Raw genomic sequence first — 56,176 nt, 5'->3', positions numbered from 1 at the left:
TCGACCGCGCGCAGATCGACGCGAAGGGCACCGTCGGGCTCAAGCAGATCACCGACGTCGCCGCCGCCGACAAGGCCGCGGAGGAGGGCCGCCCCATACCCGGCAAGGTCAGCTCCGTGCCCGCCTACCTGGTGCCCGGCGGCAAGGACTCCTACGGGCTCCAGGCCATGATGACCCCGGCCGCGGCCAAGGCCACCGGCCTCTCCACCGTCCCGCTGGGCGTGTACGTCAGCACCGACCGGCTCCCGGACGGCGAGCAGCGGCAGAGGCTCGACGGCGAGCTCACCAAGCTCGGCAGCAACGTCGAACTGCACCTGGAGGAAGGTTTCGTCAACGACTACGGAATCGTCCTGCTCTCGCTGGCCATCTTCGCCGGCCTGGTCACCATCGGCGCCGCCGGCATCGCCACCGGACTCGCCCAGGCCGACGCCGAGGCCGACCTGAAGACGCTCGCCGCCGTGGGCGCCCCGCCCCGGGTCCGCCGTACGCTCAGCGGGTTCCAGTGCGGTGTCGTCGCCGCGATGGGCGTGGTCCTCGGCTCGGCGGCCGGGCTGCTGCCCGCCGTGGGGCTCCGGCTCACCGAGGAGCGCGACCAGCTCCGCTACCACGAGATGAGCGTCGCCGAGGGCTGGAGCGCCGACACGGCGCCGCCGGACCTGCCGATCGTCGTCCCCTGGGAGACGCTGGGCCTCCTGCTCGTCGCCGTCCCGCTGGGCGCCGCCCTCCTCGCCGCCCTCGTGACCCGCTCGCGCGGCGCGCTGGCCCGGCGCGCGGCGACCTGACGCCCTCCGTCGTCCGTCCGTGCCCCTGTACGAGGGTGGATCACCCTCGTACAGGGGCACACCCCGTGGTGAAGCACGTGTACGAGAGAATGGCGGCATGGAGATGCCGAGGAATGACAGGTCGCAGGAGAGCCCCCAGGTCCTCATCGTGGGACAGGACGGGATGGCGCTCGGCGGCACTCAGGGCGACGACGAACCCCGCGAGGTCCCGGTGACGGAAATGGTCGAGCAGCCTGCGAAGGTCATGCGGATCGGCAGCATGATCAAGCAGCTCCTGGAAGAAGTACGCGCGGCACCTCTGGACGAGGCCAGCCGGGTCAGGCTCAAGGACATCCACGCCAGCTCCGTGAAGGAGCTGGAGGACGGGCTCGCGCCCGAACTGGTCGAGGAACTCGAGCGTCTCTCCCTGCCGTTCACGGACGAGGCGATCCCCTCCGAGGCGGAACTGCGCATCGCGCAGGCCCAGCTGGTGGGCTGGCTGGAGGGCCTCTTCCACGGCATCCAGACGGCGCTGTTCGCCCAGCAGATGGCGGCCCGCGCCCAGCTGGAGCAGATGCGCCGGGCGCTGCCGCCGGGCGCCGGGCACGACGATGACGACGACCACGGGCCGGGCCACGCGGTCCGCTCGGGGCCGTATCTGTAGGTCGTACGGACGCGAGGGGGAGGGGCCCTGCACGGAGCGCGTGCCGGGCCCCTCGTCGTACGGGGACGTACCGGGCCCCTCCCCGTACTACGGGGCGTGCCGGGTCAGGCGCGGGGCGCGAGGAGCAGGACCTTGCCGACGTGGTCGCCGGTCTCCAGCGCCCGGTGCGCGTCCGCGGCCTCCGGCAGCGGCACCGTGCGGTCGACGACCGGCCGGACCGTGCCCGCCTCGACCAGCGGCCAGACGTGCTCCCGGACGGCGGCGACGATCGCCGCCTTCTCCCCCGGCGGGCGGGACCGCAGCGTGGTCGCCATGACGGCGCCGCGCTTCGCGAGCAGCGCCCCGAGGTTCAGCTCGCCCTTCACCCCGCCCTGGAGGCCGATGATCACCAGGCGTCCGTTCACGGCGAGCGCCTTCACGTTCCGTTCCAGGTACTTGGCGCCGACGATGTCCAGGATGACGTCCGCCCCCGCCCCGTCCGTCGCCCGGGCCAGCTCCTCGACGAAGTCCTGCTCGCGGTAGTCGATGAGCACGTCCGCGCCCAGTTCGGCGCAGCGCGCCAGCTTCGCGGGGCTTCCGGCGGTGACCACGACCCGGGCGCCGACCGCCTTCGCCAGCTGGATCGCCATCGTGCCGATGCCGCTCGCGCCGCCGTGCACGAGGAGCGTCTCGCCCGGCCGCAACTGGGCGATCATGAAGATGTTGGACCAGACGGTGCACGTGACCTCGGGCAGCGCGGCGGCCGTGGCCGGGTCGAGGCCCTTCGGCACCGGAAGGAGCTGCCCGGCCGGGACCACGACCTTCTCCGCGTAGCCGCCGCCGGCGAGCAGGGCGCACACCTCGTCGCCGACGGCCCAGCCGGTCACCCCCGGACCGAGCGCGGCGATCCGGCCCGAACACTCCAGACCGGGGTACGGGGAGCTGCCCGGCGGCGGGTCGTAGAAGCCCTGGCGCTGGAGCAGGTCGGCGCGGTTGACCGCGCTCGCCACCACCTCGACGAGCACCTCGCCCTCGCCGGGCACGGGATCGGGCACCTCGGACCAGACCAGGGCCTCGGGTCCGCCGGGTTCCGGAATCGTGATCGCATACATGCCGGCGAGGCTACTCCCGCGACCACCACCGGGGCGGGACGGCGGACCCGGCCGGAGGAGGATCGGGTGCGGCGGCGGGCCGGGTGCGGTGGAGGGATGGATTCGGCGGAAGGGCGGATTCAGCGGCGTCGCGGGTCCGGCGGCGGGGCGGGCCCGGCGGGCTCACTCCTCCGGCGGGGTGGAGAGCCGGGTCACCGGCGCCGCGCGCACGATGGTGATCACCCGGTCGGTCAGCTGGAGCGGGCTGGCCGCGGGGTCGTCGTAGCTGAGCAGGCGGTGGCCCCGGAGCACGCTCACCACCAGGTCCCCGGTCTCCCGCACGCTCTTGCCCGCCTCGCTCTTGGTCACGGGGCGTTCGACCAGGTCGAGGCCGGAGCCCTGCTGGATCAGGTCCTCCATCACCGTGCCGGCGCTGGGGCTCAGCACCGAGAGACCGAGCAGACGCCCGGCGGCACTGGCGCTGGTGATGACCGCGTCCGCGCCGGACTGACGCAGCAGCGGCGCGTTCTCCTCCTCGCGGACGGCGGCGACGATCTTCGCGCCCCGGTTGAGCTGTCGCGCGGTCAGGGTGACCAGGACGGCCGTGTCGTCGCGCTGGGTGGCGATGACGATCTGCCGGGCCCGCTGCACCTCGGCGCGGAGCAGCACGGCACTGCGGGTCGCATCGCCGATGACACCGACGAAGCCGTCCGCGTTCGCCGTCTCGATCACCTTGCTGGAGGGATCGACGATGACGATCTGCTCCTTGCTGAGACCGGTCGCGCAGAGGGTCTGGATCGCCGACCGCCCCTTCGTGCCGAACCCGACGATGACGGTGTGGTCGCGCAAGGTGGACCTCCAGCGGTTCAGCCGGAACTCCTCCCGGGTCCGCTCGGTGAGGACCTCCAGGGTGGTGCCGACCAGAATGATCAGAAACAGCACGCGCAGGGGCGTGACCAGCAGGATGTTGACGAGCCGCGCCGAGTCGCTGTACGGGACGACGTCGCCGTATCCGGTGGTGGAGAGCGTCACGGTCGCGTAGTAGGCGCAGTCGAGGAAGTCGAGCGTCTCGTCGGCGTTGTCGTGGTAGCCGTCGCGGTCGAAGTAGACGAGGAAGATCGTCACGACCAGGACGCCGAGCGCCATGAGCAGCCGCTTGCCGACCTGACGCAGCGGCCGTTCCACCTCCCGGCGGGGGAGGGTGACCCGTGGGCCGGCGATCTTCTCGTCCGCGTGGCGGGCCATCACGTCACGACTGGGAAGTTTCACGTGAAACACGCTCCTTGGGCCGGTGCGGCCCCCGCCGTCGGCGGCCAGGGAAGATCGAGGACGTCCAGTTCCTGTCCGGGCCGTGCCCCGCCGGGCGGGACGACGGCCAGGCCGTCCGCGGCGGCGATGCCGCGGAGCATGGCCGGACCGTTGTAGCGCAGCGGAACGGCCGACCCGCTGCGGCGGACGACCGGGACGAGTCGTGTGTCATGGGGGTGCCCGTGCACCTCGTCCCGAACGGGCACACGGTACGGCACGGGGGTCCGGGCTCCGGATCCGGCCCCGTCCTCCGCGCGGGGCCCGATCCCGGACAGGGCGGCGAGCAGCGGTGCGGCGAGGGTGAGCAGCCCGGAGACGGCCGCGAGCGGGTTGCCGGGGAGGCCGACGAGATGACGCACGCGGCGGGGGCGGGCGGGATCGGCACCAGGACGGGTGGGGTCGGTGCCGAGCCGGGCGGGATCGGTGTCAGGACGGGTGGGACCGGCTCCGAGGCGGGCGAGGAGCATGGGGTGGCCCGGCCGTACCTTCACCCCGTCGATCAGGAGCGTGGCACCGGCCTTGTCGAGGACGCGGTGGACGTGGTCCACGGGCCCGGCGGCGGTGCCTCCGGTGGTGACGACCAGGTCGGCGGCGGAGCCGGTGACGGCCGCGTACAGCGCTTCGGCGTCGTCGCCGATCCGACGGGTGGCGAGGACGTCCGCGCCGAGCGCGGTCAGCCAGGGGCCGAGCATCGGGCCGAGCGCGTCCCGGATGAGTCCTTCGCGGGGAAGGCCGGCCGTGAGCAGTTCGTCGCCGAGGACCAGGATCTCCACGCGGGGACGGGGCAGCACGAGGAGTTCGTCGTACCCGGCGGCCGCGGCGAGTCCGAGGACGGCGGGGGTCACGGTGGTGCCGGCGGGCAGCAGTTCGTCGCCGGAGCGGCACTCCTGGCCCCGGGGGCGGACGTCCTGCCCGGTGACGACCTCGCGCAGGGCGTGCAGCAGGGCAGGACGCCCGCCGCCCGGACGCTCGGTGCGGGAGTGCTCGGTACGGAGGACGGCGGTGGTCCCGGGCGGGACGGGGGCGCCGGTGGCGATCCGGACCGTCTCCCCGTCGGCCAGGGCGGCGGCCGGGGCGTGGCCGGCGAGGACGGCGGGCTCCTCGCGCACGTGCCAGGGGCCGGGGCCTGCGACCGCCCAGCCGTCCATGGCGGAGGTGTCGAAGGACGGCAGATCGGCGAGGGCCGGGAGCGGTCCCGTCAGGACCTGGCCGAGCGCCTGCCCCGACGGGAGGGCCCTCGGCTCCCGGCCGGACCGGGCCGCGACCCCGGCTCGGTGCGCGGCGGCCCGCGCCTCGGGCCAGGCGGTGGCCCGGTGCGGGTGCCCGGGCTCGGCGGCGGGGCCGGGGGTGTCGCCGGCAGACCCGGAAGGGGTGTCAGCGGCCCCGGGTGAGGTGTTGGTAGCCCCGGGTGGGATGTCGGCGGCCCCGGAAGGGGTGCTGGCGGCCCCATGTGGGGTGTCGGCGGCCCCGGAAGGGTTGTCGGCGGTCCCGGGGGCCGCGGGAGCGGGCTCCATCAGGCTCATCCGGCCCCGTCCTGCTCGGCCTCCCAGCGCAGGGCGAGCGCCGCGGCCTTGCGGGCCGCCTCCGCGACCGCCTCGGGGCCTCCCTCGCTCGCGCGCGCCGCCGCGTACCCCACCAGGAAGGTGGTCAGGGGCGCGGCGGGACGGGCCACGTTGTGGGCGGCGTCGCGGGCCAGGTCGAGCAGCACGCCGGTGTCGACGTCCAGTTCGATGCCCAGTTCGTCCTTGACTGCGGTGATCCATTCTTCCAGCACGCTCCCATGCTCCCTGATGCGGGCGCGGGCCGTGGCGATGTCCTCCCAGGTGTCGCAGTCGAAGGAGGCGAGGGGGCCCGCGGGGAGCCGGACGAGCCGGAGCGCGTGCGTGAGGTGACGCAGGGGCAGATGGGCGGGGCCGCCGTGCTCGTGCGCGAGCCGGGCCAGTTCGCGGCGCAGCGGGCCGGACCGGTACGCGGCGACGAGCGGCTGGTCGCGCCCCCCGGCGTCGGTGAGGAGCGCGGCCTCCGCCCCGGGGTCCTCGTCCAGCGCGTCCAGGAGGCTCCGTACGGTGGCGCCGTCCAGGAAGGGGAGGTCGGCGGAGAGGACGAGCAGGACGGCGGCCCCCGTCTCCCGTACACCCGCGTCGAGAGCTGCCACCGGGCCGCCGCCGGGCGGGTCCTCCCTGGTCCAGCGGACGGGCCGGCCGGTCGGCCGGGGGGACCCGACGACCACGGTCCGGCCCGCGTCGGAGCAGGCCGCGAGCACCCGGTCGAGGAGGGTCCGGCCCCCGACCCGTACCGCGGGCTTGTCCGTGCCGCCGAGGCGCCGGGCGGCGCCCCCGGCGAGCACGACGGCGTCGTATGCGGTGGTCACCCCAGCAGTATGGGCCGCCGGGTGCCGCGGGCGCCCGGCCCGTCCCACGAGGAGAGACGGGCCGGGCGGCGACGGGTGTCGTCAGACCGTGCGGAGCAGCACCGCCGGCTGTTCGACGCAGTCCGCCACGTACCGCAGGAAGCCGCCCGCCGTGCCGCCGTCGCAGACCCGGTGGTCGAAGGTGAGCGAGAGCTGCACCACCTGACGCACGGCCAGTTCGCCCCGGTGCACCCAGGGTTTGGGGATGATCCGGCCGACACCGAGCATGGCGGCCTCGGGGTGGTTGACGATCGGCGTGGAGCCGTCGACCCCGAACACCCCGTAGTTGTTGAGGGTGAACGTGCCGCCCGTCAGGTCGGCCGGGGTGAGCGCGGACTGCCGGGCGGCCTCGGTCAGGCGCCCGAACTCCTCCGTCAGCGACTCGGCCGTCCGCTTCCCCGCGTCCTTGACCACGGGGACGACCAGGCCGCGCGGGGTCTGGGCGGCGAACCCGAGGTGCACGTCCGGCAGCCGGACGATCTCCCGTGCGGCGGTGTCGACCGTGGAGTTGAGTTCGGGGAACCGGTCCAGGGCGTGGACGCAGATCCGGGCGAGGAGCGCGAGCAGCGAGATCTTCGGCCCGCCCGTCGCGTTCATCGCCGCCCGGGCGGCCATCAGTTCGGTCGCGTCGGCGTCGACCCAGCAGGTCGCGTCCGGGATCTCCGTGCGGCTGCGGGACAGCTTGTCCGCCACCGCGCCGCGGACCCCGCGCAGCGGAATCCGCTCGCCCGCCGGTGCGACGGAGGGGGCGGGGGGAACGGGCGCCGGCGCGGGCGCCCGATGGTCCGGGGCCGTCGCGAGGGCCAGCTCCACGTCGGCCCGCAGGATCAGCCCCTCGGGCCCGGACCCGTGCACCTGCCGCAGGTCGAGCCCCCCGTCCCTGGCCAGCTTCCGTACGAGCGGCGAGATGACGGGCACGGGCCCCTGATGTACGGATGCGGGCACGGGCGCGGACGCGGGGGCCGCGACCGGAGCCGGAGCGACCGCCGGTGCCGGAGCGGCCGCCGGAACCCGAGCGGCCGCCGGTGCCGTCTGCCGCACCCGGCGGCGCCGGGCGGCCGGTCCGGCGGTGCCGTAACCGACGAGGACGTTGCCGGAGTACTCGGAGGAGACGGCCGACTCGGCGTCCCCGGTGCTCTTCCCGGGGGCGGCGGGAACGGCCGCGGGCGCGGGCTCCCCCGTGCCGCCCACGGCGACCGTCAGGAGCGGTGCGCCGACGGGCAGTTCGGTGCCCTCCTCGCCGTACCGGGCGGTGACGACGCCGCCGTACGGGCAGGGCACCTCGACCATGGCCTTGGCCGTCTCCACCTCGACGACCGGCTGGTCGACGGCGACGACGTCGCCGACGGCGACCAGCCAGCGCACGATCTCGGCCTCGGTGAGTCCCTCGCCGAGGTCGGGGAGCTTGAATTCGAGGACCTGGGCCATCAGTTGTCCGCCTCCCACTGGAGCCGCGCCACCGCGTCCAGGACCCGGTCCACGCCGGGCAGGTGGTGCCGCTCCAGCATCGGCGGCGGGTACGGGATGTCGAAGCCCGCGACCCGCAGCACCGGCGCCTCCAGGTGGTGGAAGCAGCGCTCGGTCACCCGGGCGGCGATCTCCGCGCCGGGGCCGCCGAAGCCGGTCGACTCGTGGACCACGACCGCGCGTCCGGTGCGCCGCACCGAGGCGCAGACGGTCTCGTCGTCGAACGGCACGAGCGAGCGGAGGTCGACGACTTCGAGGTCCCAGCCCTCCGCCTGCGCGGCCTCGGCGGCCTCCAGGCAGACCGGCAGCGAGGGGCCGTAGGTGATCAGGGTGGCGCCGGTGCCCCGGCGGCGCACGACGGCCCTGCCGATGGGCTCGACGGACGCGGGCGCCTCGGGGGACCAGTCGGACTTGGACCAGTAGAGCCGCTTGGGCTCCAGGAAGACCACCGGGTCGTCGGAGGCGATGGCCGCGCGCAGCAAACCGTAGGCGTCCTCGACGGTGGCCGGGGTGACGACGTGGAGGCCCGGGGTGGCCGTGTAGTAGGCCTCGGAGGAGTCGCTGTGGTGCTCGACGCCGCCGATCCCGCCGCCGTACGGCACCCGGATGACGATCGGCATCGGCATCGCGCCGCGCGTGCGGTTGCGCATGCGCGCCACGTGGGAGATCAGCTGCTCGAACGCCGGGTACGCGAAGGCGTCGAACTGCATCTCCACGACCGGCCGCAGGCCGTACATGGCCATGCCGACGGCCGCGCCGAGGATGCCGGCCTCGGCCAGCGGGGTGTCCGTGCAGCGGTCCTCGCCGAACTCCTTCGCGAGCCCGTCGGTGACCCGGAAGACCCCGCCGAGGGCGCCGACGTCCTCGCCCATCACGTGGACGGTCGGGTCCTCGGCCATGGCGTCGCGCATGGCGCGCTGGAGCGCCTGCGCCATCGTGGCGGGCTTGGCCCTCCCGGCCTTCCCGGCGGTTCCGGACGCCTTGGATCCGGTCGTCGCGGTCGTCATCACGCCTCACCCTCGGCTTCGAGCTCGGCGCGCAGCTGCGCCGCCTGTTCGCGCAGCTGCGCGGTCTGCTCCGCGTACACGTGCGCGAACAGGTCCATCGGGTCGAGCACCGGGTCGGCGTTCATCCGTTCGCGCAGCTCCGCGGCCATCGTCTCGGCGGCCTCGGCGGCGGCGCGCCTGCCGTCCTCGTCGAGCAGGCCGCGTGCGGTCAGTTCCCGTTCGAGGATCAGGACGGGGTCGTGCGCCCGCCAGGCCTCGACCTCGGCGGCCTCGCGGTAGCGGGTGGCGTCGTCGGCGTTGGTGTGGGCGTCGATCCGGTAGGTGACGGCCTCGACGAGGGTCGGTCCGCCGCCGCGCCGCGCGCGTGCCACGGCCTCGGCGAGCACCTGGTGGACGGCGACCACGTCGTTGCCGTCGACGAGCCGGCCCGGCATGCCGTACCCGACGGCCTTGTGGGCGAGGGAGGGCGCGGCGGTCTGCTTGGCGAGCGGCACGGAGATCGCGAAGCCGTTGTTCTGGACGAGGAAGACCACCGGGGCCTGCCAGACGGCCGCGAAGTTCAGCGCCTCGTGGAAGTCGCCCTCGCTGGTGCCGCCGTCGCCGACCATGGCGAGGGCGACGACGTCGTCGCCCTTGAGGCGGGCGGCGTGGGCGAGGCCCACCGCGTGCGGGAGCTGGGTGGCCAGGGGGGTGCAGAGCGGCGCGATCCGGTGCTCGTGCGGGTCGTAGCCGGTGTGCCAGTCGCCGCGGAGCAGGGTCAGCGCCTGGACGGGGTCGAGGCCGCGGGCCACCGCCGCCAGGGTGTCGCGGTACGAGGGGAAGAGCCAGTCCCGGTCCTCCAGGACCGCCGCGGCGGCGATCTCGGACGCCTCCTGGCCGGTGGTGGACGGGTACACGGCGAGCCGGCCCTGCTTGGTGAGGGCGGTGGCCTGGGTGTTGTACCGGCGGCCGCGGACCAGCTCCGCGTAGAGCCTCAGCAGCAGCGCGGGATCGGCGTCGGCCACGGCGTCCGTGCCGAGCACGCGCAGCGGCTCGGTGTCGGGCAGCAGCGGCGCGGGGTCGGTGCGCGGCCGCCACGTCGGCGGGGTGGTCCGGTGGGCGGGCGCGGCACCGGGCGGCTCTTGGACTGTCGAACTGCGCTGTCGCAACGAGTCCACCTCCTCGTGGGAGCGGGCTTACAGCCCGAAGGCGGGCGGCGCGAGTGTGGTGCGCCTCACCTACCGATTGTTCGGTCGTGGAGGCATTTTGGCTACAGGCGCCTCCAGCCTGTGGACAAACGGTTGTCCACAGCCTGGGATAAGGGCAGGTCGTCCACCGGAGAGAGGCGGGGGCACATGGCGGATGAACAAATGGCCGACGAGTGGGAGCAGGTCGTGTCACCGGGCCCCGCGGCGGCGCTCCCGGGCCCGCCCGCGCGCCCGCTGGACGCCGTCGACCGCGACATCCTGCGGATACTCCAGACGGACGGCCGCGCCTCGGTGCGGTCGGTGGCCGACCGGGTGCACGTCTCCCGGGCCAACGCCTACGCGCGGATCAACCGGCTCATCGACGACGGGGTGATCCGCGGTTTCAGCGCCCGCGTGAACCACGAGCGGGCGGGCCAGGGCGCCTCCGCCTACATCACGCTCAAGATCGTCCAGAACTCCTGGCGGACCGTGCGCGAACAGCTCCAGGCCCTGCCGGGAGCCGCGCACATCGCGCTGGTCAGCGGCGATTTCGACGTGCTGCTCCTGGTGCACACCCCGGACAACCGGACCCTGCGCGAGCTGGTGCTCACCAAGCTCCAGTCGATCCCGGAGGTGCTCTCGACCCGGACCCTGCTGGTCTTCGAGGAGACGGACCTCGACCCGGACCGCTGAAAGGGTCCGGGGCACCTCCGGAGGTCCTCAGCGGGCCGTCCGCAGCCCGTCGAAGGCCAGGCGGGCGACGGTGTCCGCGATCCGCTGCCGCTCCGCCGCCGTGTCCGGGTGCGGCCGGTACCACTCCACCAGCGAGTTGATCATGCCGAAGAGCAGCCGGGTCGCGAGCCGGATGTCCACGTCGGCCCGCAGGTCGCCCTCGGCGACGGCCGCCTTCAGGAGGTCGGCCACCCGATGGTCGAACTCGCGGCGCCGTTCCATCGCCCACCGCTCGGTGGCCGTGTTGCCGCGCACCCGGAGCAGCAGCGTCACGTACGGCAGCTCCGCGATCAGCACCTCGACGGTGCGGCGCGTGACGTGCTCGACCCGCTCGACGGCCCGGCCCCGCCCGGCCCCCGGCTCGTCGAGGACCGCGAACAGGCCGTCGAGCGCCCGGCTGACCGCCCGCCGGAGCAGCTCCTCCTTGCCGGACACGTGGTGGTAGATCGACGACTTGGAGATGCCCGCCGCCTTCGACAGGTGCTCCATGGACGTGCCGTCGTAACCGCGCTCGTTGAAGACCCGCACCGCGACCGAGAGCAGCGTCTCGGGGGTGTACGTGTCGCGCTTCGCCGTGGTCATCGGGAGTCACGTCCTTCCTCGGCGTATCCCCGGCGGGCGGTGCCCGGGCTCGGCGCGTACCGCCCCGTCGGGTGACGCTCGTGCAGCGACACGAGCAGCTCCCGTACGCGCGCGTGGCCCACCCTTCCGGCCCACTCCAGCGGCCCCAGCGGATAGTTCACGCCGAGCCGCATCGCCGTGTCGACGTCCTCGGCGGTGGCGACCCCCCGGTCGACCGCGTCGGCCGCGAGGTCGGCCAGCATCGCGACCGTGCGGGCGACGATCATGCCGGGCACGTCGCCGATGACGGACACCTGCTTGCCGAGGGCCTGGAAGAGGCCGACGGCCTCGGCGAGGGACTCGGGCGGGGTGTCCTCGCCGGTCGACAGCACGATCCGGGACGCGCGCGCGTAGTCCAGCGCGAGGTCGAAGTGGATGATCTCCTCGCCGGGGTACTCGTAGGCGGCCTCGCCGTCGGCCAGGCCGAGCCGGGCGCCGCCGGGCAGCTGGATGTAGCCGGCGCCGGCCCTGCGCCGGACCTTGATCCCCGCCTCCTCGAAGAGCCCCACCAGCGGCTCGGCGACCTCCAGATCGCCCCGGACGACGATCTTCTCCGGAGCCTTCGCCGGCGGTGCCGTGTGCGGCTCGGGCCGCTCGGCGCCCTCCGCGTACGAGAACCAGCCGTGGCCCGTCTTGCGTCCGAGGCGGCCCGACTCGACGAGCCGGCGCTGTGCGAGCGACGGGGTGAACTTGGGGTCGTGGTGGAAGGACTCCCAGACGGAGCGGGTGACGGCCTCGTTCACGTCCTGGCCGATGAGGTCGGTCAGCTCGAACGGGCCCATGCGGAAGCCGCCGCTCTCGCGCAGGGCCGCGTCGACGGTGGCCGGGTCCGCGCCACCCTCTTCGTACACGCGCAGCGCCTCGGCGTAGAAGGGGCGCGCGACCCGGTTCACGATGAAGCCGGGGGTGTCCGCGCAGCGCACCGGCGTCTTGCCCCAGCCCTTCACCGTCTCGTACGCGCGCGTGGCGACGTCCGGGTCGGTGGCGAAGCCGCTGACGACCTCGACGAGCGGGAGCAGCGGCGCCGGGTTGAAGAAGTGCAGTCCGACGAACCGGCCGGGCAGCCGCAGCCCCCCGGCGACGGCGGTGACGGAGAGCGAGGAGGTGTTGGTGGCGAGGACGGTGTCGTCCCCGACGACCTCCTCCAGGTCCGCGAAGAGCCGCCGCTTGACGGAGAGGTCCTCGACGATCGCCTCGACGACGAGGGCCGCGTCCGCGAGCTCGGCGAGCTCTCCGGCCGCGTGCAGCCGTCCGACGGCCGTCTCGCGCGCGCCGGCGTCCAGCCGACCCTTCTCCACGAGCCGGTCGAGGCGGGCGGTGAGGGCGGCCACGGCCTCCCCGGCCCGGCCCGGGGCGCTGTCGTAGAGGCGCACGGGGTGGCCGGCGACCAGCGCGACCTGGGCGATGCCCTGCCCCATGGTCCCGGTGCCGACGACGGCGACGACGCGGTCCCGCGCGACGGGCCCCACGACTGCGGCACGATCCGTCTCCACGGCGTCGGCGCCGTCCGTCCGCACGGCTTCCGCGCGGTCCTGCTCCACGGCGGCGGCCTCGTTGGCGGTCACGTCGTCGCTCCCCCTGACGGTCACGTCGGCACTCATGGGAGTGATCCTCCCCGATGGGTTTTCCACAGGATCGGCGGACCCCCTTGTCCCGACCGATCGTTCGGTTACTCTAACTCCGTACGTGTCTCCCTGCCCAGCTCGACGAGGAGTTGGTCCATCCATGGCCACCGCCCAGCCGACCACCGACCGTCTGGCCGAGAAGCACCGGTCCACGCTCGACCAGGCGCTCGACACCATCCGCACCCGTGCCTACTGGTCGCCGCACCCCGAGCACCCCAAGGCGTACGGGTCGGACGACTCGCTCGACGCGGCGGCCGGTCTCGCCGCGTACCAGTCCCTGCTGAACGGCCGCTTCGAGCTCGACCAGCCCGGCACGGACGGCTGGACCGGCGGCGAGGTCTCGCCGTACGGCCCGGAGCTCGGCGTCGAGTACCCGCACCCGGACGTCGACGTGCTGCTCCCCGCCATGCGCGCGGGAATGGGCGCCTGGCGGGACGCCGGGGCCGAGACGCGCGCCCTGGTCTGCCTGGAGATCCTCGCCCGGATCTCCGCACGCACACACGAGTTCGCCCACGCCGTCATGCACACCAGCGGCCAGGCGTTCATGATGGCCTTCCAGGCCGGCGGCCCGCACGCCCAGGACCGCGGCCTGGAGGCGGTGGCGTACGCGTACGCGGAGCAGACCCGCACCCCCGTCGGGCGGGCCGACTGGTCCAAGCCCCAGGGCAAGCGCGGCCCCCTGGAGCTGAGCAAGGAGTTCACCCCCGTCGGCCGCGGTGTCGCCCTGCTGGTCGGCTGCAACACCTTCCCCACGTGGAACGGCTACCCGGGCCTGTTCGCCTCCCTCGCCACCGGCAACGCGGTCCTGGTCAAGCCCCACCCGCGCGCGGTCCTGCCGCTGGCGCTCACCGTCCGGATCGCCCGCGAGGTGCTCGCCGAGACGGGCTTCGACCCGAACCTGGTGGCCCTCGCCGTCGAGCGCCCCGGCGAGGGCATCGCCAAGGACCTGGCCCTGCGCCCCGAGGTCCGGATCATCGACTACACCGGCTCGACCGCCTTCGGGGAGTGGCTGGAGGCCAACGCGCGCCAGGCCCAGGTCTACACCGAGAAGGCCGGGGTCAACACGGTCGTGGTGGACTCCACCGACGACTACCGGGGCATGCTCGGCAATCTGGCCTTCTCGCTGTCCCTCTACAGCGGCCAGATGTGCACCACCCCGCAGAACCTGCTGATCCCCCGCGACGGCATCGACACCGACCAGGGCCCCAAGTCGTACGACGAGGTCGTGACCGACCTCGCGGCGGCGGTCGACGGCCTGCTCGGCGACGACGCCCGGGCCAACGGTCTGCTCGGCGCCCTGGTCAATCCGGACGTGAAGGCGCGTCTGGAGGCCGCCGCCGACCTCGGCGAGGTCGCGCTGGCCTCCCGCGAGGTGGCCAACGCGGAGTTCCCGGACGCCGTGGTCCGCACCCCGGTGATCGTGAAGCTGGACGCCTCCGAGCCGGAGGCCCGGGACGCGTACTCCTCGGAGTGCTTCGGCCCGGTCTCCTTCGCCGTCGCGGTGGACTCCACCGCCGACGCCCTGGAGCTGCTGCGGCGCACGGTCCGCGAGCAGGGCGCGATGACGGTCGGCGCGTACACGAGCTCGGAGGAGGTCGAGCGCGCGGTGGAAGAGGTCTGTCTGGAAGAGGCGGCCCAGCTGTCGCTGAACCTGACGGGCGGGGTCTACGTGAACCAGACGGCCGCGTTCTCCGACTTCCACGGCTCCGGCGGGAACCCGTCGGCGAACGCCGCCCTGTGCGACGGCGCCTTCGTCGCCAACCGCTTCCGGGTGGTGGAGGTCCGCCGCCAGGCCTGACCCGCCGTGTGCGGCGGGGTCGGTCGGGCCTCGCCGCACACCCCCTAGGGGGTGTCGATCTCCGCGTACCGCTGGATCCACGCGTGCATGGCGATGGCGGCGGCCGCCCCCGCGTTGATCGACCGGGTGGAGCCGAACTGGGCGATCGAGCAGACCCTCTCCACGTGGGCGCGGGCCTCCTCGGTGAGCCCGGGGCCCTCCTGCCCGAAGAGCAGCACACAGCGGCGGGGGAGCACGGTGCGCTCCAGCGGCACGGCGCCGGGCAGGTTGTCGATGCCGATGACGGGCAGGCCCTCGGCCGCCGCCCACGAGGTCAGCGACTCGGTGTCCGGGTGGTGGCGGACGTGCTGATAGCGGTCGGTGACCATGGCGCCGCGCCGGTTCCAGCGCCGCCGGCCCACGATGTGGACCTCCTTGGCCAGGAAGGCGTTGGCGGTCCGCACCACCGAGCCGATGTTGAAGTCGTGGCCCCAGTTCTCCACCGCCACGTGGAAGTCGTGCCGCCGGGTGTCCAGGTCGGCGACGACCGCCTCCCGCGTCCAGTACCGGTAGCGGTCGACGACGTTGCGCCGGTCGCCGCCGGCGAGCAGCTCGGGGTCGTAGCGCTCGCCCTCGGGCCACGGCTCCGGGTGCGGCCCGACGCCGACCTCGGGGCCGAACCCCTCGTCGTACTGGACCGGCTCCCGGTCGGGACCGGCGGTCTCCGGCCCGGTCCCGGGCCTCTCTTCGGTGGTGCTCACCCGACGAGGGTACGGGGGCCGTGCTCCTCGTCCGTACGGCGCTGCTCGGGCAGCGTCCCGTCCGGCGTCCGCCGCAGCAGCCGGTCCCGGACCCGGGACACCCGCGCCCCCAGGGCCACCAGGAACACCGTCGGCAGGAAGACCGCGTCGGCGGAGATCATCGCCAGCGAGAAGACCGGCAGGCCGAGCAGCAGGGCGATCCCGGCGTGCTCCAGCATCATCACGACGAGGAGGACGTTCTTGACCCGGCGGTCGAAGAGCGTGAAGGGGAAGGCGACCTGCACGATCACCGTGCCGTAGGTCAGCGCCATGACCATGATCCCGCTGGAGGCGAGCAGCTCGGAGAGGGCGGGCCAGGGCGTGAAGTAGTCGAGGTGGAGCGGGTAGAACAGCGCGGTGCCGTCCTGCCAGCGCGAGCCCTGGATCTTGTACCAGCCGGCCGTGGCGTAGATCAGACAGACCTCCGCCATGAGCACCAGGAGGGTGGCGTTGTGCGCGAGGTCGGCGAGGGCGTCCAGCAGGGTGCGGGGCTCCCCCGGGGCGTACCGGCGCACCAGCCACCACAGCGCGTTCCCCAGCCAGAGCACCCACAGCAGCACCGGCATCCACCACTCGCCGCTGACGTCGGAGAACCAGGTGGCGGCCACGAGGAAGCCGCCGAGCACGGTCCACAGCAGCGGGCCGGTGAGGTCGCGGCTCGGGGGTTCCCCGGCGCGGGCGGCACGCTCCTCGCGGGCCGCCCGCCGGGCGTCGAGGGACCACACCCGGGAGCAGCGGGTCAGGACGAGGTAGATCGCGGCGAGGTGGAGGACGTTGTCGCCGCCGTCGCCCACGAAGACGGCGCGGTTCTGCAGCGACAGCACCCCGGCCATGAAGACCACGGAGACGGCCCGGGTGCGCCAGCCCACCAGGAGCAGGACGGCGGAGAGCGCCGCGAGTCCGTAGACGACCTCGAACCAGATCCGGCCGTCCGACCACATGAGCACGGTGAAGGCCCGGTTGTCGGCGATCAGGTGCTCGGCCATCCCCCAGGACCAGGGGCTCTCGACGCCGTACAGCCGGTGCCGGTGCGGCAGCTCGCGCAGCAGGAAGAGCAGCCAGGTCAGCGAGAAGCCGATCCGTACGATCGCGCTCTGGTACGGGCCGAGGGTGCGACCGGTGACGGCCTGGACGGCACGGGCGAGCCGGCGGTCGAAGGGCTCGCGGGCACGCGCACGCGTGGAGGCGGACACGGGCGGCGGTGTCGGTGCCGGTGTGGGCGGCGGTACCGGCGTGCTCATCGGGCCGCCTCCGCGCGGTTCGGGGCCACGTCCGCGCGCTTCCGGTCGGCGTCGGCACCGGTGTCGGCGGACCGGTCGGCGTCGGTGATCCGCCACCACGGGAAGTCGCGGTGGGAGGGGGAGGACTTCGACTTCTCGGTGCTCCAGCGCGGCACGGGGACGGGCCGGGTGACGGCGCGGAGCTGGACGCGGCGCACGTCGGAGCCCGCGAGGGAGGGCAGGCCGTCGAGCCGCTGCACCGCGATCCGGCGCATGTACTGCTCCGAGAGGCGGCCGCGCGTTCCGTTGGGGCGGTGGTCCTCGGTGTGCGAGTTGAAGTAGAAGTCCACGGCCCTGCGGAGCTGGTTCTGCTGGGTGTGACTGGGCATCGGGTTGTGGCGGATCGCCCCGGTGTCCTGGGCGGTGAGGTCGATCCAGCCGGTGGTCCGGCGGGTGCCGTCGGCGGCGGTCACCTCGGCGCGGGCCTCGACGGAGACGTTCTGCTGGAGCGGATTGGGTGCGAAGAGCTTCCAGTTCTGCTCGAACTCGGGGTAGACCCAGTCGTCGACGGCCCGGCCGTTCTGCTTGGTCAGCGTGTTGGACGGCGCCACGTGCAGGAAGACCATCGCCAGGTGGACGCAGGCGAACACGCCGGTGACGGCGAGCGCGACGGCGACGACGACCTGGTACGGCAGGGAGAGCGCCATGATCCCGGCGCCCGTCCCGGCGACCGGCGGGGGCGCGGGGTCCGAGGGAGCGGGGCCCGAGGGAGCGGGCGAGAGTTCCTCCCGGGGTGTGCGCAGGCCCTCCCGCACCCCGTCCGCGTCCTTTTCGGCGTACGCGTCCATCCCGCCCCGATCCCGATCGGCCCACCTCGGTCGTCCACAGGGTTGACACCATACGGGCCGCCGTCTCACCATTGAAGCCAATGAACCGAACGATCGGTCGGTAGGGGATCTGATGACCGCAGTGACGGCAGGAACGGCAGGGACCGCGGGCGCGGCGGGCGGCGCGGGCACGGCCGACGCGGCGGACGCGGCCGCGGTGGAGGCGGCCGCCCACGAGGCCGTGTTCGACGCCGCCGTCGCCGCCGACGAGCGCATCGAGCCGCGCGACTGGATGCCCGAGGCCTACCGCGCCTCGCTCGTCCGGCAGATCGCGCAGCACGCCCACTCCGAGATCATCGGCATGCAGCCCGAGGCGAACTGGATCACCCGCGCGCCCTCGCTGCGCCGCAAGGCGATCCTGATGGCCAAGGTGCAGGACGAGGCGGGCCACGGGCTGTACCTGTACAGCGCGGCGGAGACCCTCGGCACCAGCCGCGACGAGCTGCTCGACAAGCTCCACTCCGGCCGCCAGAAGTACTCCTCGATCTTCAACTACCCCACGCTGACCTGGGCCGACGTCGGCGCGATCGGCTGGCTGGTGGACGGCGCCGCGATCACCAACCAGGTCCCCCTGTGCCGCTGCTCCTACGGCCCGTACGCCCGCGCGATGGTCCGGGTCTGCAAGGAGGAGTCCTTCCACCAGCGCCAGGGGTACGAGGCGCTGCTCGCCCTGTCGAACGGCACCGAGGCCCAGCACGCCATGGCGCAGGACGCGGTGGACCGCTGGTGGTGGCCCTCTCTGATGATGTTCGGCCCGCCGGACGACGAGTCGACCCACACCGCGCAGGCGATGGCCTGGAAGATCAAGCGCCACTCCAACGACGAGCTGCGGCAGCGCTTCGTCGACATCGCCGCGCCGCAGGCCGACGCCCTCGGCCTCACCCTCCCCGACCCGGACCTCCGGTGGAACGAGGAGCGCGGGCACTACGACTTCGGGCCGATCGACTGGACCGAGTTCTGGGACGTCCTCAAGGGGAACGGCCCCTGCAACGACCAGCGGCTGAGCAGGCGGCGCCAGGCCCACGAGGACGGCGCCTGGGTCAGGGAAGCCGCGGCGGCCCACGCGGAGAAGCACACCGGAAAGCACGGGGAGGCACAGGCATGACGAGCGACGGTTGGCCCCTGTGGGAGGTGTTCGTGCGCTCGCGCCGCGGACTGTCCCACACCCACGCGGGCAGCCTCCACGCGCCCGACGCGGAGATGGCCCTGCGCAACGCCCGCGACCTGTACACCCGCAGGAGCGAGGGCGTCTCGATCTGGGTCGTGCCCTCCGCGACGATCACCGCCTCCTCGCCCGACGAGAAGGACCCCTTCTTCGACCCGGCGGCGGACAAGCCCTACCGCCACCCGACCTTCTACGAGATCCCGGAGGGGGTGAAACACCTGTGAGCACCTCCGACACCCGGGAAGGCGCCGGGACCCGGGAGAGCGCCGACGCCCGCGAGGGCGTCCCCGCCGCCGTGCCCGTCGGCGCGGCCCTCGCCCTCGGCGACGACGCCCTCGTCCTCTCCCACCGCCTGGGGGAGTGGGCCGGCTCCGCCCCCGTCCTGGAGGAGGAGGTCGCCCTGGCGAACATCGCGCTCGACCTGCTCGGCCAGGCCCGCGTCCTGCTCTCCCTCGTCGGCGACGAGGACGAACTGGCCTACCTCCGGGAGGAGCGCTCCTTCCGCAACGCCCAGCTCGTCGAGCAGCCGAACGGCGACTTCGCCCACACCATCGCCCGGCAGCTGTACTTCTCCACCTACCAGCACCTGCTGTACGGGTGGCTGGCCTCCGGCGACGGGCCCTTCGCCGGTCTCGCGGCGAAGGCCGTCAAGGAGGTCGCCTACCACCGGGACCACGCCGAGCACTGGACGCTGCGCCTCGGCGACGGCACCCCCGAGAGCCACGAGCGGATGCGGCGGGCCTGCGACGCCCTGTGGCGGTACACCGGCGAGCTGTTCCGGCCGGTCGAAGGGCTCGACGTGGACCACGCGGCCCTGGAGAGCGCCTGGCTGGAGTCGGTGACGGATGTCCTCGGCAGGGCCACGCTCGCCGTGCCCTCCGGGCCGCGCACCGGCGCCTGGAGCGCGGGCGCGGGCCGCCAGGGCCTGCACACCGAGTCCTTCGGGCGGATGCTGGCCGAGATGCAGCACCTGCACCGCAGCCACCCGGGGGCGTCGTGGTGACCATGACGGCCCTGGAGGAGGAGCTGAGCCGGGTCGCCGGAGCCGTCCCCGACCCGGAGCTTCCCGTCCTCACCCTGGAGGAGCTGGGGGTGATGCGGGGGGTCCACGTCACCGGTCCCGGCCGGGTCGAGGTCACCCTCACCCCGACGTACACGGGCTGCCCCGCGATCGAGGCCATGTCCGCGGACATCGAGCGCGCCCTCCACGACCACGGGGTTCCGGAGGTCTCCGTCGTCACGGTCCTCGCCCCCGCCTGGTCCACCGACGACATCAGCGAGGAGGGGCGGCGCAAGCTCACCGAGTTCGGCATCGCCCCGCCGCGCCCGCAGGGCCCGGCCGGCGGCCCGGTGCCGCTGACGCTGGCGATCCGCTGCCCGCACTGCGGTTCCACCGACACCGAGCTCCTGAGCCGCTTCTCCTCCACCGCGTGCAAGGCACTGCGCCGCTGCACCGCCTGCCGCGAACCGTTCGACCACTTCAAGGAGCTGTAGATGGTGTCCTCAGGCGCGGGGCGGGCCGGGTTCCATCCGCTCGCGGTGAGCGAGGTCGAGCGGCTCACGGACGACTCCGTGGCCGTCACCTTCGCGGTCCCGCCCGAGCTGCGCGAGGCGTACCGGCACCTGCCCGGCCAGCACCTCGCGCTGCGGCGCACCGGCGAGCGGGGCGAGGAGGTCCGGCGCACGTACTCGATCTGCGCCCCCGCCGCCCCGGTCGGCGAGCCCCCCGTCCTGCGCGTCGGCATCCGGCTCGTGGACGGCGGCGCGTTCTCGACGTACGCCCTCAAGGAGCTGGCCGTCGGTGAGCTCGTCGAGGTCATGGAGCCGATGGGACGCTTCACGCTCGCCCCGCGTCCCGGCCGCTTCGCCGCCGTCGTCGGCGGCAGCGGCATCACCCCGGTGCTCTCGATGGCGGCCACCCTGCTCGCCCGCGAGCCGGAGGCCCGGTTCTGTCTGGTCCGGAGCGACCGCACCGCCGCGTCCACGATGTTCCTGGACGAGGTGGCCGACCTCAAGGACCGTTACCCCGACCGCTTCCAGCTGGTCACCGTGCTCTCCCGGGAGGAGCAGCAGGCGGGGCTGCCGTCCGGCCGGCTCGATCGCGAGCGGCTCGCCGGGCTGCTCCCCGCGCTGCTGCCGGTCGGCGAGGTAGACGGCTGGTTCCTGTGCGGCCCGTTCGGTCTGGTGCAGGGCGCCGAGCGCGCGCTGCGCGACCTGGGCGTCGACCGGGGCCGGATCCACCAGGAGATCTTCCACGTCGACGACGGCTCCGCGCCCGCGGCGGCCCCGGCGGCCGACGCCCCCGCGCACGCCACCCTGACCGCGACCCTGCACGGCCGGTCCGGGACCTGGCCGGTGGAGCGGGGCGAGTCGCTCCTGGACACCGTGCTCCGCGCCCGCGCGGACGCCCCGTACGCCTGCAAGGGCGGGGTGTGCGGCACCTGCCGGGCCTTCGTCGTCGGCGGAGAGGTGCGGATGGACCGCAACTTCGCCCTGGAGCCGGACGAGACGGAGGCCGGTTACGTCCTGGCCTGCCAGTCCCGCCCCACCACCGCCGACGTGGAGCTGGACTTCGACCGCTGACGGGGCGGGGCCGGAGGGCCTGGAGAAGATTCCGGAGACCCGGGGGTCCGGGAGAGGACGACGCAAGCCCTCCCCGGGCTCCGGGGCCGGGGGTCAGAGGACGAACGCCCGGCCGCCGTTCTCCGCCACCATCGGGCGTCCGGCACCGTCCCAGGCGAGCATCCCGCCGTCGACGTTCACCGCGTCGAAGCCCTGTTGGACCAGGTACTGGGTGACCTGCGCCGACCGGCCGCCCACCCGGCACATCACATAGGCCCGGCCGTGCTCGGCCAGGGACTCCGTGACCTCGCCGAAGCGGGCCACGAAGTCGCTCATCGGCACGTGCACCGCGCCCTCGACGTGGCCTGCGGCCCACTCGTCCTCCTCCCTGACGTCCAGCACCAGGGCGTCGGCCGGCACGGAAGCCGCGTCCACCGAGGGCAGCGGGGAGAAATTCATGGGACCGGCCTTCTCTCGTGGGAACCGCCCGCAGGAAGTCGGGCGCACGGAAAACCTACTGCACCAGGCCGGACAGCTCGTTCTCCCGCTCGGAGACCTGCGCGAGCAGCTGCTCCGCGATCTCCTCCAGGAGCCGGTCCGGGTCGTCCGGTGCCATCCGCAGCATCGCGCCGATCGCGCTCTCCTCCAGCTCCCGCGCCACCGCCGACAACATGTCCTTGCGCTCCGCCAGCCACTCCAGGCGCGCGTACAGCTCCTCGCTCTCGCCGAGCCGCTCCTCGGCCGGTGCCGGCCCGGCCTCCCACTCGGCGGACAGCTCGCGCAGCAGTCCCTCGTCGCCCCGGGCGTAGGCGGCGTTCACCCGGGTGATGAACTCCTCGCGGCGCTTCCGCTCGTCCTCCTCGCGGGCCAGGTCGGGATGGGCCTTGCGGGCCAGCTCGCGGTAGAGCCTGCGGGCCTCCTCGCCGGGCCGGACCCGCTTCGGCGGCTGGACCGGTCGCTCGGTGAGCATGGCCGCCGCCTCGGGGGAGAGGCCGTCGGTGTCGATCCAGTCGTGGAACAGCTCCTCCACGCCCGGCATCGGCATGACGGACGCCCGCGCCTCCCGGGCCCGCCGCAGGTCCTCCGGGTCGCCGGTGCGCGCCGCCCGGGCCTCGGCGATCAGCGCCTCCAGCTCGTCGAGCCGCGCGTACATCGGGCCGAGCTTCTGGTGGTGCAGCCGGGAGAAGTTCTCCACCTCGACCCGGAAGGTCTCGACGGCGATCTCGAACTCGATCAGCGCCTGTTCGGCCGCCCGCACGGCACGCCCGAGCCGTGCCTCGGGCCGCTCGTCGCCCCCGGTGTCCGCGCCCTGCTCCAGGCCCTGGTCCACGTCGCTGTCCTCGTTCCGGCTCGTCACCCTCCCAGCGTAAGGGGCCGGGGGATCGGTCCCGCGCGGGAGTCAGACGCCCAGCTCGGCCGCCACCCGTCCGGAGCGGACGGCGGAGAGCAGGTCGGCGTGGTCGGCCGTGGTGCGGTCCGCGTACGCGACGGCGAAGGAGGCGACGGCCTCGTCCAGCTCCTCGTTCTTGCCGCAGTAGCCGGATATCAGACGCGGGTCGGCGCTGTGGGCGTGGGCGCGGGCGAGCAGGGCGCCGGTCATCCGCCCGTAGTCGTCGACCTGGTCGGCGGCGAGCGCGGCGGGGTCGACGCTGCCCTTGCGGTTGCGGAACTGGCGCACCTGGAAGGGGCGCCCGTCGACCGTGGTCCAGCCGAGCAGGATGTCGCTGACGACCTGCATCCGCTTCTGCCCGAGCACCACGCGCCTCCCCTCGTGGTCCGCCTCCTTCACGGTGAAGCCGGCGGCCGGCAGGTGGGGGAGCAGGGCCGAGGGCCGGGCCTCCTTGACCTGGAGCACCAGCGGCTCGCCCCGGTGGTCCAGGAGCAGCACGACGTAGGAGCGGGTGCCGACGCTGCCGGTGCCGACCACCCGGAAGGCCACGTCGTGGACGGCGTACCGCGCGAGGAGCGGCAGCCGGTCCTCGGACACGGTCTCCAGGTACGCGCCGAGGGAGGCGGCGACCCGGGCCGCCTCGGCGTCCGGGATCCCGCGCAGCACCGGGGGAGCGTCGACGAACCTGCGGCCGCCGCCCCCGGCGTCCGCCACGATCTCGGTCGACCGGGCGGCGAACCGGGCGCTGGTGTTGTTGCGGGCCTTGGCGGAGACCTTCTCCAGGATGCCGAGGAGGTCGTGGGCGTCGGCGTGGGAGACGAGCTCCTCGTCGGCGATCGCGTTCCAGGCGTCGGCGACGGGGAGCCGGGCGAGCAGGCGCATGGTGCGCCGGTAGGCGCCGACGGCGTCGAAGGCGGCGGCCCGGCAGGCCTCCTCGCTCGCGCCGACCTCCCGTCCGGCGAGGACGAGGGAGGTGGCGAGCCGCTTGAGGTCCCACTCCCAGGGACCGACGACGGTCTCGTCGAAGTCGTTGAGGTCCATGACGAGCCGGCCGCGGGCGTCCCCGTAGAGACCGAAGTTGGCGGCGTGCGCGTCACCGCACAGCTGCGCGGCGATCCCGGTGACGGGGGTCCCGGCGAGGTCCTGGGCCATCAGCCCGGCGGACCCGCGCAGGAAGGCGAACGGGCTCGCCGCCATCCTGCCGACCCGTATCGGCGTGAGCTCGGGGACCCGGCCGCGGTTCGACTCCTCGACGGCGCGGACGGCGTCCGGACGCCCGGCGACGGGGTCCTGCCGGGCGTGCGAGGAGCGGGGGACCCGCTCGCGCAGCTCCTTGCCCCACTCCTTGGGGGAGACGCCGGTCCCGGCGGCCGCCCGGCGCGCGAACCCCGGCACGTGCGGGATCCGCGCCCGGTCGCCCACGCTGTCCGTACCGCGCTGTTCCGGCACGACAGCCGTGATCACGTCCATGGGACGCCCTCCCCCGATGCGATGTCCTACTCGTTCGGCCCCGACGGTACCGCCGCCGCCGATCGGCCGTCTCCCCCTGTGGACGAGCGCCTGTGGACAACTCCCCGGAAGCGCTCCGGGCAGGTACCCGCCGCCGGAACCCGGGCGGTCCTCAGACCGCGACGGCCTCCTCCATCTCCTCCTCGGCCTCGGCCTTCTCCTCCGCCGTGGCCTCCGCTGTGGCCTTCGAGGTGGCCTCCATGGCGGTCTTCGGAGCGGGGCCGACGGCAGGCACACCCTCGGCCGGCTTCGCGCGCCGCGCCTCCGTGAGGCCCGCGACGGTGACGAGGACGGCTCCGGCGAGCAGCCAGAAAGCGAGGACGAGGACGTTCCCGCCGAGGTCGTAACCGTCGAAGTACACATGGGCGCGCACGCCCTCGACGAAGCCCGCGCCGTTCCAGAAGGCGTGCAGGGAGCCGAAGAAGCCGGGCTGGAGCTCGGGCCGGTAGATGCCGCCCGAGCTGGTGAAGTTGAGCATGACGAAGAGGACCATCACGCCGAGCGTGGTCCAGCGGCGCAGGAAGGTGTGCAGGCCGACGCCGACGAGGAGGATGCCCGCCGCGTACAGCCAGGACATCGCCCACACCCCGCCGAGCCCCCGGTCGACCAGGTGGAAGACCGGTCCGGCGAAGAGGGTGCCGATCAGGCTGACGACGAACGACATGCCGGCGGCGAGGAGGACCCTGATCCGCATGGGCAGGACGGCTCCGGCGCCGCCGATGACGGCGACCGAGGCGTACGCGCCGATGCTGAGGGCGACCAGGAGGAAGAAGACGCCCTGGCCGGTGGGGTCGCCGGAGGCGGTGGGGGCGACGTCGGTGACCCTCAGGGGGGCGTCCTGCGCGGCGGCGACCTTGGTGAACACCTTCTCGACCGCCATGGCGCTGGTGTCGGAGGAGCCCGAGGCGACGAGGAGCTCGGGCTTCGTGCCCGGTACGTAGGCGCCGAAGCTGTGCTGCTCGCGCAGCGCGGTGACGGCCGTCTCCCGGTCGGCGACGGTACGGACGTCGAGGGCGCCCGCCCCCCTGTCCTGGAGCGACTGGGCCAGGACCTGGGTCGTGGGTCCCGAGCCGACGACGTCGACGCGCAGGTCGTGGGGTTCGGGGGCGTGGAAGGCGCCGAGGTAGGCGAGTCCCATGCCGACGCACATCAGCAGGGGGGTGAGCAGATGCCCGAGGACGTGCTTCAACGCTCCCCTGGTGTTCGGTCCTGCGGACACCGAGACCTCCATGGTTGGCTTTTACAACTAAGGAACCGTTGTACTATACAACCGAAAGGCCGTGACGGGCGAACAGCGCCCGTGCGACGACGAGGGAGCCCTCATGACCGACGGCGCCGAACCACCCCGCGAGGCGTCCCTCGACGTCATCCAGCGCGAGCTGACGGCCTTCGCCCGCCGGGCCCGCGCCGCGGCGGCCCGGGTCCATCCCGAGCTCCCGCTCGTCTCGTACACGCTCCTCGCCCACATCGAGGAGCGGCACGGCTGCCGCGCGACCGACCTCGCGGCCCACTACCTGCTGGACAAGTCGACGGTCAGCCGCCAGCTCGCCGGCCTGGAGAAGCTCGGCTTCGTGGAGCGCCGTCCGGCCCCCGACGACCACCGCGTGCAGGTCCTGCACGCCACGGAGAAGGGCACGAAGGTCCTCGCCTCGGCCCGGACGAACCGCAGGGCCGCCTATCAGGAGCGCCTCAAGGACTGGTCGGCCGAGGACCTCGCCCGCTTCGCCGCGTACCTCCTGCGCTACAACGACGCCGGCACGGACGCCCTCCCGGACCACCCCTCCCCCTGACCCGGCCCCCACCCTCCCGGCTCCGCGCCCCCGCCGGGAAAACCCCCGCCCCCTACCGGGAAAGCCCTTACAGCCCCGAGCCTTACAGCCCCGCTCCCATACAGCCCCGAGTCCTTACAGCCCCGCGTCCCGCGCGAGCAGCGCCGCCTGGACGCGGTTCTCGCAGTCCAGCTTGGCCAGGATCCGGCTCACGTACGTCTTCACCGTGCCCTCGCTCATGTGCAGCCGCCTCCCCGCGTCCGCGTTGGACAGGCCCTCCCCGAGCAGCGCCAGGACGTCCCGCTCCTTCTCGCTCAGCGCCGCCACCCGCCCCCGCGCCTCCTCGGCGCGGGCCGCCTCCCGGCCCTTGGCGAGCCGCTCCACCACGTGCCGGGTCGCCGCCGGCGACAGATACGCGTCCCCCGCCGCGGCCGCCCGCACGGCCCCGATCAGCTCCGCCGGCGCCGTGTCCTTGAGCAGGAACCCGGCGCCCCCGTACTCGAGTGCCCGCAGGACGTTCTCCCGCTCGCCGAAGGTCGTCAGGACGACGACCCGGGCCGCGGGCGCCGCCCGCCGCAGCTCCGGCAGCGCCGAGAGCCCGTCGAGGACTGGCATCTGGATGTCGAGCAGCACCACGTCGGCGGCGTGCGCCCGCGCCGCATCGACCGCCGCCCGCCCGTCGGCCGCCTCCCCGACGACCTGGATCTCCGGGTCCGAGTTGAGGATCATCCGGATCCCGGCCCTGATCAGCGGCTCGTCGTCGGCGATCACGACCCTGATGGGCTGCCCTGCCACAGCTTCTCCCCCACGGCTCCGGTACGAGCGGCCGCGCTACCGCTGCTCGGCCGTGTACGACTTCTTCTCGATCAGCTTGCCGTCCTTGAAGCAGAACCGGAAAACGGGCTCCTCGTTCCAGTTCCCGCCCGTCTCCGAGGACAGCAGCACCAGGCACTCGGCCCCTTCCGGCTGCGCGGGCCCCGAGCCCTGGAGGCCCACCGTGGCTATCGAGTCGCCCGAGGGCAGCCGGTCGCGGACCTCCTTCTCGCTCGCCCCGATCTTCACCGCCTCGTACTCCGAGGGATCGATCATCCCCTTCTCCAGCGAACCCACCAGGAAGTAGAGGCCGAAGCCGCCCGCCACCAGAAGCAGGACGAGCGCCGCGAACGCGATCCCGCACCCCACCGCGACCCCTCTGCCCGTGCCCCGGCCCCCACGCATCGCCATCGCCAACTCCCGCTCGGTGAAAGTCCGGTCGGCCGGTCCGACCACGACCGGACGACCATCGCCCACCAGCGGCTTCGTGGTCTGCTGCCGGAAGTCGTCGGCCGCGTCGACCAAAGGCACCGCCTCCGCGACCGGCGCCGCCCCGTACGGCAGCATCCCCGCCACCCGGAACCCGCCGCCGTCGCCCGGCCCCGCGTGACACATGCCGCCCACCAGCCGGGCCCGCTCGGCGAGGCCGGTCAGCCCCTGCCCGCCGCTCACCACGTCCTCACCGGGCCCGCCCACCGGCTCCTCGTTGACGACCTCGACGACGAAGGCGTCCGGCTCGTAGCGGAGTTCGACGCCGATCGGCGCTCCCGGCGCGTACTTGTAGGCGTTGGTCAGGGCCTCCTGCACGATCCTGTACGCCGCGTGGTCGGCCGCCGGAGCGAGCGGACGCTCCTCCCCCGACCGCCGCAGCCCGACCTCGGTGCCGGCCGCACGGGCCGCCGCCACCAGCCCCTCGATGCCGGCGATCCCCCGGGCCGCCCGCCCCGTCTCGTCCCCCGCGGGCGCGGGCGCCGCCGCCTGCCCGTCGGCCGCGCCGACGCCGTCGCGGAGTATCCCGACGACCTCCCTCAGCTCGTGCATCGCGGTCACCGAGGCGTTCCGCAGGACGCCGACCACCTCGCGCTGCCGCTCGCTCAGCTCCCGGTCCACCTCCAGGGCTCCCGTGTGCACGGCGATCAGGGCCAGTTGGTGCCCGAGGCTGTCGTGCATGTCCTGGGCGATGCGCTGCCGCTCCCGCAGCCGCGCCTGCCAGGCCACCATGGTCCGCTCGCGCAGCAGTTGGGCGTTGCGCTCCTGGAGCGCGTGCAGCAGGGTCCGCCGCTGGGTCCAGTAACGGTGGGCGAGCGCGGGGGCCAGGATGGTCCCCAGGTAGTAGAGGGTCGCCATGAAGACGACGGTGAAGAGCCGCTGCCGGTCCCAGGTGTCCACGAGCGTCCCCCCGACGTCGAGGACGAACGCGGCGATGAACGCGGCCAGCGCCCGCCCGGCGCTCGCGATGTACCGGCCGGCCGACCAGCCGACCACGAGCAGCAGCGGCCCGAACCCGGCGAGGAAGGGGGACAGCGCCGCCGTCAGGACGAGCACGCCCGCGGGGAGCCGCCTCCGCAGCAGCGAAAGGACGGCGGCAGCGGTGGCGACCCCGGCCGGCCGCCACCCCTCGCCGCCCAACAGCTCCTCGGTCCCGGCGCCGAGCAGCGCCACGACCACGGCGAGCGCCACCTCACCGGTGGTCCTGCGCCCCGACCACTGCCCGGGCACCGCGAACCAGGCCCACCCGGCGGCGAGTGCGGCCCCGATCCCGTACGAACCCCGGTCCCCCGACTTCGACATAGCGTCCACGCCCGCACCCTAGGCACGGGCCCCGCCGCCGGCCTTCCCTCTTTCGTCCCACCCGCCCACGACGAAGGTCGTGCTTCCTGTGGAGTACCTCACATCAGGGACAGGTCCGGGGGAAGGTCCCGGGAAAGCGAGAAGGCCGACACCATCTTCATGGTGCCGACCTTCTCATCGGTACAGCTGGAGCGATGCTCCTGGTGCGCGAGGGGGGAGTTGAACCCCCACGCCCTTTCGGGCACTGGAACCTGAATCCAGCGCGTCTGCCTATTCCGCCACCCGCGCATTGGGTGTGCTCCGGACTCTCTCACTTTTCGGTGGGATCGCCTGGCGACATCTGAAGATTAGCACGTCGCAGACCGTGGATTCACATCCGTTGTTTGGGCTCCGGTCACGGAGACCAAGGTGACCAGAGGGACCGGAGTGACCGAGCCGGGCAGCCGGGACGGCCAAGGCGGTCCGGACGGCCGGGGCGGCCGGGCTGAGGGAGTGACAGGAGGGCGGACGGGGGTAGGGCGGAGCGGAGGAGGACGCCTGCGGGAGGAGACCTGCGAGGGGCGGGGGAAAGAAGGGGAGGGATGGGGAGGGGAGAGCCCGGGGAGAGGGAGGAACGGGGACGGACCGCCCGGACCCCGGACCGAGCCCTCACTTCCACAGCTGGGTGCGGGACACTGTCCACAGGCCGCCTCTACGATCCGTGGGGGCAACCTGTGAGAGGTGACACTCGTCCACAGGGCAGAGAAGGGGAACCAGCCGATTTCCCGACGCGTGGATACGATCAGTAAGCAGTACCAGGACGACAACGACGGAGGAGGTGCCCCATGGGAGTCCTGAAGCGTTTCGAGCAGCGTCTCGAAGGTCTGGTCAACGGCACCTTCGCCAAGGTCTTCAAGTCCGAGGTCCAGCCTGTCGAGATCGCCGGCGCGCTCCAGCGCGAGTGCGACAACAACGCGCAGATCTGGAACCGCGAGCGGACCGTCGTGCCCAACGACTTCATCGTCGAGCTGAGCACACCGGACTACGAGCGACTCAGCCCCTACTCGGGCCAGCTCGGCGACGAGCTCGCCGGCCTGGTCAGGGACTACGCCAAGCAGCAGCGGTACACCTTCATGGGACCGATCAAGGTCCACCTGGAGAAGGCCGAGGACCTTGACACCGGTCTGTACCGCGTCCGCAGCCGCACACTGGCGTCGAGTACGTCACAGCCGCAGCCGCCCGCGGCCGGACAGCAGGGCCGCGACGGCTACGGGTACCCCCCGGCCGGCGCCCCGCCCATGCCCGCCTCACCGCCTCCCGGCGCGCCCGGCCACCGGCCGCAGGCCGCCTCGGGCCGCCCCGGCGCCATGCCCGGACCCGCCACCCACGGTGGTGCGGGCACCCAGGTGCGCCGCTGGATCGAGATCAACGGCACCCGCCACCAGATCTCGCGCTCGACCCTGGTCCTCGGCCGCAGCACCGACGCGGACGTGAGGATCGACGATCCCGGCGTCTCCCGCCGGCACTGCGAGATCCGGACCGGAACGCCCCCGACGATCCAGGATCTCGGATCCACCAACGGCATCGTGGTGGACGGGCAGCACACCACCCGCGCTACGCTCCGCGACGGCTCGCGGATCGTCGTGGGCAGCACCACCATCGTTTACCGGCAAGCCGAAGGGTGAAGCGGGGGCAATGTCAGAGCTGACCCTGACGGTCATGCGGTTGGGTTTCCTGGCCGTTCTGTGGCTGTTCGTCATCGTGGCCGTCCAGGTCATCCGCAGCGACCTCTTCGGTACGCGGGTCACCCAGCGCGGTTCGCGGCGCCAGGAGGCGCGGCCCCAGCAGGCCGCGCGCCAGGCCGCCGCGCCGCCGCAGCAGCGCGGCCAGCAGCAGAGCACGGGCGGCCGCCAGCGGCGTGGCGCCCCGACCAAACTCGTCGTCTCCGAGGGCACCCTCACCGGCACGACCGTCGCCCTCCAGGGCCAGACGATCACGCTGGGCCGGGCGCACGATTCGACGATCGTCCTCGACGACGACTACGCCTCCAGCAGGCACGCCCGGATCTACCCCGACCGGGACGGCCAGTGGATCGTCGAGGACCTCGGGTCCACCAACGGCACGTACCTCGACCGGGCCCGCCTCACCACCGCCACGCCGATTCCGCTGGGCGCGCCGATCCGCATCGGCAAGACCGTCATCGAGCTCCGGAAGTAGTACGACAATGAGCGAGCGGAGCGAGCGAGCCGGGACGGTCCCCGCCGCGGGACGTGCCGTGCTCCCGGCCGGAGCGACCGAAGCGCCCGGAGCGACTGAAGTGACCGGAGCGACCGGAGGGTGGGCAGTGTGGGTCGAGACCGGCCGTACCCCGATGCGGCGTCGACAGGGCAGGTGCGCATGAGTCTGTCGCTGCGCTTCGCCGCGGGCTCGCACAAGGGCATGATCCGCGAGGGCAACGAGGACTCCGGCTACGCCGGGCCCCGGCTGCTCGCCATCGCCGACGGCATGGGCGGCCAGGCCGCCGGCGAGGTCGCCTCCTCCGAGGTGATCTCCACCCTCGTCACCCTCGACGACGACGTCCCCGGCTCCGACATCCTCACCTCGCTCGGCACGGCGGTGCAGCGCGCCAACGACCAGCTGCGGATGATGGTCGAGGAGGACCCGCAGCTGGAGGGCATGGGCACCACGCTCACCGCCCTCCTGTGGACCGGTCAGCGGCTCGGCCTGGTGCACGTCGGCGACTCGCGCGCCTATCTGCTCCGCGACGGCGTCCTCACCCAGATCACCCAGGACCACACCTGGGTCCAGCGGCTCGTCGACGAGGGCCGGATCACCGAGGAAGAGGCCACCACCCACCCGCAGCGCTCGCTCCTCATGCGCGCGCTCGGCAGCGGCGACCACGTCGAGCCCGACCTCTCCATCCGGGAGGTCCGGGCCGGCGACCGCTACCTGATCTGCTCCGACGGCCTGTCCGGCGTGGTCTCGCACCAGACCCTCGAGGACACCCTCGCCAGCTACCAGGGCCCGCAGGAGACCGTGCAGGAGCTGATCCAGCTCGCGCTGCGCGGCGGCGGCCCCGACAACATCACGGTGATCGTCGCCGACGTCCTCGACGTCGACGGGGGCGACACCCTCGCCGGCCACCTCAGCGACACCCCGGTCATCGTGGGCGCGGTCGCCGAGAACCAGGCCCAGCTGAACGACGGCGGGGCCATGCAGACCCCGGCCGGCCGGGCCTCCGGGCTCGGCCGCCACGCCGCCCACCGGCAGCCCCCGGCCGGCGGCTTCGGCCCGCCCGGCAGCGGCGACGGCCGGGACTACGACGGGATGCCCCCGGAGGGCTCCTTCGAGTCGTACACCGACGACGACTTCGTCAAGCCCCGCAAGGGCCGCAAGTGGCTCAAGCGCTCCTTCTTCCTCGTCCTGGTCCTCGCCCTCCTCGGCGGCGGCCTCTACGGCGGCTGGCGCTGGACGCAGACCCAGTACTTCGTGGGCGCCAAGGACCACCACGTGGCGCTCTACCAGGGCATCAGCCAGGACCTGGCGTGGGTCTCGCTGTCGAAGGTCGAGAAGGACCACCCCGAGATCGAACTCAAGTACCTCCCCGCCTACCAGCGGAAGCAGGTCGAGAACACGATCGCGGGCGGCAGCCTCGGCAAGGCCGAGACGAAGATCTCCGAGCTGGCCGTGCAGGTCTCCGCCTGCAAGAAGACCGAGCAGCGCCGCGCCGCCGCCGAGAAGGCCGCCGACCAGGCGAGCAAGCCGCCGGTCCAGAAGCCCGACGGCACCGCCACCCCCGACCCCAAGCCCACCACAGCCACTCCGTCCCCGGGTCCCACCCTCACCGGGGAGGAGCAGAAGCTGGCCTCGAACTGCGGCAAGCAGTAAGCACCCGTAGGGGGGCCTTTCACCACCATGAGCGTTGTCACCAACACGACCACCATCGGCGCGATCGAGGCGCCGAGCCGCCGCAACACCGAGCTGGCGCTGCTCGCGTTCGCCGTCGCCATCCCGGTGTTCGCGTACCTCAACGTCGGCCTGGCCATCGACGGCAAGGTCCCGGCCGGCATGCTCGGGTACGGACTCGGCCTCGCCCTCCTCGCGGGCGTCGCGCACCTGGTGGTCCGCAAGTGGGCCCCGTACGCGGACCCGCTGCTGCTGCCCCTGGCGACCCTGCTGAACGGCATGGGTCTGGTACTGATCTGGCGGCTGGACCAGTCGCCGAGGCTGATCGCCACCTCGATGCGGCAGTACGGCAGCTTCAGCCCGGACGCTCCCAGCCAGATGATGTACTCGGCGATCGGCATCGCCATGTTCGTGGGCGTGCTGCTGCTGCTCAAGGACCACCGGGTCCTCCAGCGCTACACGTACATCTCCATGATGGCCGCCCTCGTCCTCCTGCTGCTGCCGCTCGTCCCGGGTCTCGGCGCGGACGTCTTCGGCGCCAAGATCTGGATCCGCATCGGCGGCTTCTCCATCCAGCCGGGCGAGTTCGCCAAGATCGTGCTTGCGGTCTTCTTCTCCGGATACCTCATGGTGAAGCGGGACGCGCTGGCCCTGGCGAGCCGCCGCTTCATGGGCCTCTACCTGCCGCGTGGCCGTGACCTCGGCCCGATCCTGACGATCTGGGCGGTCAGCCTCCTCATCCTGATCTTCGAGAACGACCTCGGCACCTCGATGCTGTTCTTCGGCATGTTCGTGATCATGCTGTACGTGGCGACGGAGCGGACCAGCTGGATCGTCATGGGTCTGGGCATGTCCGTCGCGGGCGCGGTCGGCGTGGCCTCCTTCGCGAGCCACGTCCAGGCACGTGTCGACGCCTGGGCCGACCCCTTCGCCTGCGCCGAGACGGTCAACGCCTGTGACCAGATGACCCAGGTGCTGATGTCCTTCGGCTCCGGCGGCATCCTCGGCACCGGCCTCGGCCAGGGCAACTCCGACCTGATCCAGTTCGCCGCCAACTCCGACTTCATCTTCGCCACCGTGGGTGAGGAACTCGGTCTCACCGGCGTGATGGTCTTCCTGCTCTTCTACGGACTGATCGCCGAGCGCGGCATCCGCACCGCTCTCGCCGCCCGCGACCCCTTCGGCAAGCTGCTCGCGATGGGCCTCTCCGGCGCCTTCGCGCTCCAGATCTTCGTCGTCGCCGGCGGCGTGATGGGCCTCATCCCGCTCACCGGCATGACCATGCCGTTCCTCGCGTACGGCGGTTCCTCAGTGATCGCCAACTGGGCCCTGATCGGCATCCTGATCCGGATCAGCGACACCGCGCGCCGTCCCGCGCCCGCGCCCGCCCCGTCCCCCGACGCCGAGATGACCCAGGTGGTCCGTCCGTGAACAAGCCGCTGCGACGGGTCGCGATCTTCTGCGGCCTGCTGATCCTCGCCCTGCTCGTGCGGGACAACTGGCTCCAGTTCGTCCGCGCCGACGAACTGAGCACCCACTCGTCCAACCGGCGGGTCCAGATCGAGCGGTACGCCAACGAGCGCGGCAACATCATCGTCGACGGCAAGCCGATCACCGGCTCCGTGGACTCCAAGGACGAGTACTACAAGTACAAGCGGACCTATGTCGACGGCCCCATGTGGGCCCCGGTCACCGGTTACGCCTCGCAGGCCTACGACGCCAACCAGATCGAGAAGATCGAGGACGGCATCCTCACCGGCAACGACGACCGGCTCTTCTTCGACCGCACCCTCGCCATGTTCACCGGCGAGAAGAAGAAGGGCGGCGACGTCGTCACCACCCTCAACGGCGCCGCGCAGAAGGCCGCCTTCGAGGGCCTCGGCGACAACACCGGCGCCGTCGTCGCCATCGAGCCGAGCACCGGCAAGATCCTCGCGCTGGCCTCCACCCCCTCGTACGACCCCTCCTCCTTCGCCGGCTACTCCGGCAAGGACGAGAAGGCGTGGGTCGCGCTGGAGAAGGACAAGAACAAGCCGAAGCTGAACCGGGCGCTCCGCGAGATCTACCCGCCCGGCTCCGTCTTCAAGGTCGTCACCGCCGCCGCCGCGCTGGAGAACGGCAAGGTCAACGACATCAACGCGCCGACCAAGACCCCCGAGGGCTGGAAGATCCCCCTCTCCAACAAGGAGATGGTCAACCACGCCAGCGGCTGCGCGAACGCCAGCCTGAACAGGGCGCTTGAGATCTCCTGCAACTCGGTCTTCGCCAAGCTCGGCGACGACGTCGGCCGCGACAAGATGGTCGAGATGGCCGAGAAGTTCGGTTTCAACGCCGAGCAGTTCGTTCCGGTCCGCTCCGCCGCCTCCGTCTACGACAAGAAGGCCGACCGCGGCGGCAACGCCCTCTCCTCCATCGGCCAGTTCAACACCGCGACCACCCCGCTCCAGATGGCGATGGTCACGGCGGCGATCGCCAACGACGGCAAGCTGATGAAGCCGTACATGATCGACGAGCTGCGCGCCCCGAACGTCGACCTGATCAAGAAGAACGAGCCCGAGGAGATGAGCCGCCCGGTCTCGCAGGAGACCGCCCAGAAGCTCCAGCAGATGATGGAGAACGTCGTCACGGAGGGCACCGGTGGCAACGCCGACCTGAAGATGGACGGCGTGAAGGTCGGCGGCAAGACGGGTACGGCCCAGCACGGCGAGAAGAACGCCAAGCGCCCCTACGCCTGGTTCATCTCGTACGCGAAGACCGCCGAGGGCTCCCCGGTCGCGGTCGCCGTCATCGTCGAGGACTCGGAGGGCACCAACCGCGAGGACATCAGCGGTGGCGGCCTGGCGGCCCCGATCGCGAAGGCCGTGATGAAGGCGGTCCTGAAGACCCGGGGCTGATCCCCCCGCCCGGGCCCCGGCCCGGTACGGGCCAGGTACCGGTCAGGTATCAGCTACCGGCCCCGGGCGGAACGCCTGCCCGGGGCCGGTAGCGTATGCGCGAACAGCACACACCGCCGGACCACCCATGGGTGCGGTCGGGACAGACGGAGAGGGCTGGATTAGCTATGGAAGAGCCGCGTCGCCTCGGCGGCCGGTACGAGCTGGGCTCGGTGCTCGGCCGTGGTGGCATGGCCGAGGTGTACCTCGCCCAGGACACCCGGCTCGGCCGCACCGTCGCCGTGAAGACGCTGCGGGTCGACCTGGCCCGTGATCCGTCCTTCCAGGCCCGGTTCCGCCGTGAGGCCCAGTCCGCCGCCTCGCTGAACCATCCGGCGATCGTCGCGGTCTACGACACCGGCGAGGACTACGTCGACGGGGTCTCCATCCCGTACATCGTGATGGAGTACGTCGACGGTTCGACCCTGCGTGAGCTGCTTCACTCCGGGCGCAAGCTGCTGCCCGAGCGCACCCTCGAGATGACGGTCGGCATCCTCCAGGCGCTGGAGTACTCGCACCGCGCCGGCATCGTGCACCGCGACATCAAGCCGGCGAACGTCATGCTGACGCGCACCGGCCAGGTCAAGGTCATGGACTTCGGCATCGCGCGCGCCATGGGCGACGCGGGCATGACCATGACGCAGACCGCCGCGGTGATCGGCACGGCCCAGTACCTCTCCCCGGAGCAGGCCAAGGGCGAGCAGGTCGACGCCCGTTCCGACCTGTACTCCACCGGCTGCCTGCTGTACGAGCTGCTCACCGTCCGTCCCCCGTTCATCGGCGACTCCCCGGTCGCGGTCGCGTACCAGCACGTGCGCGAGGAGCCGCAGACGCCGAGCAACTTCGACCCCGAGATCACGCCCGAGATGGACGCCATCGTCCTCAAGGCGCTGGTCAAGGACCCCGACTACCGCTACCAGTCGGCCGACGAGATGCGCGCGGACATCGAGGCCTGCCTCGACGGCCAGCCGGTCGCGGCCGCCGCGGCGATGGGCATGGCGGCGGCGCCTTCGTACGGCGGGGGCTACGGCGGCTACCCGCCGGAGGACCAGCCGACCACGGCCCTGCGCCAGGCCGACCCGGGCAGCCAGACCGCCATGCTCCCCCCGATCAACCCGAACGACGGCGGCTACGGCTACGACGACCGTCCGGACCGCCGTCGCGGAGGCGGCCAGAAGAAGTCGAACACCTCGACGATCCTGCTGGCCCTCGCCGGCGTCCTGGTGCTCATCGGCGCGATCTTCATCGGCGTCGCGATCTTCGACAAGAAGGAAGGCGCCGAGCCGGTCACCGTGCCGCAGCTGGTCGGCGAGAAGCTGGACGTCGCGACGAACCACGCCGCCAACGTGAAGCTGAAGGTCCAGCAGGCGGGGACCGAGCGCTGCGACCAGCCCACCGGCGCCGTCTGCCGTCAGGAACCGGTCGCGGACGGCGTCACCAAGGTGGAGCCCGACAGCACGATCAAGGTGTTCGTCTCCGAGGGCGCGCCGCTCGTGGAGGTCCCGGACGTCCAGGAGCAGTCCCAGGAGCGGGCCACGAAGTCCCTGGAGGACAAGGGCTTCAAGGTCAAGGTCGAGGAGGAGGAGTCCGACGAGGACCCGGGCTCGGTCCTGCGCCAGAACCCGGGCGGCGGCACCAAGGCGGAGCAGAACACCGAGGTGACGATCACCATCGCGAAGAAGAAGCTGTCCCAGCTTCCCAACGTGAAGGACCGCGCCTACGAGCAGGCCGTCCAGCAGCTGAGCACGGTCGGCTTCACCAATGTGACCAAGGAGGAAGTCGACTCCGACAAGCCCGCGGGCACGGTCGTCGACCAGACCCCGCAGGGCGACTCGAACCAGCCGAAGGACGTCCAGGTCACGCTGAAGGTCTCCAAGGGCCCGCAGCAGACCAAGGTCACGATCCCGGACGGCCTCGCGAACCGCCCCTTCAAGGACGTCAAGGCGCAGCTCGAAGGCATGGGCCTGACGGTCGTCCAGGAGGGTTCGGACAAGGAGGACGCGCTGGTGTTCGGCACCAACCCGCCCGCGAACACCCCGGTCGACACCGGATCCGCGGTGAAGGTCTTCACCGCGGGCGGCGGACTCCCCACCAACCCCGGTGACAACAACAACGGGGACAACAACGGTGGCAACAACGGCGGCGACAACGGCGGCGACAACGGCGGCGACAGCAACGGCATCGGCGGCTGGTTCGACTGATCGCCCGCCCCGTACGACGGGAGAGCCCCGGCATCCGATCCTCCGGATGCCGGGGCTCTCCCCTTGTCACCAGCGCGTTGTCACGGGCGCCTTGTCACGGGCGGAGTGGATCAGCGCAGCTCCGCCGGAGGCGTCCGGTCGCGGTCGACCCGTTCCGTGCGCTCCAGTTCGCCCCAGACGACGTACCGGTAGTCCGAGGTGTACATGGGCGTGCAGGTGGTCAGCGTGATGTAGCGCCCCGGCCCGGCCTTGCCGGACTCCTTCGGGACGGGCTGGAGGACGTCCACGTTGTACTTCGTGGTCTCGGGCAGGGACTTGTAGACCTTGTAGACGTACCAGGTGTCCTTGGACTCGAAGACGATCGCGTCCCCGGTCTTCAACTTGTGGATGTTGTGGAATTTCGCCCCGTGCCCGTCCCGGTGCGCGGCCAGCGTGAAGTTGCCCCGCTTCTCCTGCGGGAGCGCGGACTTGATCGGGTCGGTGTAGTACCCGGCCACGCCGTTGTTGAGGACGGCGGGGTCGGTGCCCCGCTTCACCAGAACCTCCTCGTCGCCCATCGCCGGCACGTGCAGGAAGCCGATGCCGTCCCGGGTGTCGAGCGCGCCCGGGGCGTCGTCGGCCCACTGGTCGCGGACCTGGGCGCCGTCCTGGTCGGCGGCGCGGTCGGCGAGGACGTTGGTCCACCACAGCGAGTAGAGGACGAAGAGTCCGAGCACCAGGCCCGCCGTGATGAGGAGTTCGCCGAAGACACTGATGATCCCGGCGATCCGGTTGCGCGCTCGTGCCACTGAGGTCGTCCTGTCGTCCCGTCCGGAGGTGTGGGGTCTCAGCCTACGAGCGCTTCGGGCTTCCCCTGGCTGCGCGGACGCTCCTCCAGGAGCCTGCCCCACACGATCATGCGGTACGTGCTGGTGAATTCGGGCGTGCAGGTGGTCAGCGTGATGTACCGGCCGGGCTCGGTGAAGCCCGACCCCTTCGGGACCGGGTCGATCACGGACACGTTGGAGGGCGCGGTCTGCGGCAGGATGCTCGCCATCTCGTACGTGTAGTACGCGTTCCGGGTCTCGACGACGATCGGGTCGCCGGGCTTCAGCCGGTTGATGTACCGGAAGGGCTCACCGTGCGTGTTGCGGTGGCCGGCGACCGCGAAGTTGCCCTGCTTGTCGGAGGGCATGGCGGTCTTGAGGCTGCCCTCGGCGTAGTGGCCGACCATGCCCTTGTCGAGGACCTTGGTCTTGTTGATGCCCTCGGCGATGGGGACGACGACGTCCAGCTTGGGGATGTACATGATGGCGAAGCCCTCGCCGGGCTCGAAGACGTCCGGCTCGTCCTCGTCCCCGCCCTTGGCCCAGGTGTCCTCGATCCGCTCCTTGGCCTGGTTCGTCTCCTGGCCGGCGAGGACGTTCGTCCACCAGAGCTGGTAGGTGACGAAGAGCAGCATGACGACGCCGAGGGTGATGAAGAGTTCGCCGACGACCCGGCTGGCGACGACGCCGACGCTGTCCTTGGCCTCGCGGGCGGCCCGCCGGGCCTCGACCCGGGAGAGGGGCGCGGCCGGTTTCGCCGCGGCGGCGGGCGGGGCGCCCCGGCGGCCCTTGCCCCGGCCGCCCTTGGCGGCGGCACGGCGACGCTCGGCCCGCCCGGGCCCGGGACCCCGCTCGGAATCCGTCTCCGGGGACTCCGAGGGCCCCGAGGGTCCCGAAGGCTCGGAGGGGCCTTCGACGGACGGCAGGACCGCCGTCTCGTCGGGCCCGCGCCCCGGGGCCTCCTCGGCGCCGTACGGTCCGTAGGAAGGCTCGTAAGGGCCCTCCGGGGACGCGTACGGATCGGCGGGGGGCACGTACGAGCCGTCCCGCGCGTACGGGTCGGTGGCGGGGACGTACGGCCCGGCGGCGGGGTCGTACGGCCCGGCGGGCGTGTACGGAGCGCCCTGCGCGTGCGGCTCCGCCCCCGGCGCGTACCCGTTGCCAGGACCGTACCCGTCGCCGGGTCCGTACCCGCCCCCCGGCGCGTACCCGTCTCCCGGCCCGTACGCGGTGCCCGATCCGTACTCACCGCCCGGCGCGTATCCGTCCCCGGGTGCGTACCCGCTCTCCGGTATCGGCTCCTGTCCCGGCTCGTGCGTCGCCCGGAACCACGGCGAGCCCTCCGTCACGCGACGGCCTTGCCCACCACCGGCGCGAGTCCCGCCGACCGGTCGACCGCTCCCTTGTCCCCGCACTCCCCCAGCCAGTTGGCCAGCATCAGGTGGCCGTGCTCGGTGAGGACGGACTCGGGGTGGAACTGCACGCCCTCGACCGGGAGGTCGCGGTGCCGCAGGCCCATGACGATGCCGTCCTCGGTCCGCGCGGTGACTTCGAGCTCGGCGGGCAGGGCGGAGGGCTCGGCGGCCAGCGAGTGGTAGCGGGTCGCGGTGAACGGCGAGGGCAGGCCGGTGAAGACGCCCCGGCCCCCGTGCGTGACGAGCGAGGTCTTGCCGTGCAGCAGCTCGGGCGCGCGGTCGACGACGCCGCCGTACGCCACGGCCATCGACTGCATGCCCAGGCAGACGCCGAAGACGGGCACGCCCGTCTCCGCGCAGTGCCGGACCATGTCGACGCAGATCCCGGCCTGCTCGGGCGTGCCGGGCCCGGGCGACAGGAGGACGCCGTCGAAGCCGTCCTGGGCGTGGCTCAGCTCGACCTCGTCGTTGCGGAGGACTTCGCACTCGGCGCCGAGCTGGTAGAGGTACTGAACGAGGTTGAAGACGAAACTGTCGTAGTTGTCGACGACGAGAATTCGCGCGCTCACTGGCCGTCCACCGTCACATCGTTGAACGGAAGCAGCGGCTCCGCCCAGGGGAACACGTACTGGAAGAGGGCGTAGACGATCGCGAGGACCAGCACGATCGAGATCAGCGCCCGCACCCACACGTTGCCAGGCAGATGCCGCCAGATCCAGCCGTACATGACGTCGACCGCCCCTTCCGTTCGTTACGGGGACCAGAGTACGGGGCGAGGGGGCCGGGAGGGGTCGGCTGTCCGAAGCCTGTGGACAAACGGATCCCGCCCACGGCCGGTGGACGGGATCCGGTCAGCCCGCCGGCTTCGCGTAGTGGAGGTCCACCGTGCCCGAGTAGCCGGGGAGGGTCACCGCCTTGTGCTCGTCGACCTTCCAGCCGAGCCCGTACGCCTTGACGTACAGCTGGTAGTTCCGGATCGCCGGGGAGTCGGCCAGGGCCCGGTTCAGCCGCCCCCGGTCGCCCACGGCGGTGATCCTGTACGGCGGCGAGTAGACGCGGCCCTGGAGGATCAGGGTGTTGCCGACGCAGCGCACGGCGCTGGTGGAGATCAGCCGCTGGTCCATGACCCGGATGCCCTCGGCGCCGCCCCGCCAGAGGGCGTTGACGACGGCCTGGAGGTCCTGCTGGTGGATGACCAGGTCGTTGGCCTGCGGCTCGGGGTAGCCGGGGGCGACCCGGGCGTTCGGCGGGGCGTCGTTGAGGGTGACGGTGAGGCCGGAGCCGGAGACCTCGGTGGTGCCGGCCGCCGCCTCCAGCGCTTCGAACTTCTCGTCCTCCGCGCGCGTGGAGCCGTCGTCGCGGGCGGCGAGGGAGTCCACCTGGGAGCGGAGGGCGGCGGCGGACTCGTCGAGTCCGGCGTTCTTGTGGCTGCGCTCCTCGATCAGGTCGGAGAGCCTGAGGAGGGAGGCGTCCGTACGGAGGTTGGTGCCCCTGGCGGTGTTGAAGCTCGTGACGAAGATCAGTCCGGCGAGGGCGAAAACGGCGAGGGTGAGCAGCCGGACGGGGCGCCACCTCGCGGTGCGGCCCGGCCCTTCGGGAGTACCGGCGGAATTGCTCAACGTACCCTGATCCCCTTCGGTGCCGCGGAACCACTACGCTAACGGACGCCTGGGGGACGCAGACGTCCTCCTTCGTCACATCCCGGCGCCAGCCACAGTTCCCTGCGCGGTCACGCAGCGCATCGACAGGAGAGTCCCTCGTGCCGAAGTCACGTATCCGCAAGAAGGCCGACTTCACGCCTCCGCCCGCCAAGCCGACCACCAACATCAAGCTGACCAACCGCAGCTGGGTGGCGCCGGTGATGCTGGCGCTCTTCGCCATCGGGCTGGTGTGGATCGTGGTCTTCTACGTCACCGACGGCACCATGCCGGTCGAGTCGATCCGTAACTGGAACATCGTGGTGGGCTTCGGCTTCATCGCGGCCGGTTTCGGCGTCTCCACGCAGTGGAAGTAGCGGCGGTCCGTCACCCGTCGACGGGGTCCTAGCGTCCGCACCGGGACCCCGTCAAGCTCTCCCCTGAGTTTATCCACAGCGTTGTGCACAGCACTGGATAACTTACGAAGATCTGTGGATAACTCTCCCGGTGTTGACGCCGGTATGACCGCGTCCACTGTCGGCACCACACGTCGCGCCCCTCGCCTCCCTGGGAAATTCCCAGGTCGAAGGCGAGGGGCGCGTTCTTTTCGCACGCAGCGGCAAGGGTTCGCCACACACTGTGGATAACTCTGGGGAAAGCTGCCCCGAAAGCTCATCCACAGCCCTGTGCGCTCAGGCGAGCGCGGCCGAGCGGAAGAGCACGATCCCCAGGTCGAGCAGGAGAACCAGTCCACAGGCTGTGTACTGCACCAGGTTCCGGCGGGCCCGGGGCGCGTGCACCAGCGCGTACGTCACCAGGGCGCCGCCGACCAGACCGCCGATGTGGGCCTCCCAGGAGATCCCCGGGCGGGTGAAGGTCAGCAGCAGGGAGAGCGCCACGAAGAGGACGACCGGCCGCATGTCGTGCCGTCGGCGGCGGGCGAGCACGACCCAGGCGCCGATCAGGCCGAAGACGACCCCGGAGGCGCCGAGCGAGAGCTGGTTCGCCGGGGAGAGCAGATAGGCGAGGGCCGAACCGGAGAGTCCGGAGAGCAGGACCAGGGCCGTGTACCGGCTCCGGCCCAGTTCGGGTTCGACGATCCCGCCGATCACCCAGAGACCCAGCATGTTGAAGAGGAAGTGCGGGATCTCCTGGTGGAGGAAGGCGGAGGTCAGCAGCCGGTACCACTCGCCGTCCGCGACCCCGGCCAGTTCGCCGGACGGGAGGAACGCGTACCCGATGAGCCCCAGGTCGTCGACGAGCCGGTCGCCCACCACCTGGACGGCGAGGAAGAGCGCCAGGTTGACCGCGATGACGATCTTGGTGATGAGACGTCCGTCCGCGGCCACCCGGCCGCCCGCGAGCGTGCGGGGCCGGTTGGCGTCGGGGGCGTGGCCGGTCCCCGAGCCGCCGCGTACGCAGTCGGGGCACTGGAAGCCGACGGAGGCGGAGATCATGCACTGCGGGCAGACGGGCCTGTCGCAGCGGACGCAGCGGATGCCGGTCTCGGTCTCCGGGTGGCGGTAACAGCGCGGCAGACCGGGCTGCGGGTCCATGGGAGGTGCCGTCCCTTCCGGCTCAGCGCTTCTCGATCACCACGGACTCGACGACCACGTCCCGCAGGGGACGCTCGGTGTGCGGGTCGGTCGCGGTCTCCGCGATCGCGTCCACGACCTTCCGGCTCTCCCTGTCCACGACCTCGCCGAAGATCGTGTGCTTGCGGTTGAGCCAGGTCGCGGGGGCGACGGTGACGAAGAACTGCGAGCCGTTGGTGCCGGGGCCGGCGTTGGCCATGGCGAGGAGGTAGGGGCGGTCGAAGAAGAGCTCCGGGTGGAACTCGTCGGGGAACGAGTAGCCGGGGTCGCCGGTGCCGTCCCCCAGCGGGTCGCCGCCCTGGATCATGAAGTCCTTGATGACCCGGTGGAAGACCGTCCCGTCGTAGAGCGGTTCCTTGGAGACCGCGCCGGTGGCGGGGTGCGTCCACTCGCGTTCGCCCGTGGCGAGTTCGACGAAGTTGCGGACCGTCTTCGGCGCGTGGAACGGCATCAGCCGCACCTCGATGTCACCCAGGCTCGTCTTGAGGATCGCGTACAACTGCTCGGCCACGGTCGTCTTCCGTCCACATCGGGGCGCGTCGTCCCACGCCTGACTCTCCGGTGAACGATCCTCGCATGCCCCGGATGCGCGCCCCGCATGCCGGACCTCGTTCCGACGGGCATGATTCCGAAGAGGATGGAAAGGCGAAAACCTGACATCGCCACCGAGGAGGAGGAATCCCGTGACCCGCATGGACAGCGTGCGCGCCGCCACAGGTTCGGCGAAGGAGAGCGTCCTGCACGCCGCCGACGCGGTGGCGCCCTACGCCGAGACGGCCAGGGACCACGCCACGCACTACGCGCACGAGGCGCGGGAGATCATCGCGCCCAAGCTCTCGAAGGCCGCCAAGCAGGCCCGTACGCAGGCTCGCGCGCAGTACGACTCGTATGTCGCACCGCGCGTACCGCCGCGGGTCGACGCGGCCGCACACCGTGCGGCGGTCAAGACCCGCCGGGCCGCCCGTCAGGCCGCCGACTACACCGCTCCGCGCGTCGAGAGCGCGGTCGCCGCGACCGGTCCCGTCCTGGAGGAGGCCGGTGCGCGCTCCACGGCCGCCTGGGCCGCGCTGCGCGGTCAGGTGACGCCGAAGGAGATTCAGAAGATCGTGAGGAAGCACGAGCGCCGGGCCAGGGCCGGGCGCGTCACCAAGGGCCTCGTCGTCCTCGGCGTGCTGGCCGGCGGCGTGTACGCCGCCTGGAAGTGGTGGGACAAGCAGTCGAACCCCGACTGGCTGGTCGAACCGCCCGCCGCCACCGAGGTGGAGGAGGAGGTCACCGTACTGACGTCCGTCGACGGCAGTGGGGCCGTTCTCGATCCCGAGGTGGAGGCCAAGGAGGCCGAAGCCGAGGCGGAGGCGGCCGAACTGGACGCCGAGGTCGCCGCCGAGCGGCGCGACGAGGACCGCTGACCGGACGGGCTTCTTCCACGAGCCCCTGCCGGTCGCTGCCGTACGGCGCCGGACTCCGCCGGGTACGGCGGGCTGGTGCCGGGTGCGGTCGGGTGAGGCGGGGTGGTGCCGGGTTTTTCCGGGTGCCGCCGGATCGACGCGTGCGTCGGTCCGCCGCGGCTGGGGTGCGGGGAGTGCACGTCGTGGTCTCCCCGTGCCCTACGCCGCCGCAGCGAGCGCGAGTTCCGTCAGCGCGGCCGGGTCGCTCTCGGTCGTGTCGGGCGCGGACGACCGCCGACGCGCGGCGGGCGAGGAACCGTGGGCCTCGGCGGCGATGCGCTGCTTGATGGTCGGCGGCAGGGAGCGGTCCCCGGCCGCGAGCGGCCACCGCTGCGCCCGCTGTGCCGGTACGGAGGCGGATGCGCGCTCCCCGGCGACGGCGGCGGCGGTCGTGGTGGCGGGAGCGGTCGGCTCCTCGGGCTGCTGCACGGCGGGCTGCTGGGCAGCGGCGGCGGTCCCCGCCAGGCCGACGGAGGCGAGCAGGGCGAAGAGGACGGAGATGAAGGCGGCCCAGAACTGCTTGACCTTGGCGGTGGCCATGACCCCTCACTTTCGTGACGTTCTCGAATGGTTCATTTCGGGTTGCGCGCTTTACATACCTTCCTCATGATGTGTCCGCATCCCGGAATGGCACGGAGCGACGCCGCCCGCGCGCAGTTCTTCGGATGAACACCACTCGTACGGATCAGCGGGCGGCCTCCGCCCACCGCACGGCGGGCCCGGTCGCCGCCCCCGCGACCAGGAAGACCACGCCCAGGAGCAGCCACCCGGGCGCTCCCCGGCCGATGAGCAGCGTGGTGACGAGCAGGGGGCCGAGGGTGCGGGCGACGGGGACACCGGTGCCGTAGAAGCCCTGGTACTGGCCGACCCGGTCGGCGGGAGCCAGCGCGAAGCCGATCTGCCACGAGCCGGCGGAGTGCCGCATCTCGGCGAGCACGTGGAGCACGGCCCCGAGGACGAGCATGGCCACCGCCGTCCCGGCCCCCCATCCGGTCCCCGACAGCGCGAAGACCGCGCACGCGGCGCACAGGACCGCCCCCGACCACCGCACCGCCCGTGCCGCCGCGGCGAGGTCCGTCACGGACCGGGCGGCACGCACCTGGAGGAGCGTGACCACCCCGGTGTTGAGGACGAAGAGCGCCGACACGGTCCAGCCGGGCGCCGCCGTCCGTTCCACGATCCACAGCGGCAGGGCGAGGCTGAGGAGCGGCATCCGCAGCATCATCAGGGCGTTCAGGAGGGCGAGGAGCGCGTACGGCCGGTCCCGCAGCACCGCGAGCCCCGGCCCGCCGCCCGCCGATCCGGCGGCGGGCGCCACCGCGGGCAGTCGGCCGAGGATCAGCGCGCAGCCCAGGAACGCGACGGCGTCCAGCGCGAACACGGAGAGGTACGCGGTCCGCGTCCCGGCGTGCAGCGCGAGTCCGCCGAGCGCGGCCCCCACGGCGAGCCCGCCGTTGAGGACGGTCTGGAGCCGGGCGAGCACCCGCGTCCGCCCGGCGGGCGCGACGAGTCCGGCGAGCAGGGCCTGCCGCGCCGCGGCGAGACCGCTCTGCGCCGTGGCGTACGCGACGGCCGCGCAGAGGAACGGCACGAAGGAGCGCAGGACGAGGAAGGACGCGACGGAGACGGCGGTGGCCAGGGCGAGCAGGACGGCGGTCCCGCGCGGGCCCCGCCGGTCGGCCAGATGCCCCAGCGGCACCCCGGCGAGCGACCCGACGGCCCAGGCGACCGTGAGCCCGGCCCCGATCTGCGGCGCGGAGAGCCCGACGATCCGGGTGAAGTAGAGCGCCGAGGAGACGTAGAAGGCCCCGTCCCCGACCGCGTTGACGAACTGCGCGACCACCAGCGCGCGGGGCGCGCGCCCGGCCTCCCCGCCACACCCCCGCACCCCCTGCACGCGCGCGTGCCCGCCGGTCCCCCCGGGCGCGTGCGGCTCGGACTCGTACGTCCGTCCCCGCGCGTTCGACTTGTTCGCCATGGACACGACGCTAGAGCGGGGTGGCCCGGCCCCTCTGGTCCACTCGCGGCCTTCGCACCTGGGCCACTCGGGACCTCGATCACCGAGTGCCACGGCCCCGGGGCCCAGGCCCCGGAAAAGACGAAAGACCCCCCTGGCCCGCGCTACCGCAGGTCAGGGGGGTCCGTCCGGAGTGGAGCCTAGGGGAGTCGAACCCCTGACATCTGCCATGCAAAGACAGCGCTCTACCAACTGAGCTAAGGCCCCGGAACGAGGACAGCGTACCGGGTCACCCCCCATGTCCGGCAAAAGGATTGGGACTCCCGGTCGGCGACCACGCTCCGTAAGATGCTGACCGAGGTTCGCAGTGGCGAACCGCAGGGATGGGGAGAAGTGATGGACGCAGCGCAGCAGGAAGCCACGGCCAGAGCCAGAGAGCTTCAGCGCAGTTGGTACGGGGAGCCGCTGGGGGCGCTCTTCCGTCGCCTGATCGACGATCTCGGGCTCAACCAGGCCAGGCTCGCGGCCGTGCTCGGGCTCTCCGCGCCCATGCTGTCCCAGCTGATGAGCGGCCAGCGGGCGAAGATCGGCAATCCGGCCGTCGTCCAGCGCGTCCAGGCCCTCCAGGAGCTCGCCGTGCAGGTCGCCGACGGCAGCGTCAGCGCCGCCGAGGCCACCGACCGGATGGAGGAGGTCAAGAAGTCGCAGGGCGGCTCCGTCCTCACCGGCTCGAACCAGACCGGCACCGCGTCCGGCGCCCCGACCGTGCGCCGGGTGGTCCGCGAGATCCAGTCCCTGCTGCGCTCCGTCGCGGCCGCGGGCGACATCATCGACGCCGCCGACTCGCTCGCCCCGGCCCACCCGGAACTGGCAGAGTTCCTCAGGGTGTACGGCGCCGGGCGCACCGCGGAGGCGGTCGCCCACTACGAGTCGCACCAGAACTGACGGGCCCGGCGGCCGGCCGGGCCCACGGGGAGACGAAGCGACGGGGAGCGGGCGCAGCACGATGGGTGAGGTCTTCGCCGGGCGGTACGAGCTGATCGACCCGATCGGACGGGGCGGGGCGGGCGCGGTGTGGCGGGCCTGGGACCACCGGCGCCGCCGCTACGTGGCGGCCAAGGTGCTCCTGCAGAGCGACGCCCACACCCTGCTCCGCTTCGTCCGCGAACAGGCGCTGCGGATCGATCACCCGCACGTCCTCGCCCCGGCCAGCTGGGCCGCCGACGACGACAAGGTCCTCTTCACCATGGACCTGGTGGCCGGCGGCTCGCTGGCCCACGTCATCGGGGACTACGGCCCGCTGCCGCCCCGGTTCGTCTGCGTCCTGCTCGACCAGCTGCTCTCGGGCCTGGCCGCGGTGCACGCCGAGGGGGTCGTCCACCGGGACATCAAGCCGGCCAACATCCTCCTCGACGTCACCGGGGCCGGACGGCCGCACCTGCGGCTCTCCGACTTCGGCATCTCCATGCGCAAGGGCGAGCCCCGGCTCACGGAGACCGACTACGTCGTGGGGACGCCCGGCTACTTCGCGCCCGAACAGCTCCTCGGCGCCGAACCGGACTTCACCGCCGACCTGTTCGCCGTCGGCCTGGTCGCCCTCTATCTGCTCCAGGGCCGCAAGCCGGACTCCCGGGCCCTGGTCGAGCACTTCCTCACCCACGGCACCCCGAGCGCCCCCGAGGGCATGTCCGAGCCCCTGTGGCAGGTGCTCGCGGGACTGCTCCAGCCCGACCCGCAGGCCCGCTTCCGGACGGCCACGGGGGCGCGCAAGGCGCTGGGCGCCGCCGTCGAGCTGCTGCCCGAACCGACCGCCGACGAGGAGCCGGTCGAGATCTTCGACCAACTCGGGCCCCTGCCCCCCGGCTTCGGCCCGAAGGGCCCCGAGCGCCCCGCGAAGCCCACGAGCCCCGCCGGTCCCACGAGTCCCACGAGCCCCGTCGGCACCACGAGCCCCACGAGCCCCACGAGTCCCACCGGTCCCACGAGCCCTGCCAGGCCCACGAGTACCGCGGACCACCCCGCGTCCCGTACGGCGCAGGACGGCGAAGCCCCCGCCACGACCGCCAGGACCACCGTCCCGGCCTCCCCGCAGGGCGCCCCCGTCCCCGTGCCGCCCCGGGAGCGGCCCGCCGTCCCCGTGCCGCCCCCGCCCCACCCCTCCGAGACGGGCAGCTTCCATCTGCCACCGCCCGTGGCGCACCCGGCTCCGGCACCCACCCCCGTTCCGGGAGCGCCGTACGGGCAGGCCTTCGCGAACCCCTACGCCACCCCCCACCCCCTCCCATCGGGCCCCTACGGGCCCCCGCAGCCGGTGACGGCTCCCCCGGCCGCGCCCGCGCCCGCCCCCGTACGCCGACCGGGACCGCCCCCGAAGGTCGCGGTCCCGGTGCTCCTGTTCGCGCTCGTCTGCCTCGCGGTCGGCTTCTGGGCCCTCACCCAGGTCTGAGGGGTCGGGCCGCCCGCCGCCGCGCCACCAGCGTCCACGCGCCGAGGCCGAGCAGCAGCGCCGTCCCGGTGCCGATCCCGGCCGTGGCGACCAGCCGCATGGACTCGCCGCGCTTCGCCGCCGCTGCCGCCTGCGCCCCGCTGGACCCCTCCTCGGCCGCCTTCCGGTCGGCGGTGGTCACGGCGAACGGGCCGGGGTCCCCGTCGTATCCGGGCCCGCCCTTCGCCGCGTTCAGCACGTTCACCCGCAGCGTCAGCGGTACCGGCCGGTCGCCGTACTCCCCGGCGACCTGCGGGCTGAGCGTGGCCGACAGGTAGTACCAGCCGGCGAACCGCATCCCGCTCGTGGCCTCGTTGTACGAGGTGCGGTTCTCGTGCGCCACCGGCCGCTGCGGGCCGAGCTCCAGCGTCGCCTGCTTCCCGCTGTAGCCGAGGGTCCCCTCGTCGACGTGGCCGAGGGCCGGGTTGTCGAGGGAGAGCACGAGGGCGTTGGAGACGTAGGCGTCGCCCTCGGTGCTGCTGCCCAGTTCGGCGGTGGCGAAGAGCTGCTGTCCCCAGTCGAGGGGGACCCGGTAGAAGAGCGTCTGTCCGGGCCGGATGTCGGACCGCCACTCGCCCCGCGTCAGCGAGGCCGCGTCGTGGACCCCCGAGCCGCCCTGCCGGGGCTTCGGGTCGCCCGTCAGGGGCGCGGGCGTGGCGGACGGCCAGGCCTCCGGGAGCTCGGTCGGTCCGGCCTTCTCCAGGAGCGGCTCGGCCAGGTGCCGGATCTCCAGGTCCCAGTCGGCCGGGTCGGAGCCCGCCTTCGTGGTGCGCTCGACGAGCACGTAGTAGTTGCCCGGCTCCTGGCAGCTGGAGCTGTCCGGATTCACCGTGCGGTGGACGTACGCGGCGAGGGGACGGGCGTACGGGGCCGAGGAGAAGCTCACCCGCTGGTCGCCGCACTCGGTGCCGGAGTCGTCCTGGAGGCTGACCTCGAAGCCGTCGCCGTGGTCGACCGCGCCGCCGGGCCTGGGGACGGCGACGACGGAGACGTACGTGTTCCGCTTGTTGTCGAGGGCGACCCGGTAGTAGACCTTGCCGTTCTTCCCGAGCGTGTCGCGGTAGGTCCGCCCGGCCTTCAACGGCCGCGCGTCCGAGCTGGAGAGGGCTCCCCGGACCGGCTGGGCGGCGGAGTCGAAGGTGTACGGGGGGAGGGGATCCCCGCCGGCGGCCCGGGCCTGGGCGGGCAGCCCCGCCACCGTCCCCGCCAGCACGGCGGCCCCGATCACGGCCCCCGGCCTCCTGCCGATGCCGGTCCGCTTCCTCACGCGCTCCCCCTCATCGCTTCCCGCTCGCTCCCTCTTCGCCTTCTCTTCGCTCGGGCAAGCAACATATTCGCCCAGGCAAACCACGAACAAGGCGCGGACAGAGCGAAGCCCCGGTCGCGCTCAAGCGCGGCCGGGGCTTCACCCACAGACGGTCTTCGTCTCAGACACCCGAACCTGCGGGCACGGAGTCGGTCGCCTCCGTCCACAGATCCTGCTCGGCGCGATCCGCCTGGATCTGGCGGTACACGAGGAGCCCGCCGATGGCGGCCAGTGCGACCAGGAGAAGCTTCTTCACCGCGCGACCTCGTCTTTCGTTGACGTAGGAGACTTCTGACGCCCACTCTACACATCGACCGATACCGATCGGTGACCTGTGCGAGGTTCAAACCCACGACGTCCCGGATTCACCCCGGGAGAAAAGAAATCGGCCCGGGCGGATGAACCGTCCGGGCCGATCTGAAAAGTGGGGCTAACAGGATTTGAACCTGTGGCCTCATCCTTATCAGGGATGCGCTCTAACCAACTGAGCTATAGCCCCGCCGCGCCTGCGGTGTGTGTCCCGCGCGCTGACTCCTGAAGATTAGCGCACGTGGGGGCCAGTCCCAAAATCCGTTCCGGGACCGGCCCCCACGCGGCCTACTCGTCCTCGGCCAGCGTCAGCTCGACACCGCCCACGAAACCGGCGGACAGGTTGTAGATGAACGCGCCGAGCGTCGCCAGGGCGGTCATCAGGACCACGTCGATCACCGCGATCACCGAGGTGAACATCAGCACCCGCGGCAGCGACAGGAACGACTGGAGGTCGAAGCCGTTGGACTCGTTCGAGCCCGTGGCCTCGCTGATCGTCCCTCCGACCGTCGAGAAGACGCCCATGGCGTCCATGACCATCCACAGCACGGCCGCGGCCACGACCGTGCAGATGCCGAGCGCGATGGAGAGCAGGAAGCTCACCTTCATCACCGACCACGGGTCGGCCTTCGCCACCCGCAGCCGCGCCTTGCGCGTCCGGGGCGTCGTGCGCGCGCCCGTGCGGGGCCGGCGCACGGCCCCGGTCTGACCGCCCGCCGTACCGCCCGTCGTCGGGGCGCCGTACGCCTGCGGCGGGTGGTAGGGCCCGCTCGGCTGCCCACCGGCGCGCTCGCCGGGCAGCGGCCCGTTGTAGCTCTCGTACGAGGGCTGCTGCCCCCGAGTGTCCGTCACCGAAACCCCCTGGGAGTCCGTGGCGGAACCACGGGCGCCGCTCGCGCCGGCACCTGCAGAAGAAGCTCCGGCGGCCGCAGATCCGGCGCCCGTGGCTCCACTCACGCTCTTACTCCTCGTGCTCCCCGACCGAAGGCTCCGTGCCCTCGGCTGTCCCGACCTCGACCACCGCGGTCTCGGTCACCTCGACACCGCCCTCGGTGTCGTCGGCGTCGTCGACCTCGTCGTCTCCGACCGCCTCGGCGTTCCGCGCGATGCCGACGACGGCGTCGCGCTTGCCCAGGTTGATCAGCTGGACGCCCATGGTGTCACGGCCGGTCTCCCTGACTTCGTTGACTCGCGTACGAATCACACCGCCGGACAGCGTGATGGCGAGGATCTCGTCCGTCTCCTCGACCACCAGCGCGCCCACGAGCGAGCCGCGGTCCTCCACGATCTTGGCGGCCTTGATGCCGAGGCCGCCACGGCCCTGGACGCGGTACTCGTCGACGGGGGTGCGCTTGGCGTACCCGCCGTCGGTCGCGGTGAAGACGAACGTACCGGGCCGGACGACATTCATCGAGAGCAGTTCGTCGTCCGCGCGGAAACTCATGCCCTTGACACCCGAAGTGGCGCGTCCCATCGGACGCAGCGCGTCGTCCGTGGCGGTGAAGCGGATGGACTGCGCCTTCCTGCTGATGAGCAGCAGGTCGTCCTCGGCGGAGACCAGTTCGGCGCCGATCAGCTCGTCGTCCTCGCCGTTGTCGAGGGCGCGCAGGTTGATGGCGATGACACCGCCGGAGCGGGGCGAGTCGTAGTCCTTCAGCGCGGTCTTCTTCACCAGGCCGGCCTTGGTGGCGAGCACCAGGTACGGCGCGGCCTCGTAGTCGCGGACCGCCAGGATCTGGGCGATCTGCTCGTCCGGCTGGAAGGCGAGGAGGTTGGCCACGTGCTGGCCGCGGGCGTCCCGGCCGGCGTCCGGCAGCTCGTACGCCTTGGCCCGGTAGACCCGGCCCTTGTTGGTGAAGAAGAGCAGCCAGTGGTGGGTGGTGGAGACGAAGAAGTGGTCGACGATGTCGTCCTGCTTCAGCTTCGTGCCCCGCACGCCCTTGCCGCCGCGCTTCTGCGAGCGGTAGTCCTCGGTCTTCGTCCGCTTCACGTAGCCGCCGCGCGTGATGGTGACGACGATGTCCTCCTCGGCGATCAGGTCCTCGATGGACATGTCGCCGTCGAAGGGCACGAGCTTGGAGCGGCGGTCGTCGCCGAAGCGCTCGACGAGCGCGGCCAGCTCCTCGCTGACGATCGTCCGCTGCTTCTCGGGCGAGGCCAGGATCGCGTTGTACTCGTTGATCTTCGTCTGGAGCTCGTCGTGCTCGGCGACGATCTTCTGGCGCTCCAGGGCGGCGAGCCGGCGGAGCTGCATCTCCAGGATCGCGTTGGCCTGGATCTCGTCGATGCTCAGCAGGTCCATCAGGCCGGTGCGGGCGACCTCGACCGTGTCGCTGCGCCGGATCAGCGCGATGACCTCGTCGATCGCGTCGAGGGCCTTGAGCAGGCCGCGCAGGATGTGGGCGCGCTCCTCGGCCTTGCGCAGCCGGAAGCGGGTCCGGCGGACGATGACCTCGATCTGGTGCGTCACCCAGTGGCGGATGAACGCGTCCAGGGAGAGGGTGCGCGGCACGCCGTCGACGAGCGCCAGCATGTTGGCGCCGAAGTTCGACTGGAGGTCGGTGTGCTTGTACAGGTTGTTCAGGACGACCTTGGCGACGGCGTCGCGCTTGAGCACGATGACCAGGCGCTGGCCGGTCCGGGACGAGGTCTCGTCGCGGACGTCGGCGATGCCGCCGATCTTGCCGTCCTTCACCAGGTCGGCGATCTTCTGCGCGAGGTTGTCCGGGTTGGTCTGGTACGGCAGCTCCGTGACCACCAGGCACTGGCGGTTCTGGATCTCCTCGACCTCGACGACCGCGCGCATCGTGATGGAGCCGCGACCGGTGCGGTACGCCTCCTCGATGCCCTTGCGGCCGACGACGAGCGCGCCGGTGGGGAAGTCGGGGCCCTTGATCCGCTCGATGAGCGCGTCGAGCAGCTCCTCGTGGCCGGCCTCGGGGTGGGCCAGGTACCACTGGGCGCCCTCGGCGACCTCGCGCAGGTTGTGCGGCGGGATGTTGGTGGCCATGCCGACGGCGATGCCGGCCGAGCCGTTGACCAGCAGGTTCGGGAACCGGGCCGGCAGGACCGTCGGCTCCTGGTTGCGGCCGTCGTAGTTGTCCTGGAAGTCGACGGTCTCCTCGTCGATGTCCCGGACCATCTCCATCGACAGCGGCGCCATCTTGCACTCGGTGTAGCGCATGGCGGCGGCCGGGTCGTTGCCCGGGGAGCCGAAGTTGCCGTTGGAGTCGACGAGCGGCAGCCGCATCGACCAGGGCTGGGCGAGGCGGACGAGCGCGTCGTAGATCGAGGTGTCGCCGTGCGGGTGGTACGTGCCCATGACGTCACCGACGACGCGGGCGCACTTGTAGAAGCCCTTCTCCGGCCGGTAGCCGCCGTCGTACATCGCGTAGAGCACGCGCCGGTGGACGGGCTTGAGGCCGTCCCGTACGTCGGGCAGCGCGCGGGACACGATGACGGACATCGCGTAGTCGAGGTACGAGCGCTGCATCTCGGTCTCGAGCCCGACGGGCTCGATCCGCAGCACGGGCTCCTGCTCTTCGGTGGTTCCGGAGGTGTTTTCGTCGGCCATTGCTGGTCGTCAGTCCTTTCGTACGGTCAGCTGGGACCGACTCAGATGTCGAGGAAGCGGACGTCCTTGGCGTTCCGCTGGATGAACGAGCGGCGTGCCTCGACGTCCTCGCCCATCAGCACCGAGAACAGGTCGTCGGCCTGGGCCGCGTCGTCCAGGGTCACCTGGCCGAGCACCCGGTGCTCGACGTCCATCGTGGTGACGCGCAGCTCCTCGGCGTTCATCTCGCCGAGGCCCTTGAAGCGCTGGATCGAGTCCTCGCGGATCCGCTTGCCGTTCTGCTTGCCCAGCTCGACGAGGGCGTCGCGCTCGCGGTCCGAGTAGGCGTACTCGAAGTCGTCCCGGCCCCACTTGATCTTGTAGAGCGGCGGGCGGGAGAGGTAGACGTGCCCGGCCTCGACCAGCGGGCGCATGAAGCGGAAGAGGAAGGTCAGCAGCAGGGTGTTGATGTGCTGGCCGTCGACGTCGGCGTCCGCCATCAGGATGATCTTGTGATAGCGGAGCTTCTCGATGTCGAAGTCCTCGTGCACGCCGGTGCCGAAGGCGGAGATCAGCGCCTGGACCTCGGTGTTCTGCAGGATCTTGTCGATGCGGGCCTTCTCGACGTTCAGGATCTTGCCGCGGATCGGCAGGATGGCCTGGTACATCGGGTTCCGGCCGGACTTGGCCGAGCCGCCGGCGGAGTCGCCCTCGACGATGAAGATCTCGCACTTGGTGGGGTCGTTCGACTGGCAGTCGGAGAGCTTGCCCGGGAGGGAGGCCGACTCCAGGAGGCCCTTGCGGCGGGTGAGGTCGCGGGCCTTGCGGGCGGCCACGCGCGCGGTGGCGGCCTGGATGCCCTTGCGGATGATGTCCGCGGCCTCGTTCGGGTTGCGGTCGAACCAGTCCGTCAGGTGCTCGTGGACGACCTTCTGCACGAAGGTCTTCGCCTCGGTGTTGCCGAGCTTGGTCTTGGTCTGGCCCTCGAACTGCGGCTCGCCGATCTTGACCGAGATGATCGCGGTCAGACCCTCGCGGATGTCGTCGCCGGTGAGGTTGTCGTCCTTCTCGCGCAGCAGCTTCTTCTCGCGCGCGTACTTGTTGACGAGCGTCGTCAGCGCGGCGCGGAAGCCCTCCTCGTGGGTGCCGCCCTCGTGGGTGTGGATCGTGTTGGCGAAGGAGTACACGCCCTCGCTGTACGACGAGTTCCACTGCATCGCGATCTCGGCGGAGAGCAGGCGCTCCGCGTCCTCGGCCTCGATGTCGATGACGGTCGGGTTGACCAGCTCGCCCTTGCGCGAGTTGAGGTACTTCACGAAGTCGACGATGCCGCCCTCGTAGTGGTACGTCACCGTGCGCGCGGCCGGCTCGGCGGCGGCCTCGGCGTCCGGGTCGTCGGCGCCGACCGTGGCCTTCGCGGACTCGCGCTCGTCGGTGAGCGTGATGGTCAGGCCCTTGTTGAGGAAGGCCATCTCCTGGAAGCGGCGCGAGAGCGTCTCGAAGGAGTACTCGGTCGTCTCGAAGATGTCCGGGTCGGCCCAGAACGTGACCGAGGTGCCGGTCTCCTCGGTCGCCTCGTGCTTCACGAGGGGCGCGGTGGGGGCGCCCATCTTGTAGTCCTGCGTCCAGCGGTGGCCGTCGGTCCTGATCTCCACCGAGACCTTGGTGGAGAGGGCGTTGACGACGGAGACGCCGACGCCGTGCAGACCGCCGGAGACCGCGTAGCCGCCGCCGCCGAACTTGCCGCCCGCGTGGAGGACCGTCAGCACGACCTCGACGGCCGGCTTGCCCTCGGACTCGACGATGCCGACGGGGATGCCGCGGCCGTTGTCGACGACGCGGACGCCGCCGTCGGCCAGGATCGTCACGTCGATGGTGTCCGCGTGACCGGCCAGGGCCTCGTCGACCGAGTTGTCGACGACCTCCTGCACCATGTGGTGCAGACCGCGCTCGCCGGTCGAGCCGATGTACATGCCGGGGCGCTTGCGCACCGCATCCAGGCCCTCCAGGACTTGGATGTTGCTGGCGGTGTACTGCTTGTTCTCGTTGGGGTTGCCGGAATCGGCCACGAAGCGCCCTTTCTGGCACAGCACAGGCCGTACTCCGGGCATACGGGAGCCGGCTGCGTCGTT

The 56,176-nt window shown here is 72.2% G+C and carries 52 protein-coding genes and 3 tRNA genes (1 of these 55 only partly in view); 20 read left to right on the top strand and 35 right to left on the bottom strand.

Annotated elements, in window-relative coordinates:
- Positions 1–782 carry the end of an FtsX-like permease family protein gene (locus tag ACFY7E_RS09895; RefSeq protein WP_389482695.1) on the top strand. Its footprint begins 2,083 nt before the window's first position, so 782 of the gene's 2,865 nt are visible here — the last part of the coding sequence; its start codon lies off the left edge, out of view; its stop codon occupies positions 780–782.
- A 97-nt stretch (positions 783–879) separates the two neighbouring features.
- Positions 880–1,425, top strand: a complete 546-nt coding sequence (locus ACFY7E_RS09890) for a bacterial proteasome activator family protein (protein WP_125662023.1) — start codon at positions 880–882, stop codon at positions 1,423–1,425.
- Positions 1,426–1,529: 104 nt separating this feature from the next.
- Here the strand turns inward: ACFY7E_RS09890 and ACFY7E_RS09885 are convergent, their stop codons facing one another.
- The 7 genes from ACFY7E_RS09885 to pdhA all read right to left on the bottom strand — a co-directional run bounded on the left by ACFY7E_RS09885 (position 1,530) and on the right by pdhA (position 9,844).
- Entirely contained in the window at positions 1,530–2,516 is a 987-nt protein-coding gene (locus tag ACFY7E_RS09885) for an NAD(P)H-quinone oxidoreductase (protein ID WP_389482692.1), read from the bottom strand.
- Between the two features lie 162 nt (positions 2,517–2,678).
- Complete coding sequence (locus tag ACFY7E_RS09880; RefSeq protein WP_383435337.1) at positions 2,679–3,764, bottom strand: potassium channel family protein; 1,086 nt, start codon at positions 3,762–3,764, stop codon at positions 2,679–2,681.
- Complete coding sequence (locus tag ACFY7E_RS09875) at positions 3,761–5,326, bottom strand: molybdopterin-binding protein (RefSeq protein WP_389482689.1); 1,566 nt, start codon at positions 5,324–5,326, stop codon at positions 3,761–3,763. The genes ACFY7E_RS09880 and ACFY7E_RS09875 overlap by 4 nt, the downstream gene beginning before the upstream one ends.
- Positions 5,323–6,174: an NTP transferase domain-containing protein gene (locus tag ACFY7E_RS09870; RefSeq protein WP_389482687.1), complete on the bottom strand. Its 852-nt coding sequence runs from the start codon at positions 6,172–6,174 to the stop codon at positions 5,323–5,325. Before ACFY7E_RS09870 ends, ACFY7E_RS09875 begins: the two co-directional genes overlap by 4 nt.
- A gap of 81 nt (positions 6,175–6,255) precedes the next feature.
- Complete coding sequence (locus ACFY7E_RS09865) at positions 6,256–7,641, bottom strand: dihydrolipoamide acetyltransferase family protein (RefSeq protein ID WP_389482684.1); 1,386 nt, start codon at positions 7,639–7,641, stop codon at positions 6,256–6,258.
- Positions 7,641–8,687 carry an alpha-ketoacid dehydrogenase subunit beta gene (locus ACFY7E_RS09860; RefSeq protein ID WP_383435346.1) on the bottom strand — a complete coding sequence of 349 codons (1,047 nt, stop codon included), beginning with the start codon at positions 8,685–8,687 and terminating at the stop codon, positions 7,641–7,643. Before ACFY7E_RS09860 ends, ACFY7E_RS09865 begins: the two co-directional genes overlap by 1 nt.
- Positions 8,687–9,844 carry a pyruvate dehydrogenase (acetyl-transferring) E1 component subunit alpha gene (pdhA, locus tag ACFY7E_RS09855; RefSeq protein WP_389482681.1) on the bottom strand — a complete coding sequence of 386 codons (1,158 nt, stop codon included), beginning with the start codon at positions 9,842–9,844 and terminating at the stop codon, positions 8,687–8,689. The genes ACFY7E_RS09860 and pdhA overlap by 1 nt, the downstream gene beginning before the upstream one ends.
- A 177-nt stretch (positions 9,845–10,021) precedes the next feature.
- Here pdhA and ACFY7E_RS09850 point away from each other — a divergent pair, with 177 nt between their 5' ends.
- On the top strand, positions 10,022–10,546 hold the full coding sequence (locus ACFY7E_RS09850) for an Lrp/AsnC family transcriptional regulator (RefSeq protein WP_383435352.1): 525 nt from the start codon (positions 10,022–10,024) through the stop codon (positions 10,544–10,546).
- Between the two features lie 27 nt (positions 10,547–10,573).
- Here the strand turns inward: ACFY7E_RS09850 and ACFY7E_RS09845 are convergent, their stop codons facing one another.
- Both ACFY7E_RS09845 and ACFY7E_RS09840 read right to left on the bottom strand, forming a co-directional pair.
- A complete protein-coding gene (locus tag ACFY7E_RS09845; RefSeq protein ID WP_389482678.1) occupies positions 10,574–11,167 on the bottom strand; it encodes a TetR/AcrR family transcriptional regulator in 594 nt (197 codons plus the stop codon).
- Entirely contained in the window at positions 11,164–12,624 is a 1,461-nt protein-coding gene (locus ACFY7E_RS09840; RefSeq protein ID WP_389483348.1) for a 3-hydroxyacyl-CoA dehydrogenase, read from the bottom strand. The genes ACFY7E_RS09845 and ACFY7E_RS09840 overlap by 4 nt, the downstream gene beginning before the upstream one ends.
- A 307-nt stretch (positions 12,625–12,931) precedes the next feature.
- Here ACFY7E_RS09840 and paaN point away from each other — a divergent pair, with 307 nt between their 5' ends.
- Entirely contained in the window at positions 12,932–14,629 is a 1,698-nt protein-coding gene (gene paaN, locus ACFY7E_RS09835; protein ID WP_389482675.1) for a phenylacetic acid degradation protein PaaN, read from the top strand.
- A 44-nt stretch (positions 14,630–14,673) separates the two neighbouring features.
- On the opposite strand, the gene ACFY7E_RS09830 is transcribed toward paaN, so the two are convergent.
- From ACFY7E_RS09830 to ACFY7E_RS09820, 3 genes are read right to left on the bottom strand one after another with little or no spacing between them, the layout of a single operon-like run.
- Complete coding sequence (locus ACFY7E_RS09830; protein WP_389482672.1) at positions 14,674–15,369, bottom strand: TrmH family RNA methyltransferase; 696 nt, start codon at positions 15,367–15,369, stop codon at positions 14,674–14,676.
- Positions 15,366–16,649, bottom strand: a complete 1,284-nt coding sequence (locus ACFY7E_RS09825) for an HTTM domain-containing protein (RefSeq protein WP_389482670.1) — start codon at positions 16,647–16,649, stop codon at positions 15,366–15,368. Before ACFY7E_RS09825 ends, ACFY7E_RS09830 begins: the two co-directional genes overlap by 4 nt.
- Positions 16,646–17,476, bottom strand: a complete 831-nt coding sequence (locus ACFY7E_RS09820; protein ID WP_389482667.1) for a DUF5819 family protein — start codon at positions 17,474–17,476, stop codon at positions 16,646–16,648. Before ACFY7E_RS09820 ends, ACFY7E_RS09825 begins: the two co-directional genes overlap by 4 nt.
- A 112-nt stretch (positions 17,477–17,588) precedes the next feature.
- Here ACFY7E_RS09820 and paaA point away from each other — a divergent pair, with 112 nt between their 5' ends.
- From paaA to ACFY7E_RS09795, 5 genes are all read left to right on the top strand, one after another.
- The gene (gene paaA, locus ACFY7E_RS09815) at positions 17,589–18,620 is read left to right on the top strand and encodes a 1,2-phenylacetyl-CoA epoxidase subunit PaaA (protein ID WP_389482665.1); all 1,032 of its coding nucleotides are present in this window, start codon (positions 17,589–17,591) and stop codon (positions 18,618–18,620) included.
- Complete coding sequence (gene paaB, locus ACFY7E_RS09810) at positions 18,617–18,904, top strand: 1,2-phenylacetyl-CoA epoxidase subunit PaaB (RefSeq protein ID WP_053640055.1); 288 nt, start codon at positions 18,617–18,619, stop codon at positions 18,902–18,904. Before paaA ends, paaB begins: the two co-directional genes overlap by 4 nt.
- 71 nt (positions 18,905–18,975) lie before the next feature.
- Positions 18,976–19,683, top strand: a complete 708-nt coding sequence (gene paaC / locus ACFY7E_RS09805; RefSeq protein ID WP_389483346.1) for a 1,2-phenylacetyl-CoA epoxidase subunit PaaC — start codon at positions 18,976–18,978, stop codon at positions 19,681–19,683.
- The gene (gene paaD, locus ACFY7E_RS09800; RefSeq protein WP_389482661.1) at positions 19,677–20,174 is read left to right on the top strand and encodes a 1,2-phenylacetyl-CoA epoxidase subunit PaaD; all 498 of its coding nucleotides are present in this window, start codon (positions 19,677–19,679) and stop codon (positions 20,172–20,174) included. Before paaC ends, paaD begins: the two co-directional genes overlap by 7 nt.
- Positions 20,175–21,263, top strand: a complete 1,089-nt coding sequence (locus ACFY7E_RS09795) for a 2Fe-2S iron-sulfur cluster-binding protein (protein WP_389482659.1) — start codon at positions 20,175–20,177, stop codon at positions 21,261–21,263.
- Positions 21,264–21,356: 93 nt separating this feature from the next.
- Here ACFY7E_RS09795 and ACFY7E_RS09790 read toward each other — a convergent pair whose 3' ends face one another.
- From ACFY7E_RS09790 to ACFY7E_RS09775, 4 genes are all read right to left on the bottom strand, one after another.
- Entirely contained in the window at positions 21,357–21,701 is a 345-nt protein-coding gene (locus tag ACFY7E_RS09790; RefSeq protein WP_383435381.1) for a rhodanese-like domain-containing protein, read from the bottom strand.
- Between the two features lie 55 nt (positions 21,702–21,756).
- Positions 21,757–22,599 carry a hypothetical protein gene (locus tag ACFY7E_RS09785; protein WP_389482656.1) on the bottom strand — a complete coding sequence of 281 codons (843 nt, stop codon included), beginning with the start codon at positions 22,597–22,599 and terminating at the stop codon, positions 21,757–21,759.
- A gap of 42 nt (positions 22,600–22,641) precedes the next feature.
- On the bottom strand, positions 22,642–24,102 hold the full coding sequence (locus tag ACFY7E_RS09780; protein ID WP_389482654.1) for a DUF2252 domain-containing protein: 1,461 nt from the start codon (positions 24,100–24,102) through the stop codon (positions 22,642–22,644).
- A gap of 151 nt (positions 24,103–24,253) precedes the next feature.
- Positions 24,254–25,372: a hypothetical protein gene (locus ACFY7E_RS09775; RefSeq protein ID WP_389482652.1), complete on the bottom strand. Its 1,119-nt coding sequence runs from the start codon at positions 25,370–25,372 to the stop codon at positions 24,254–24,256.
- A 91-nt stretch (positions 25,373–25,463) separates the two neighbouring features.
- Between ACFY7E_RS09775 and ACFY7E_RS09770 the strand changes: the two genes are divergently transcribed.
- Positions 25,464–25,931 carry a MarR family winged helix-turn-helix transcriptional regulator gene (locus ACFY7E_RS09770; protein WP_383435390.1) on the top strand — a complete coding sequence of 156 codons (468 nt, stop codon included), beginning with the start codon at positions 25,464–25,466 and terminating at the stop codon, positions 25,929–25,931.
- 114 nt (positions 25,932–26,045) lie between these two features.
- Here the strand turns inward: ACFY7E_RS09770 and ACFY7E_RS09765 are convergent, their stop codons facing one another.
- From ACFY7E_RS09765 to ACFY7E_RS09755, 3 genes are all read right to left on the bottom strand, one after another.
- On the bottom strand, positions 26,046–26,705 hold the full coding sequence (locus ACFY7E_RS09765) for a response regulator (protein ID WP_389482649.1): 660 nt from the start codon (positions 26,703–26,705) through the stop codon (positions 26,046–26,048).
- 36 nt (positions 26,706–26,741) lie between these two features.
- Positions 26,742–28,514 (bottom strand): sensor histidine kinase, encoded by a 1,773-nt coding sequence (locus ACFY7E_RS09760; RefSeq protein WP_389483343.1) that lies wholly within the window; start codon positions 28,512–28,514, stop codon positions 26,742–26,744.
- A 201-nt stretch (positions 28,515–28,715) separates the two neighbouring features.
- Positions 28,716–28,802 (bottom strand) — tRNA-Leu (locus ACFY7E_RS09755).
- A 536-nt stretch (positions 28,803–29,338) separates the two neighbouring features.
- Here ACFY7E_RS09755 and ACFY7E_RS09750 point away from each other — a divergent pair.
- The 6 genes from ACFY7E_RS09750 to pknB all read left to right on the top strand — a co-directional run bounded on the left by ACFY7E_RS09750 (position 29,339) and on the right by pknB (position 37,533).
- A complete protein-coding gene (locus ACFY7E_RS09750) occupies positions 29,339–30,178 on the top strand; it encodes an FhaA domain-containing protein (RefSeq protein ID WP_383435396.1) in 840 nt (279 codons plus the stop codon).
- Between the two features lie 10 nt (positions 30,179–30,188).
- A complete protein-coding gene (locus ACFY7E_RS09745; RefSeq protein ID WP_383435398.1) occupies positions 30,189–30,710 on the top strand; it encodes an FHA domain-containing protein in 522 nt (173 codons plus the stop codon).
- Positions 30,711–30,890: 180 nt separating this feature from the next.
- Positions 30,891–32,381 carry a Stp1/IreP family PP2C-type Ser/Thr phosphatase gene (locus tag ACFY7E_RS09740; protein WP_389482647.1) on the top strand — a complete coding sequence of 497 codons (1,491 nt, stop codon included), beginning with the start codon at positions 30,891–30,893 and terminating at the stop codon, positions 32,379–32,381.
- 27 nt (positions 32,382–32,408) lie between these two features.
- Entirely contained in the window at positions 32,409–33,830 is a 1,422-nt protein-coding gene (locus ACFY7E_RS09735) for an FtsW/RodA/SpoVE family cell cycle protein (protein WP_389482645.1), read from the top strand.
- Positions 33,827–35,293: a peptidoglycan D,D-transpeptidase FtsI family protein gene (locus ACFY7E_RS09730; RefSeq protein ID WP_389482642.1), complete on the top strand. Its 1,467-nt coding sequence runs from the start codon at positions 33,827–33,829 to the stop codon at positions 35,291–35,293. The genes ACFY7E_RS09735 and ACFY7E_RS09730 overlap by 4 nt, the downstream gene beginning before the upstream one ends.
- Before the next feature lie 167 nt (positions 35,294–35,460).
- Positions 35,461–37,533, top strand: coding sequence for a Stk1 family PASTA domain-containing Ser/Thr kinase (pknB, locus tag ACFY7E_RS09725; RefSeq protein ID WP_389482639.1), 2,073 nt, complete (start codon positions 35,461–35,463; stop codon positions 37,531–37,533).
- Positions 37,534–37,643: 110 nt separating this feature from the next.
- Here pknB and ACFY7E_RS09720 read toward each other — a convergent pair whose 3' ends face one another.
- The 5 genes from ACFY7E_RS09720 to ACFY7E_RS09700 form a co-directional block, all read right to left on the bottom strand.
- Positions 37,644–38,321 (bottom strand): class E sortase, encoded by a 678-nt coding sequence (locus ACFY7E_RS09720; RefSeq protein ID WP_389482637.1) that lies wholly within the window; start codon positions 38,319–38,321, stop codon positions 37,644–37,646.
- Between the two features lie 38 nt (positions 38,322–38,359).
- Positions 38,360–39,688 carry a class E sortase gene (locus ACFY7E_RS09715; RefSeq protein ID WP_389482634.1) on the bottom strand — a complete coding sequence of 443 codons (1,329 nt, stop codon included), beginning with the start codon at positions 39,686–39,688 and terminating at the stop codon, positions 38,360–38,362.
- A complete protein-coding gene (locus ACFY7E_RS09710) occupies positions 39,685–40,323 on the bottom strand; it encodes an aminodeoxychorismate/anthranilate synthase component II (RefSeq protein ID WP_389482632.1) in 639 nt (212 codons plus the stop codon). The genes ACFY7E_RS09715 and ACFY7E_RS09710 overlap by 4 nt, the downstream gene beginning before the upstream one ends.
- Positions 40,320–40,481 (bottom strand): hypothetical protein, encoded by a 162-nt coding sequence (locus ACFY7E_RS09705; protein ID WP_383435421.1) that lies wholly within the window; start codon positions 40,479–40,481, stop codon positions 40,320–40,322. Before ACFY7E_RS09705 ends, ACFY7E_RS09710 begins: the two co-directional genes overlap by 4 nt.
- Before the next feature lie 124 nt (positions 40,482–40,605).
- A complete protein-coding gene (locus ACFY7E_RS09700; RefSeq protein ID WP_389482629.1) occupies positions 40,606–41,373 on the bottom strand; it encodes a DUF881 domain-containing protein in 768 nt (255 codons plus the stop codon).
- Positions 41,374–41,513: 140 nt separating this feature from the next.
- Here ACFY7E_RS09700 and crgA point away from each other — a divergent pair, with 140 nt between their 5' ends.
- Complete coding sequence (gene crgA / locus ACFY7E_RS09695; protein WP_389482627.1) at positions 41,514–41,768, top strand: cell division protein CrgA; 255 nt, start codon at positions 41,514–41,516, stop codon at positions 41,766–41,768.
- A 315-nt stretch (positions 41,769–42,083) separates the two neighbouring features.
- Here the strand turns inward: crgA and ACFY7E_RS09690 are convergent, their stop codons facing one another.
- Both ACFY7E_RS09690 and ACFY7E_RS09685 read right to left on the bottom strand, forming a co-directional pair.
- Complete coding sequence (locus ACFY7E_RS09690) at positions 42,084–42,947, bottom strand: rhomboid family intramembrane serine protease (RefSeq protein ID WP_389482625.1); 864 nt, start codon at positions 42,945–42,947, stop codon at positions 42,084–42,086.
- Between the two features lie 22 nt (positions 42,948–42,969).
- Complete coding sequence (locus ACFY7E_RS09685) at positions 42,970–43,497, bottom strand: peptidylprolyl isomerase (protein ID WP_389482622.1); 528 nt, start codon at positions 43,495–43,497, stop codon at positions 42,970–42,972.
- A gap of 172 nt (positions 43,498–43,669) precedes the next feature.
- On the opposite strand from ACFY7E_RS09685, the gene ACFY7E_RS09680 reads away from it, so the two are divergent.
- The gene (locus ACFY7E_RS09680) at positions 43,670–44,395 is read left to right on the top strand and encodes a DUF5324 family protein (protein ID WP_389482619.1); all 726 of its coding nucleotides are present in this window, start codon (positions 43,670–43,672) and stop codon (positions 44,393–44,395) included.
- A gap of 198 nt (positions 44,396–44,593) precedes the next feature.
- Here the strand turns inward: ACFY7E_RS09680 and ACFY7E_RS09675 are convergent, their stop codons facing one another.
- The 3 genes from ACFY7E_RS09675 to ACFY7E_RS09665 all read right to left on the bottom strand — a co-directional run bounded on the left by ACFY7E_RS09675 (position 44,594) and on the right by ACFY7E_RS09665 (position 46,658).
- Entirely contained in the window at positions 44,594–44,974 is a 381-nt protein-coding gene (locus tag ACFY7E_RS09675; RefSeq protein ID WP_389482616.1) for a DUF6344 domain-containing protein, read from the bottom strand.
- Between the two features lie 145 nt (positions 44,975–45,119).
- Positions 45,120–46,412 (bottom strand): MFS transporter, encoded by a 1,293-nt coding sequence (locus ACFY7E_RS09670; RefSeq protein WP_389482613.1) that lies wholly within the window; start codon positions 46,410–46,412, stop codon positions 45,120–45,122.
- Positions 46,413–46,585: 173 nt separating this feature from the next.
- Positions 46,586–46,658: transfer RNA gene (locus tag ACFY7E_RS09665), tRNA-Ala, on the bottom strand.
- Positions 46,659–46,787: 129 nt separating this feature from the next.
- Between ACFY7E_RS09665 and ACFY7E_RS09660 the strand changes: the two genes are divergently transcribed.
- Together ACFY7E_RS09660 and ACFY7E_RS09655 are read left to right on the top strand one after the other, a co-directional pair.
- On the top strand, positions 46,788–47,336 hold the full coding sequence (locus ACFY7E_RS09660) for a helix-turn-helix domain-containing protein (RefSeq protein WP_383435443.1): 549 nt from the start codon (positions 46,788–46,790) through the stop codon (positions 47,334–47,336).
- Positions 47,337–47,397: 61 nt separating this feature from the next.
- Entirely contained in the window at positions 47,398–48,837 is a 1,440-nt protein-coding gene (locus tag ACFY7E_RS09655; RefSeq protein WP_389482610.1) for a protein kinase, read from the top strand.
- On the opposite strand, the gene ACFY7E_RS09650 is transcribed toward ACFY7E_RS09655, so the two are convergent.
- From ACFY7E_RS09650 to gyrB, 6 genes are all read right to left on the bottom strand, one after another.
- Positions 48,824–50,143 carry a hypothetical protein gene (locus tag ACFY7E_RS09650; protein WP_389482608.1) on the bottom strand — a complete coding sequence of 440 codons (1,320 nt, stop codon included), beginning with the start codon at positions 50,141–50,143 and terminating at the stop codon, positions 48,824–48,826. The genes ACFY7E_RS09655 and ACFY7E_RS09650 overlap by 14 nt on opposite strands.
- A 160-nt stretch (positions 50,144–50,303) precedes the next feature.
- On the bottom strand, positions 50,304–50,438 hold the full coding sequence (locus ACFY7E_RS09645) for a DLW-39 family protein (protein WP_003958712.1): 135 nt from the start codon (positions 50,436–50,438) through the stop codon (positions 50,304–50,306).
- Positions 50,439–50,607: 169 nt separating this feature from the next.
- Positions 50,608–50,681: transfer RNA gene (locus tag ACFY7E_RS09640), tRNA-Ile, on the bottom strand.
- 98 nt (positions 50,682–50,779) lie between these two features.
- Entirely contained in the window at positions 50,780–51,343 is a 564-nt protein-coding gene (locus ACFY7E_RS09635) for a DUF3566 domain-containing protein (protein WP_389482606.1), read from the bottom strand.
- A 109-nt stretch (positions 51,344–51,452) separates the two neighbouring features.
- Complete coding sequence (gene gyrA / locus ACFY7E_RS09630; RefSeq protein ID WP_389482603.1) at positions 51,453–54,065, bottom strand: DNA gyrase subunit A; 2,613 nt, start codon at positions 54,063–54,065, stop codon at positions 51,453–51,455.
- A 41-nt stretch (positions 54,066–54,106) separates the two neighbouring features.
- Positions 54,107–56,137 carry a DNA topoisomerase (ATP-hydrolyzing) subunit B gene (gene gyrB, locus ACFY7E_RS09625; protein WP_383444532.1) on the bottom strand — a complete coding sequence of 677 codons (2,031 nt, stop codon included), beginning with the start codon at positions 56,135–56,137 and terminating at the stop codon, positions 54,107–54,109.
- Positions 56,138–56,176: the final 39 nt, after the last annotated feature.

The sequence above is a fragment of the Streptomyces sp. NPDC012825 genome (genome assembly GCF_042900925.1).
Lineage (GTDB): Bacteria > Actinomycetota > Actinomycetes > Streptomycetales > Streptomycetaceae > Streptomyces.
This window is presented reverse-complemented; position numbering and strand designations above follow the sequence as displayed.

Excerpts from the sequence above, each read along its gene's own strand:
- ACFY7E_RS09890 (WP_125662023.1), top strand. The coding sequence starts at position 880 with ATGGAGATGCCGAGGAATGACAGGTCGCAGGAGAGCCCCCAGGTCCTC.
- ACFY7E_RS09885 (WP_389482692.1), bottom strand. The coding sequence starts at position 2,516 with ATGTATGCGATCACGATTCCGGAACCCGGCGGACCCGAGGCCCTGGTC.
- ACFY7E_RS09875 (WP_389482689.1), bottom strand. The coding sequence starts at position 5,326 with ATGAGCCTGATGGAGCCCGCTCCCGCGGCCCCCGGGACCGCCGACAAC.
- ACFY7E_RS09865 (WP_389482684.1), bottom strand. The coding sequence starts at position 7,641 with ATGGCCCAGGTCCTCGAATTCAAGCTCCCCGACCTCGGCGAGGGACTC.
- ACFY7E_RS09860 (WP_383435346.1), bottom strand. The coding sequence starts at position 8,687 with ATGACGACCGCGACGACCGGATCCAAGGCGTCCGGAACCGCCGGGAAG.
- ACFY7E_RS09850 (WP_383435352.1), top strand. The coding sequence starts at position 10,022 with ATGGCGGATGAACAAATGGCCGACGAGTGGGAGCAGGTCGTGTCACCG.
- ACFY7E_RS09845 (WP_389482678.1), bottom strand. The coding sequence starts at position 11,167 with ATGACCACGGCGAAGCGCGACACGTACACCCCCGAGACGCTGCTCTCG.
- ACFY7E_RS09840 (WP_389483348.1), bottom strand. The coding sequence starts at position 12,624 with ATGGGGCAGGGCATCGCCCAGGTCGCGCTGGTCGCCGGCCACCCCGTG.
- paaN (WP_389482675.1), top strand. The coding sequence starts at position 12,932 with ATGGCCACCGCCCAGCCGACCACCGACCGTCTGGCCGAGAAGCACCGG.
- ACFY7E_RS09825 (WP_389482670.1), bottom strand. The coding sequence starts at position 16,649 with ATGAGCACGCCGGTACCGCCGCCCACACCGGCACCGACACCGCCGCCC.
- ACFY7E_RS09820 (WP_389482667.1), bottom strand. The coding sequence starts at position 17,476 with ATGGACGCGTACGCCGAAAAGGACGCGGACGGGGTGCGGGAGGGCCTG.
- paaA (WP_389482665.1), top strand. The coding sequence starts at position 17,589 with ATGACCGCAGTGACGGCAGGAACGGCAGGGACCGCGGGCGCGGCGGGC.
- paaB (WP_053640055.1), top strand. The coding sequence starts at position 18,617 with ATGACGAGCGACGGTTGGCCCCTGTGGGAGGTGTTCGTGCGCTCGCGC.
- ACFY7E_RS09795 (WP_389482659.1), top strand. The coding sequence starts at position 20,175 with ATGGTGTCCTCAGGCGCGGGGCGGGCCGGGTTCCATCCGCTCGCGGTG.
- ACFY7E_RS09790 (WP_383435381.1), bottom strand. The coding sequence starts at position 21,701 with ATGAATTTCTCCCCGCTGCCCTCGGTGGACGCGGCTTCCGTGCCGGCC.
- ACFY7E_RS09780 (WP_389482654.1), bottom strand. The coding sequence starts at position 24,102 with ATGGACGTGATCACGGCTGTCGTGCCGGAACAGCGCGGTACGGACAGC.
- ACFY7E_RS09775 (WP_389482652.1), bottom strand. The coding sequence starts at position 25,372 with ATGGAGGTCTCGGTGTCCGCAGGACCGAACACCAGGGGAGCGTTGAAG.
- ACFY7E_RS09770 (WP_383435390.1), top strand. The coding sequence starts at position 25,464 with ATGACCGACGGCGCCGAACCACCCCGCGAGGCGTCCCTCGACGTCATC.
- ACFY7E_RS09760 (WP_389483343.1), bottom strand. The coding sequence starts at position 28,514 with ATGTCGAAGTCGGGGGACCGGGGTTCGTACGGGATCGGGGCCGCACTC.
- ACFY7E_RS09750 (WP_383435396.1), top strand. The coding sequence starts at position 29,339 with ATGGGAGTCCTGAAGCGTTTCGAGCAGCGTCTCGAAGGTCTGGTCAAC.
- ACFY7E_RS09745 (WP_383435398.1), top strand. The coding sequence starts at position 30,189 with ATGTCAGAGCTGACCCTGACGGTCATGCGGTTGGGTTTCCTGGCCGTT.
- ACFY7E_RS09740 (WP_389482647.1), top strand. The coding sequence starts at position 30,891 with ATGAGTCTGTCGCTGCGCTTCGCCGCGGGCTCGCACAAGGGCATGATC.
- ACFY7E_RS09735 (WP_389482645.1), top strand. The coding sequence starts at position 32,409 with ATGAGCGTTGTCACCAACACGACCACCATCGGCGCGATCGAGGCGCCG.
- pknB (WP_389482639.1), top strand. The coding sequence starts at position 35,461 with ATGGAAGAGCCGCGTCGCCTCGGCGGCCGGTACGAGCTGGGCTCGGTG.
- ACFY7E_RS09705 (WP_383435421.1), bottom strand. The coding sequence starts at position 40,481 with ATGTACGGCTGGATCTGGCGGCATCTGCCTGGCAACGTGTGGGTGCGG.
- ACFY7E_RS09690 (WP_389482625.1), bottom strand. The coding sequence starts at position 42,947 with ATGGACCCGCAGCCCGGTCTGCCGCGCTGTTACCGCCACCCGGAGACC.
- ACFY7E_RS09675 (WP_389482616.1), bottom strand. The coding sequence starts at position 44,974 with ATGGCCACCGCCAAGGTCAAGCAGTTCTGGGCCGCCTTCATCTCCGTC.
- ACFY7E_RS09670 (WP_389482613.1), bottom strand. The coding sequence starts at position 46,412 with ATGGCGAACAAGTCGAACGCGCGGGGACGGACGTACGAGTCCGAGCCG.
- ACFY7E_RS09660 (WP_383435443.1), top strand. The coding sequence starts at position 46,788 with ATGGACGCAGCGCAGCAGGAAGCCACGGCCAGAGCCAGAGAGCTTCAG.
- ACFY7E_RS09655 (WP_389482610.1), top strand. The coding sequence starts at position 47,398 with ATGGGTGAGGTCTTCGCCGGGCGGTACGAGCTGATCGACCCGATCGGA.
- gyrA (WP_389482603.1), bottom strand. The coding sequence starts at position 54,065 with ATGGCCGACGAAAACACCTCCGGAACCACCGAAGAGCAGGAGCCCGTG.